The 57,671-nt window shown below is 51.2% G+C and carries 55 protein-coding genes and 2 tRNA genes (1 of these 57 running past the window's edge); 26 read left to right on the top strand and 31 right to left on the bottom strand.

From position 1 onward, the window contains the following. Nucleotides 1-25: the 5' portion of an outer membrane protein OmpW gene (gene ompW, locus NNO04_RS11405; protein WP_271444748.1), read on the bottom strand. 614 nt of this gene lie to the left of the window's left edge; the window shows 25 of its 639 coding nt (coding positions 1-25); its start codon is at nucleotides 23-25; the stop codon falls past the left edge of the window. A gap of 282 nt (nucleotides 26-307) precedes the next feature. Between ompW and NNO04_RS11400 the strand changes: the two genes are divergently transcribed. The 4 genes from NNO04_RS11400 (at nucleotide 308) to yciA (ending at nucleotide 2,697) form a co-directional block, all read left to right on the top strand. After that, a complete protein-coding gene (locus NNO04_RS11400) occupies nucleotides 308-712 on the top strand; it encodes a YkgJ family cysteine cluster protein (protein ID WP_271444747.1) in 405 nt (134 codons plus the stop codon). Nucleotides 713-737: 25 nt separating this feature from the next. Continuing rightward, entirely contained in the window at nucleotides 738-1,481 is a 744-nt protein-coding gene (locus NNO04_RS11395) for a YciC family protein (RefSeq protein WP_271444746.1), read from the top strand. Nucleotides 1,482-1,535: 54 nt separating this feature from the next. Further along, a complete protein-coding gene (locus tag NNO04_RS11390) occupies nucleotides 1,536-2,075 on the top strand; it encodes a septation protein A (RefSeq protein ID WP_162383150.1) in 540 nt (179 codons plus the stop codon). A gap of 220 nt (nucleotides 2,076-2,295) precedes the next feature. Beyond that, nucleotides 2,296-2,697, top strand: coding sequence for an acyl-CoA thioester hydrolase YciA (gene yciA, locus NNO04_RS11385; protein WP_162383149.1), 402 nt, complete (start codon nucleotides 2,296-2,298; stop codon nucleotides 2,695-2,697). A 43-nt stretch (nucleotides 2,698-2,740) separates the two neighbouring features. On the opposite strand, the gene tonB is transcribed toward yciA, so the two are convergent. Continuing rightward, complete coding sequence (gene tonB, locus NNO04_RS11380) at nucleotides 2,741-3,451, bottom strand: TonB system transport protein TonB (RefSeq protein WP_271444762.1); 711 nt, start codon at nucleotides 3,449-3,451, stop codon at nucleotides 2,741-2,743. Nucleotides 3,452-3,674: 223 nt separating this feature from the next. Here tonB and NNO04_RS11375 point away from each other — a divergent pair, with 223 nt between their 5' ends. Further along, entirely contained in the window at nucleotides 3,675-3,971 is a 297-nt protein-coding gene (locus NNO04_RS11375) for a YciI family protein (protein WP_271444745.1), read from the top strand. A 56-nt stretch (nucleotides 3,972-4,027) separates the two neighbouring features. Here NNO04_RS11375 and NNO04_RS11370 read toward each other — a convergent pair whose 3' ends face one another. After that, a complete protein-coding gene (locus tag NNO04_RS11370; RefSeq protein WP_192612408.1) occupies nucleotides 4,028-4,201 on the bottom strand; it encodes a YciY family protein in 174 nt (57 codons plus the stop codon). A gap of 143 nt (nucleotides 4,202-4,344) precedes the next feature. On the opposite strand from NNO04_RS11370, the gene cls reads away from it, so the two are divergent. After that, entirely contained in the window at nucleotides 4,345-5,805 is a 1,461-nt protein-coding gene (cls, locus tag NNO04_RS11365) for a cardiolipin synthase (RefSeq protein WP_271444744.1), read from the top strand. Nucleotides 5,806-5,839: 34 nt separating this feature from the next. Beyond that, nucleotides 5,840-6,169, top strand: coding sequence for an HI1450 family dsDNA-mimic protein (locus NNO04_RS11360; protein ID WP_162383145.1), 330 nt, complete (start codon nucleotides 5,840-5,842; stop codon nucleotides 6,167-6,169). Nucleotides 6,170-6,201: 32 nt separating this feature from the next. Here NNO04_RS11360 and NNO04_RS11355 read toward each other — a convergent pair whose 3' ends face one another. From NNO04_RS11355 to NNO04_RS11325, 7 genes are all read right to left on the bottom strand, one after another. Then, a complete protein-coding gene (locus NNO04_RS11355) occupies nucleotides 6,202-7,038 on the bottom strand; it encodes an ion transporter (RefSeq protein ID WP_271444743.1) in 837 nt (278 codons plus the stop codon). 46 nt (nucleotides 7,039-7,084) lie between these two features. Next, nucleotides 7,085-8,089 carry a murein tripeptide/oligopeptide ABC transporter ATP-binding protein OppF gene (gene oppF / locus NNO04_RS11350; protein WP_271444742.1) on the bottom strand — a complete coding sequence of 335 codons (1,005 nt, stop codon included), beginning with the start codon at nucleotides 8,087-8,089 and terminating at the stop codon, nucleotides 7,085-7,087. Continuing rightward, nucleotides 8,086-9,099, bottom strand: a complete 1,014-nt coding sequence (oppD, locus tag NNO04_RS11345; RefSeq protein WP_271444741.1) for a murein tripeptide/oligopeptide ABC transporter ATP-binding protein OppD — start codon at nucleotides 9,097-9,099, stop codon at nucleotides 8,086-8,088. Before oppD ends, oppF begins: the two co-directional genes overlap by 4 nt. 11 nt (nucleotides 9,100-9,110) lie before the next feature. After that, nucleotides 9,111-10,019, bottom strand: a complete 909-nt coding sequence (gene oppC / locus NNO04_RS11340; RefSeq protein WP_271444740.1) for an oligopeptide ABC transporter permease OppC — start codon at nucleotides 10,017-10,019, stop codon at nucleotides 9,111-9,113. 14 nt (nucleotides 10,020-10,033) lie between these two features. Continuing rightward, nucleotides 10,034-10,954: an oligopeptide ABC transporter permease OppB gene (gene oppB, locus NNO04_RS11335; RefSeq protein WP_271444739.1), complete on the bottom strand. Its 921-nt coding sequence runs from the start codon at nucleotides 10,952-10,954 to the stop codon at nucleotides 10,034-10,036. 121 nt (nucleotides 10,955-11,075) lie between these two features. Beyond that, nucleotides 11,076-12,707 (bottom strand): oligopeptide ABC transporter substrate-binding protein OppA, encoded by a 1,632-nt coding sequence (oppA, locus tag NNO04_RS11330; RefSeq protein WP_271444738.1) that lies wholly within the window; start codon nucleotides 12,705-12,707, stop codon nucleotides 11,076-11,078. Between the two features lie 763 nt (nucleotides 12,708-13,470). Continuing rightward, nucleotides 13,471-14,118 carry a YchE family NAAT transporter gene (locus tag NNO04_RS11325; protein ID WP_271444737.1) on the bottom strand — a complete coding sequence of 216 codons (648 nt, stop codon included), beginning with the start codon at nucleotides 14,116-14,118 and terminating at the stop codon, nucleotides 13,471-13,473. A 476-nt stretch (nucleotides 14,119-14,594) separates the two neighbouring features. Here NNO04_RS11325 and adhE point away from each other — a divergent pair, with 476 nt between their 5' ends. Beyond that, a complete protein-coding gene (gene adhE / locus NNO04_RS11320) occupies nucleotides 14,595-17,273 on the top strand; it encodes a bifunctional acetaldehyde-CoA/alcohol dehydrogenase (protein ID WP_192612416.1) in 2,679 nt (892 codons plus the stop codon). Nucleotides 17,274-17,519: 246 nt separating this feature from the next. Here adhE and tdk read toward each other — a convergent pair whose 3' ends face one another. Then, on the bottom strand, nucleotides 17,520-18,137 hold the full coding sequence (gene tdk / locus NNO04_RS11315; RefSeq protein ID WP_271444736.1) for a thymidine kinase: 618 nt from the start codon (nucleotides 18,135-18,137) through the stop codon (nucleotides 17,520-17,522). A gap of 881 nt (nucleotides 18,138-19,018) precedes the next feature. Here tdk and hns point away from each other — a divergent pair. Further along, entirely contained in the window at nucleotides 19,019-19,432 is a 414-nt protein-coding gene (gene hns, locus NNO04_RS11310) for a histone-like nucleoid-structuring protein H-NS (protein ID WP_271444735.1), read from the top strand. A 135-nt stretch (nucleotides 19,433-19,567) separates the two neighbouring features. On the opposite strand, the gene galU is transcribed toward hns, so the two are convergent. The 3 genes from galU to rssA form a co-directional block, all read right to left on the bottom strand. After that, a complete protein-coding gene (gene galU, locus NNO04_RS11305) occupies nucleotides 19,568-20,476 on the bottom strand; it encodes a UTP--glucose-1-phosphate uridylyltransferase GalU (RefSeq protein ID WP_162382835.1) in 909 nt (302 codons plus the stop codon). A 201-nt stretch (nucleotides 20,477-20,677) separates the two neighbouring features. Continuing rightward, a complete protein-coding gene (gene rssB / locus NNO04_RS11300) occupies nucleotides 20,678-21,691 on the bottom strand; it encodes a two-component system response regulator RssB (RefSeq protein ID WP_271444734.1) in 1,014 nt (337 codons plus the stop codon). 90 nt (nucleotides 21,692-21,781) lie between these two features. Then, nucleotides 21,782-22,687 (bottom strand): patatin-like phospholipase RssA, encoded by a 906-nt coding sequence (gene rssA, locus NNO04_RS11295; protein ID WP_271444733.1) that lies wholly within the window; start codon nucleotides 22,685-22,687, stop codon nucleotides 21,782-21,784. Nucleotides 22,688-22,799: 112 nt separating this feature from the next. Here rssA and NNO04_RS11290 point away from each other — a divergent pair, with 112 nt between their 5' ends. The 4 genes from NNO04_RS11290 (at nucleotide 22,800) to NNO04_RS11275 (ending at nucleotide 24,516) form a co-directional block, all read left to right on the top strand. Beyond that, nucleotides 22,800-23,255, top strand: coding sequence for a YchJ family protein (locus tag NNO04_RS11290; protein ID WP_271444732.1), 456 nt, complete (start codon nucleotides 22,800-22,802; stop codon nucleotides 23,253-23,255). 53 nt (nucleotides 23,256-23,308) lie between these two features. Then, nucleotides 23,309-24,151 (top strand): formyltetrahydrofolate deformylase, encoded by an 843-nt coding sequence (gene purU, locus NNO04_RS11285; RefSeq protein WP_162382838.1) that lies wholly within the window; start codon nucleotides 23,309-23,311, stop codon nucleotides 24,149-24,151. 158 nt (nucleotides 24,152-24,309) lie between these two features. Further along, nucleotides 24,310-24,394 (top strand) — tRNA-Tyr (locus NNO04_RS11280). Between the two features lie 37 nt (nucleotides 24,395-24,431). Further along, nucleotides 24,432-24,516, top strand: a tRNA-Tyr gene (locus NNO04_RS11275). A 255-nt stretch (nucleotides 24,517-24,771) separates the two neighbouring features. Here the strand turns inward: NNO04_RS11275 and narI are convergent. The 5 genes from narI to NNO04_RS11250 all read right to left on the bottom strand — a co-directional run bounded on the left by narI (nucleotide 24,772) and on the right by NNO04_RS11250 (nucleotide 33,215). Continuing rightward, complete coding sequence (gene narI, locus NNO04_RS11270) at nucleotides 24,772-25,449, bottom strand: respiratory nitrate reductase subunit gamma (protein ID WP_271444731.1); 678 nt, start codon at nucleotides 25,447-25,449, stop codon at nucleotides 24,772-24,774. Beyond that, nucleotides 25,449-26,159, bottom strand: coding sequence for a nitrate reductase molybdenum cofactor assembly chaperone (gene narJ / locus NNO04_RS11265; RefSeq protein ID WP_271444730.1), 711 nt, complete (start codon nucleotides 26,157-26,159; stop codon nucleotides 25,449-25,451). Before narJ ends, narI begins: the two co-directional genes overlap by 1 nt. Then, nucleotides 26,156-27,691: a nitrate reductase subunit beta gene (narH, locus tag NNO04_RS11260; RefSeq protein WP_271444729.1), complete on the bottom strand. Its 1,536-nt coding sequence runs from the start codon at nucleotides 27,689-27,691 to the stop codon at nucleotides 26,156-26,158. Before narH ends, narJ begins: the two co-directional genes overlap by 4 nt. Then, nucleotides 27,688-31,431, bottom strand: coding sequence for a nitrate reductase subunit alpha (locus NNO04_RS11255; protein WP_271444728.1), 3,744 nt, complete (start codon nucleotides 31,429-31,431; stop codon nucleotides 27,688-27,690). The genes narH and NNO04_RS11255 overlap by 4 nt, the downstream gene beginning before the upstream one ends. 392 nt (nucleotides 31,432-31,823) lie before the next feature. Beyond that, on the bottom strand, nucleotides 31,824-33,215 hold the full coding sequence (locus NNO04_RS11250) for a NarK family nitrate/nitrite MFS transporter (RefSeq protein WP_271444727.1): 1,392 nt from the start codon (nucleotides 33,213-33,215) through the stop codon (nucleotides 31,824-31,826). A 353-nt stretch (nucleotides 33,216-33,568) separates the two neighbouring features. Here NNO04_RS11250 and narX point away from each other — a divergent pair, with 353 nt between their 5' ends. Together narX and narL are read left to right on the top strand one after the other, a co-directional pair. Beyond that, entirely contained in the window at nucleotides 33,569-35,365 is a 1,797-nt protein-coding gene (narX, locus tag NNO04_RS11245; RefSeq protein WP_271444726.1) for a nitrate/nitrite two-component system sensor histidine kinase NarX, read from the top strand. Beyond that, complete coding sequence (narL, locus tag NNO04_RS11240; RefSeq protein ID WP_079804583.1) at nucleotides 35,358-36,008, top strand: two-component system response regulator NarL; 651 nt, start codon at nucleotides 35,358-35,360, stop codon at nucleotides 36,006-36,008. The genes narX and narL overlap by 8 nt, the downstream gene beginning before the upstream one ends. Here the strand turns inward: narL and NNO04_RS11235 are convergent, their stop codons facing one another. Further along, a complete protein-coding gene (locus NNO04_RS11235) occupies nucleotides 36,009-37,415 on the bottom strand; it encodes a YchO/YchP family invasin (RefSeq protein ID WP_271444725.1) in 1,407 nt (468 codons plus the stop codon). 213 nt (nucleotides 37,416-37,628) lie between these two features. Between NNO04_RS11235 and NNO04_RS11230 the strand changes: the two genes are divergently transcribed. Next, a complete protein-coding gene (locus NNO04_RS11230) occupies nucleotides 37,629-37,982 on the top strand; it encodes a DsrE/DsrF/TusD sulfur relay family protein (protein WP_271444724.1) in 354 nt (117 codons plus the stop codon). Between the two features lie 324 nt (nucleotides 37,983-38,306). After that, on the top strand, nucleotides 38,307-38,552 hold the full coding sequence (locus tag NNO04_RS11225; RefSeq protein WP_271444723.1) for a DUF1883 domain-containing protein: 246 nt from the start codon (nucleotides 38,307-38,309) through the stop codon (nucleotides 38,550-38,552). A 30-nt stretch (nucleotides 38,553-38,582) separates the two neighbouring features. Here NNO04_RS11225 and NNO04_RS11220 read toward each other — a convergent pair whose 3' ends face one another. Further along, nucleotides 38,583-39,278, bottom strand: coding sequence for a gamma-glutamylcyclotransferase (locus NNO04_RS11220; RefSeq protein ID WP_271444722.1), 696 nt, complete (start codon nucleotides 39,276-39,278; stop codon nucleotides 38,583-38,585). A gap of 531 nt (nucleotides 39,279-39,809) precedes the next feature. On the opposite strand from NNO04_RS11220, the gene chaA reads away from it, so the two are divergent. Beyond that, entirely contained in the window at nucleotides 39,810-40,910 is a 1,101-nt protein-coding gene (chaA, locus tag NNO04_RS11215; protein ID WP_271444721.1) for a sodium-potassium/proton antiporter ChaA, read from the top strand. Nucleotides 40,911-41,000: 90 nt separating this feature from the next. Here chaA and kdsA read toward each other — a convergent pair whose 3' ends face one another. From kdsA to hemA, 6 genes are read right to left on the bottom strand one after another with little or no spacing between them, the layout of a single operon-like run. After that, on the bottom strand, nucleotides 41,001-41,855 hold the full coding sequence (gene kdsA / locus NNO04_RS11210) for a 3-deoxy-8-phosphooctulonate synthase (protein ID WP_038641145.1): 855 nt from the start codon (nucleotides 41,853-41,855) through the stop codon (nucleotides 41,001-41,003). 36 nt (nucleotides 41,856-41,891) lie between these two features. Beyond that, nucleotides 41,892-42,701, bottom strand: coding sequence for an invasion regulator SirB1 (gene sirB1 / locus NNO04_RS11205; RefSeq protein WP_271444720.1), 810 nt, complete (start codon nucleotides 42,699-42,701; stop codon nucleotides 41,892-41,894). Nucleotides 42,702-42,704: 3 nt separating this feature from the next. Next, nucleotides 42,705-43,097, bottom strand: coding sequence for an invasion regulator SirB2 (sirB2, locus tag NNO04_RS11200; RefSeq protein ID WP_271444719.1), 393 nt, complete (start codon nucleotides 43,095-43,097; stop codon nucleotides 42,705-42,707). Beyond that, nucleotides 43,094-43,927, bottom strand: a complete 834-nt coding sequence (gene prmC / locus NNO04_RS11195) for a peptide chain release factor N(5)-glutamine methyltransferase (protein ID WP_271444718.1) — start codon at nucleotides 43,925-43,927, stop codon at nucleotides 43,094-43,096. Before prmC ends, sirB2 begins: the two co-directional genes overlap by 4 nt. Continuing rightward, entirely contained in the window at nucleotides 43,927-45,009 is a 1,083-nt protein-coding gene (gene prfA, locus NNO04_RS11190) for a peptide chain release factor 1 (RefSeq protein ID WP_271444717.1), read from the bottom strand. The genes prmC and prfA overlap by 1 nt, the downstream gene beginning before the upstream one ends. A 40-nt stretch (nucleotides 45,010-45,049) precedes the next feature. Then, nucleotides 45,050-46,306, bottom strand: a complete 1,257-nt coding sequence (gene hemA / locus NNO04_RS11185; RefSeq protein WP_271444716.1) for a glutamyl-tRNA reductase — start codon at nucleotides 46,304-46,306, stop codon at nucleotides 45,050-45,052. Between the two features lie 306 nt (nucleotides 46,307-46,612). Between hemA and lolB the strand changes: the two genes are divergently transcribed. The 4 genes from lolB (at nucleotide 46,613) to dauA (ending at nucleotide 51,097) form a co-directional block, all read left to right on the top strand. Continuing rightward, complete coding sequence (lolB, locus tag NNO04_RS11180; protein ID WP_271444715.1) at nucleotides 46,613-47,236, top strand: lipoprotein insertase outer membrane protein LolB; 624 nt, start codon at nucleotides 46,613-46,615, stop codon at nucleotides 47,234-47,236. Next, on the top strand, nucleotides 47,233-48,084 hold the full coding sequence (gene ispE, locus NNO04_RS11175; RefSeq protein ID WP_271444714.1) for a 4-(cytidine 5'-diphospho)-2-C-methyl-D-erythritol kinase: 852 nt from the start codon (nucleotides 47,233-47,235) through the stop codon (nucleotides 48,082-48,084). The genes lolB and ispE overlap by 4 nt, the downstream gene beginning before the upstream one ends. A 266-nt stretch (nucleotides 48,085-48,350) precedes the next feature. Next, nucleotides 48,351-49,298: a ribose-phosphate diphosphokinase gene (gene prs, locus NNO04_RS11170; protein ID WP_001298109.1), complete on the top strand. Its 948-nt coding sequence runs from the start codon at nucleotides 48,351-48,353 to the stop codon at nucleotides 49,296-49,298. Between the two features lie 119 nt (nucleotides 49,299-49,417). Next, on the top strand, nucleotides 49,418-51,097 hold the full coding sequence (dauA, locus tag NNO04_RS11165; protein WP_271444713.1) for a C4-dicarboxylic acid transporter DauA: 1,680 nt from the start codon (nucleotides 49,418-49,420) through the stop codon (nucleotides 51,095-51,097). Between the two features lie 65 nt (nucleotides 51,098-51,162). Here the strand turns inward: dauA and ychH are convergent, their stop codons facing one another. After that, the gene (gene ychH / locus NNO04_RS11160; RefSeq protein WP_192612442.1) at nucleotides 51,163-51,441 is read right to left on the bottom strand and encodes a stress-induced protein YchH; all 279 of its coding nucleotides are present in this window, start codon (nucleotides 51,439-51,441) and stop codon (nucleotides 51,163-51,165) included. 275 nt (nucleotides 51,442-51,716) lie between these two features. On the opposite strand from ychH, the gene pth reads away from it, so the two are divergent. Further along, on the top strand, nucleotides 51,717-52,301 hold the full coding sequence (pth, locus tag NNO04_RS11155) for an aminoacyl-tRNA hydrolase (RefSeq protein WP_162383652.1): 585 nt from the start codon (nucleotides 51,717-51,719) through the stop codon (nucleotides 52,299-52,301). A 116-nt stretch (nucleotides 52,302-52,417) separates the two neighbouring features. Further along, nucleotides 52,418-53,512 (top strand): redox-regulated ATPase YchF, encoded by a 1,095-nt coding sequence (gene ychF / locus NNO04_RS11150; protein ID WP_271444712.1) that lies wholly within the window; start codon nucleotides 52,418-52,420, stop codon nucleotides 53,510-53,512. Nucleotides 53,513-53,641: 129 nt separating this feature from the next. Here the strand turns inward: ychF and NNO04_RS11145 are convergent, their stop codons facing one another. Then, nucleotides 53,642-54,484, bottom strand: coding sequence for an MBL fold metallo-hydrolase (locus NNO04_RS11145; RefSeq protein ID WP_271444761.1), 843 nt, complete (start codon nucleotides 54,482-54,484; stop codon nucleotides 53,642-53,644). 344 nt (nucleotides 54,485-54,828) lie between these two features. Continuing rightward, a complete protein-coding gene (locus NNO04_RS11140; protein ID WP_271444711.1) occupies nucleotides 54,829-55,377 on the bottom strand; it encodes a sugar ABC transporter in 549 nt (182 codons plus the stop codon). A 155-nt stretch (nucleotides 55,378-55,532) separates the two neighbouring features. On the opposite strand from NNO04_RS11140, the gene NNO04_RS11135 reads away from it, so the two are divergent. Beyond that, nucleotides 55,533-56,414 carry a LysR substrate-binding domain-containing protein gene (locus tag NNO04_RS11135; protein ID WP_271444710.1) on the top strand — a complete coding sequence of 294 codons (882 nt, stop codon included), beginning with the start codon at nucleotides 55,533-55,535 and terminating at the stop codon, nucleotides 56,412-56,414. Between the two features lie 225 nt (nucleotides 56,415-56,639). Here the strand turns inward: NNO04_RS11135 and NNO04_RS11130 are convergent, their stop codons facing one another. Then, the gene (locus tag NNO04_RS11130; protein WP_271444709.1) at nucleotides 56,640-57,350 is read right to left on the bottom strand and encodes a hypothetical protein; all 711 of its coding nucleotides are present in this window, start codon (nucleotides 57,348-57,350) and stop codon (nucleotides 56,640-56,642) included. A 64-nt stretch (nucleotides 57,351-57,414) separates the two neighbouring features. On the opposite strand from NNO04_RS11130, the gene NNO04_RS11125 reads away from it, so the two are divergent. Next, a partial coding sequence (locus NNO04_RS11125; RefSeq protein WP_271444708.1) for a hypothetical protein occupies nucleotides 57,415-57,671 on the top strand: 257 nt, incomplete at its 3' end.

Genomic DNA, 57,671 nt, shown 5'->3' with positions numbered 1-57,671 from the left:
ACGCCGCCACTGTTAATTTTTTCATGTCCGCTCCATCGTTATGGTTATAAAAGCGTGACGAATATACCCACAATGGAGTAAAAAGTGATCCAACACAGATCACATTACATCTTGTAATTTAACATTTATTGATCTGGATTAATTTAGAACTTGCATTCAAAATCCTGGTTAAACTGATACAGATCAAATTTGATATATTTTCACACTGAAAATATTCAGATGCGCCTCTCTTGCCCTTCCTGAAACAGAGCGCTAATTTAGCTCTCTCACAATTGAATTGATGCGTTATCTTGTTGCAGGTGAAATCATGAGCGATCTCAACCCGTGCATGACGTGCGGTGCCTGTTGTGCGTTTTTTCGTGTCTCTTTTTATTGGGCTGAAGGCAGTGATGCTGGCGGCACCGTCCCTGCTCATCTGACGGAACCGGTGAGTCCCTTTTTACGTTGTATGACGGGTACCAACCAAAAACAGGCTCGCTGCGCCGCGTTGTCCGGTTCACCCGGAGAACATGTCAGCTGTACTATCTATGAAAATCGCCCTTCCACCTGCCGGGAATTTGCCATGTCAGGTGAAGATGGCGAAATCAACGAAGCCTGTAACCGAGCCCGCGCCCGATACGGATTACCTCCGCTTTACAAAGATATGCTTTTCCATACAAGCCTTGATGCTGCCACTCACGGGTTATCCAGGGTACAATTGCCCGCTAATTAACACCTGCAGAACTCAAGGAGAGTGCATGTCTATCACGGCGAAGTCCGTATACCGTGACACGGGAAATTTTTTCCGTAATCAATTTGTTACCATCTTACTGGTATCACTGCTGTGCGCGTTTATCACGGTGGTTTTAGGTCATGCCTTTTCCCCCAGCGACGCGCAAATTGCGCAACTCAGCGAAGGCGACCATCTGGCGGGTAGCGTTGGATTGTTCGATCTGGTGCAAAACATGACGCCGGAACAGCAGCAGATCTTGTTACGTGCTTCTGCTGCCTCGACGTTTTCAGGTCTCATCGGCAATGCCATTCTGGCAGGCGGCGTATTGCTGATGATTCAATTGATTTCGGCCGGTCATCGGGTCAGTGCATTACGCGCCATTGGCGCCAGCGCCCCTGTTTTGCCTAAGCTGTTTATACTGATTTTCCTGACGACGCTGTTAGTGCAGTTCGGTATTATGCTGGTTGTAGTGCCAGGTATTCTCATGGCGATCCTCCTCGCACTGGCGCCTGTCATGCTGGTTCAGGACAAAATGGGTATTTTTGCTGCCATGCGCAACAGCATGCGTCTTGCGTGGTCTAATATGCGATTGGTTGCGCCCGCAGTGATCAGTTGGTTGCTGGCAAAAACGTTGCTTCTGCTCTTTGCACCTAACTTTGCAGTGCTGACTCCGAACGTAGGCGCGGTGGTGGCGAATACGCTGAGCAATTTGATCTCTGCGGTTTTGCTCATCTATTTATTCCGCCTGTATATGTTGATTCGCCAATAACCCTGTGTGCGTCGGCGCTTTCCAGCCGATGCATGTTAATTACGGAATCGAAGAATGAAGCAGTTTCTTGATTTTTTACCGCTGGTTGTCTTTTTTGCCTTTTACAAGATTTATGACATCTATGCGGCAACCTCAGCCCTGATCGTCGCCACCGCAATTGTCCTGATTTACAGTTGGGTGCGCTATCGCAAGGTTGAGAAGATGGCGTTGATTACCTTTATTCTGGTGGCGGTGTTTGGCGGCCTGACCATTTTCTTCCATAACGATGAATTTATTAAATGGAAGGTGACGGTGATTTACGGCTTGTTTGCCGGCGCATTGCTGGTAAGCCAGTGGATAATGAAAAAGCCATTAATTCAGCGCATGCTGGGGAAAGAGCTTACGCTCCCGCAGCCTGTCTGGTCGAAGTTAAACCTGGCGTGGGCGGTCTTTTTCATCCTGTGCGGCCTTGCGAATATCTACATCGCGTTCTGGCTCCCGCAAAATATTTGGGTCAATTTTAAAGTCTTTGGCCTGACCGCATTAACGTTGATTTTCACCCTGTTGAGCGGCGTTTATATCTACCGCCATCTCCCCCAGGAAGACAAATCGTAATCTCTCCAGCGCCAGATATTTCCTCTGGCGCTTCTCTTTTCTGCGTTATTCCCCGTATTCTGCTGCACAGATTGCATAAATCATAAAGCGATGGTGGAAATGTCACCCTTTGCTTCTTAGCTGCCGGGACACCCGCGGTGCGCGGCGTATCTCCTCTGTTCTCAATCTGCAAATCATAGTAGCATCGCGCCTGTAATTTTTTTCTATAGTCGGTTCTACAATGACAACAACGAATAATGTCCCCCAGGGCGAACTTGTTTTACGCACTCTGGCCATGCCTGCTGATACGAATGCCAATGGCGATATTTTTGGCGGCTGGCTAATGTCGCAAATGGATATTGGCGGTGCCATTCAGGCCAAAGAAATTGCCCATGGCCGCGTGGTGACCGTGCGCGTCGAGGGAATGACGTTTTTACGCCCTGTCGCGGTGGGCGATGTCGTGTGCTGTTACGCCCGCTGTGTAAAACGCGGTACAACCTCCGTCAGCATCAACATCGAAGTGTGGGTTAAAAAGGTGGCTTCTGAACCGATTGGACAGCGGTACAAAGCAACCGAGGCGCTGTTTATTTATGTTGCGGTAGACAAAGACGGCAAGCCCCGCGCGTTACCCGTTCAGCAGTAAAACAAAGCCTCCAAATGTGGAGGCTTTTTATTCATCATCACGCTTATTCAATCTGCGTTGTGCCATTGAGGCGGAAAACAATATTCACGACCAACCCGGAGCCTGGCTTCCCGGCTTCGTAGCGCCATTTGCGCATCGCGTTTTTCACTTCCCGTTCAAACATGTTGGCGGGTTGCGCGGAGAGTATTTCAACATCTTCAACACGCCCGTCGGACGTCACGTTGAATTTCACTTTGACCCGCCCTTCGATACGCAACGCTTGCGCACGCGGCGGATACTGCGGTTGATTACGGCTTAGCGCTCGAGGGCCCGCTGGCGCACTGACCACAGGTTTGCTGGTGGCGGGCGCGGTACTGGTCGTCGGACGCGCAGGCGCGGTGTTTTCAGACGGCGTCAACGAACGCGACTCGACCGGCTTCACATCACGCTTCGGCTGCTCCTGAACCTTCTTCACCGGTTTCGGTTTTGGTTTCGGTTTTGGTTTCGGTTTCTCAATCACGACCGGCGCTTCTTTTGGCGGTTCAGGGATCGGCTCTGGTTCAGGCTCGACAACAGGTTGTGGCGGCGGCTGGACGGCCTGAGGTGGCTCAAGATCGGCAGGCGAGACCATGGTGACGGAGATCGGCTGCGCGGGCGCAGGCAGTTCAATAACCTGATGTACCGAGGTATACAGCAGTCCCGCCACTACAGCACCATGAACGCCAACGGAAAGTAACGTCGGCCAGGGAAAGCGACGAGGTAAATCAAGGGTCATTGAAGTCATAATCGTTTCAGTTAAAAAACCAGGCCCCGATTTTAAATGCAAATAGCAATCATATTCAATAAGACATCACAATGTGAGGCATCTAAAAGGCAATATTATCCCCAAAAAGCCATGCAAACTGTGCGCCTTAACAAACCCGTCATCTTTGCGTTGCAGTTGAGAGTCCTTTCCAATAACGTAATTAACGACTTTTACCCATTAAGGAGCTCTCCCCGTGCTGTATGTCATCTACGCTCAGGATATTGCCAATTCTCTCGAAAAGCGCCTTTCCGTCCGCCCTGCGCATCTGGCGCGTCTGCAACTTCTACATGATGAAGGTCGTCTGCTCACGGCAGGCCCAATGCCTGCAGTCGACAGCAACGATCCCGGTGCTGCGGGTTTTACCGGCTCGATGGTGATTGCTGAATTTGAATCTCTGGAAGCTGCGCAATCCTGGGCAGAAGGGGACCCGTATGTCGCCGCGGGTGTCTACGCACAGGTTTCAGTTAAACCCTACAAAAAGGTGTTTTGAGTCCAACTGGACACCACTGAAATCGTTGGGCACCGAATACGGTGCCCTTATTTTAATCAGATGCTGTGGATCGCAAACAGCAACGAGTTACGTTGATGATTGAGAACACACTTTCTGATTGAGTGGATACGCATATTGCGACGCGACTGTCCTTCAAGCCAACGCGCTTTACGGCGGCTAGCCTGACGTAACATACGCCAGCGTCCCACTTCCGTTCTACTACGTTTCATGTTAACGACTCTTACAGTGCAGGAAGCGGGCATTATACGCCCTCACCAAACTCAGACCAGCGCTTTTCCTGCGTTTTTATTTGCCAGATGAATCCTGATGCGTAAACTCATAACAATACGCTTTCAAAAGGATTTTTAATGTTATGACAACCTTCTACACAGTGGTGAGTTGGCTGGTCATTCTCGGATACTGGGTTCTGATTGCCGGCGTGACGTTGCGCATTCTGATGAAACGACGCGCAGTTCCTTCCGCGATGGCATGGCTACTGATTATCTATATTCTGCCGCTGGTAGGGATTATTGCTTATCTCTCGTTTGGTGAACTCCACCTGGGCAAGCGTCGTGCCGAACGCGCCAGAGCCATGTGGCCGTCGACCGCCAAATGGCTGAACGATCTCAAGGCTTGCAAACATATCTTCGCGCAGGAAAACAGTAGCGTTGCTTCATCATTGTTTAAACTTTGTGAGCGCCGTCAGGGTATTGCGGGCGTGAAGGGAAACCAACTGCAACTGCTGACCGATTCCGATGATGTTATGCAGGCGCTGATCCGCGATATCCAGCTTGCGCGCCATAATATTGAGATGGTGTTTTATATCTGGCAGCCCGGCGGGATGGCCGATCAGGTCGCGGAGTCTTTGATGGCCGCCGCGCGCCGCGGTATTCACTGCCGTCTGATGCTGGATTCCGCTGGCAGCGTCGCCTTCTTTCGCAGTCCGTGGGCGGCAATGATGCGTAACGCAGGCATCGAGGTCGTCGAAGCGCTCAAAGTCAATCTGATGCGTGTCTTTTTACGCCGTATGGATTTACGCCAGCATCGCAAAATGGTGATGATCGACAATTACATTGCGTATACCGGCAGCATGAACATGGTCGATCCGCGTTTTTTCAAACAGGATGCGGGCGTTGGGCAATGGGTCGATCTGATGGCAAGAATGGAAGGTCCCGTGGCGACAGCGATGGGTATTGTCTACTCCTGCGACTGGGAAATTGAGACCGGTAAACGCATCCTGCCTCCTCCGCCTGACCAGAATATCATGCCGTTTGAAGAGGCCAGCGGACATACTATTCACACTATCGCCTCCGGACCGGGCTTCCCCGAAGACCTGATCCACCAGGCGCTGCTGACCGCCACCTATTCTGCACGTGAATATTTGATTATGACCACCCCGTACTTCGTGCCCAGCGACGATCTGCTGCACGCGATTTGCACCGCGGCGCAACGCGGAGTGGATGTCAGTATCATTCTTCCGCGTAAAAATGATTCCATGCTGGTCGGCTGGGCGAGTCGTGCCTTTTTCAGCGAACTGTTATCTGCCGGGGTCAAAATTTACCAGTTTGAAGGGGGACTGTTACATACCAAAAGCGTGCTGGTTGACGGCGAACTGAGTCTGGTCGGCACCGTCAATCTGGATATGCGCAGTTTATGGCTCAACTTTGAGATAACGCTGGTTATTGACGACGCCGGATTCGGTGGCGATCTCGCCGCCGTTCAGGATGATTACATCTCACGTTCACGCCTGCTGGATGCGCAGTTGTGGGTAAAACGCCCCTTGTGGCAACGGATCACCGAGCGACTGTTTTACTTCTTCAGCCCGTTGCTGTAAAACGTGCGCAAGCGACGATAAACAGGTAGTCATTATGGATATGGATCTGAACAATCGCCTGACTGAGGATGAAACCCTTGAGCAGGCTTACGATATTTTTCTTGAGCTGGCCGCCGATAACCTCGACCCGGCAGACATTATTCTGTTCAACCTTCAGTTCGAAGAACGCGGCGGCGCAGAATTGTTTGACCCGGCAGAAGACTGGCAGGAGCACGTTGATTTTGACCTGAATCCTGACTTTTTTGCCGAAGTGGTGATTGGTCTGGCAGACAGCGAAGACGGTGAGATTAACGACATCTTTGCCCGCGTGCTGCTGTGTCGCGAGAAAGATCACAAACTGTGCCATATTCTCTGGCGCGAATAAGTGAAAAGCCGCTAACGCGGCTTTTTTTTCATCTACTCCGGCAGCTTACTCCCGCACCGATTACAATACTGCGCGCTGTATTCGTGCTGCCCCTGCTGACAGCTCGGGCATTTCCGCTGTTGATTACGTTTCAGAAACGCCGTGCTCATATGCGTGGTGATTAAACCGGTCGGAATCGCAATAACAGAATAACCAATTAAAATAAGCACCGATGCCACAACACGCCCCAATGGGGTATGCGGTGTAATATCGCCATAGCCCACCGTTGTTACCGTTACAATCGCCCAGTAAACCGACGCATTTAGCGTCGTGAATCCATATTGCGGCCCTTCAATCAAATACATCAGCGCGCCAAAAATAATCATCACAATGGCAATAAACGAATAAAACAGAATCAACTGATGACGCGCACTCATTATTGCGCTCCAGAACACCCGTAATGAGGGCATAAAACGCAATAGTTTCAGGATCCGCAGGACACGAATCGCTCGCATTGCCCGCCACGCAAAAACATAATTGAGACTGATCTCCGGCCACAACCACATGACATAAAGTGGCAGTATGGTGGCTAAATCAATGAATCCCCAGAAGCTGAAGACATATTTCGCTGGATTCGGCCAGGTTAATAATCGCAGAAGATATTCGCCGGTGAATACCAGCGTCACAAATAACTCCAGCCAGACAAACGTGTGCCATTCGCTATAGGACAGGTGATATTGCGTCCCCAGGCCTGATTCAACAAAGATGATTAAGACGCTAATCAGCGCGAACAGACCGCATAACCCTTCAAAGCGGCGACCAGAACGTGTATTCAGATCGAATAAGAGATGATAAAGACGTTGACGAACTGAAGAGATGTTGAGCGACACAGTGACCTCGCAATGATAAGGGCCGACATCATGTCGGCCCTCACCATTATAACGGGTCTACTTTCAGGCAGGAAACAGCATGTCGGAAACTGCCCTCCAGCACTGGCCGCGTTTTAGCACATTCTGGCCCGGCGATGGGGCAACGCGTGCGAAATACACAGCCTGATGGCGGATTAATTGGCGACGGTAACTCCCCTTCCAGCAGTTGAATGGATTTGTTCTTTTCCAGATCAGGGTCCGGGATCGGCACTGCCGACATTAACGCTTTGGTATAGGGATGCAGAGGATTATGGTACACCTCGTCATAGGTGCCCAGTTCCACTGCATGCCCCAAATACATTACCAGAACGCGGTCGGAGATATGTTTCACCACCGCCAGGTCGTGCGCGATGAAAATCAGTGAAAGCCCCATTTCACGCTGTAATTGTTGCAGCAGATTCACTACCTGAGCCTGAATGGAAACGTCGAGCGCGGAAACCGGCTCATCACAAATAATCAGCTTTGGCTCAAGGATCAACGCTCGCGCAATACCGATACGCTGGCATTGCCCGCCGGAAAACTCGTGCGGATAGCGGTTGATCAGGTTTGGCAGAAGTCCTACCTTCATCATCATCGCCTTCACACGGTCACGCACTTCCTGACGCGACAGTTTGGGATGATAGGTCCGTAGCGGTTCGGCAATAATTTCCCCAATCGTCATACGCGGATTCAGCGAAGCCAGCGGGTCCTGAAAAATCATCTGGATATCGCTACGCACCGCGCGCCACTCTTCCGGCTTCATTCCCAGCAGATCTTTACCCAACCAGGCCACTCTGCCGTCAGTGGCTTTCACCAGCCCAATAATCGCCCTGGCGAAGGTTGATTTTCCGCAGCCTGATTCGCCCACGACGCCCAGCGTTTCCCCTTCATACAGTCGCAGCGTCACGCCATCGACCGCCTTCAGGGTTTTCGCGGGTTGCCAGAACCATTGTTTACCGTCTTTGATGTCAAAGTGCACTTTCAGATCGGCAATTTCGAGAAGCACTTTTCGTTGTTCAGTCACCGCGTTCATACCAGATCCTCCACCGCTTTAAAGCAGGCGCGCAGGCGGCCAGGGCTAAATTCCTCAAGAGGAGGCGCACTGCTGCATATTTCCATCGCATGAGGGCAGCGAGGCTGGAATGGGCAGCCTTTTGGCAAACGCAGCAGGTTCGGCGGGTTACCAGGAATCGTTAACATAGATTCCCCTTCCGCATCCAGACGCGGTACAGCATTGAGCAAGCCGATAGAATACGGATGAACGGGTTGATAAAACACGTCGCGTGCATTGCCATATTCCATCGTACGCCCCGCGTACATCACCAGAACTTTGTCGCAAATGCCTGCCACCACGCCGAGGTCATGCGTGATCATGATAATGGCGGTGTTAAATTCACGTTTGAGTTCATTCAACAGCGTCATAATCTGTGCCTGAACGGTGACATCGAGCGCCGTAGTAGGTTCATCGGCAATCAGTAATTTAGGGCGGCAAAGCAACGCCATCGCGATCATGACGCGCTGGCGCATACCGCCAGAAAATTCATGCGGGAACATTTTCATGCGCTTACGCGCTTCCGGCATTTTGACCGCATCCAGCATTTTCACAGACTCTTCAAATGCCTCAGCTTTACTCATTCCTTTATGCAGCATCAGAACTTCCATTAACTGCTCTCCGACCCGCATATACGGGTTCAGTGAGGTCATGGGATCCTGAAAAATCATCGATATTTGCTCAGCACGCAGTTTGTTTAGCTCGCGCTCGGGTAAGTTCAGTATTTCGCGACCATTAAACTTCGCTGAACCGCCAATGTGTCCATTTGCCGCCAGCAGTCCCATCAACGCAAACGCCGTCTGTGATTTGCCAGAACCTGACTCACCAACAATCCCGAGCGTTTCCCCTGCGCGAAGCGAAAAGTTTAAATCGTTAACCGCGGTAACATCACCGTCTGGCGTACTGAATGTCACGCGAAGATCTGTCACGTTCAGCAGTGCGTTAGCCTGTTGCTGCGCGAGCGGCGCGGTTGAGGTTTCAATTACACTCATGGCTGCACTCCTTAACGGTCTTTCGGGTCGAGGGCATCACGCAGGCCATCGCCAATAAAGTTAAAACAGAATAACGTCACCACGAGGAAACCTGCCGGGAAGAGCAGCAGCCACGGTGAAACTTCCATTGAGTTGGCACCATCGCTCAACAAGGCTCCCCAACTGCTCAACGGCTCCTGGGTGCCTAACCCGAGGAAACTCAGGAAGGATTCGAACAGGATCATGCTCGGCACCAACAGTGAGGCATACACAACTACCACACCCAGAACGTTAGGTACGATATGGCGAATCACGATACTGCCCGTGGAAACACCGCCAACCAAAGCCGCTTCAATAAACTCTTTACGTTTCAGGCTTAATGTCTGGCCCCGAACAATACGCGCCATATCCAGCCAGGACACCATCCCGATCGCCACAAAAATCAGCAGGATATTTTGACCAAAGAAAGTCACCAGCAAAATAACAAAAAACATGAACGGAAAGGAGTTGAGGATTTCAAGCAAGCGCATCATGACAGAGTCAATTTTGCCGCCAAGATAGCCCGATAACGAGCCGTATAACGTCCCTACGAACACCGCCACCAGCGCAGCGGCAATCCCAACCATCAGCGATATACGCCCACCGATCGCCACACGCACCAGCAGGTCGCGTCCGGAAGAGTCCGTGCCGAAATAGTGACCCGATTCCATATCTGGCGCACTCGACATCATGCCCCAGTCCGTATCGAAATAGGTAAACTGCGACAACATCGGTGCCAGCGCGACAAACAGCGCGATGACAACCAGAACCACGAGACTGGCCACCGCCGCACGGTTGTGCATAAAACGACGACGGGCGTCTTGCCAAAGACTACGGCCTTCGACCTCCAGCTTTTCACTGAAGTTTTCCAGCGTCTCGCTGTTTTTCTTACTTAACATCATAGCGAGCTCCAGTATCAGTAACGAATCTTCGGATCGATGACGGCGTACAGCACATCGACGATAGCGTTAAACACAATGGTCAGCGTCCCCACAAGAATGGTCAGACTCAGTACCAGCGAATAGTCACGGTTCAACGCCCCGTTAACGAACAACTGGCCGATCCCCGGCAACCCATAGATTGTCTCAATGACCATCGAGCCTGTAATAATGCCGACAAACGCCGGTCCCATATAAGACAGAACAGGCAACAACGCGGGTTTTAACGCGTGACGGAAAATAATCCGGCGCATCGGCAACCCTTTCGCCCGAGCGGTACGAATAAAGTTGGAGTGCAGTACTTCAATCATCGAACCACGAGTAATACGAGCGATACTGGCGATATAGGCAAGTGACAGCGCCACCATAGGCAAAATCATAAATTTCAACGCCCCGCCATTCCAGCCTCCGCCGGGCAGCCATTTGAGCGTGATAGCAAATATCATCACCAGTAATGGGGCCACGACGAAGCTGGGGATAACCACCCCGGTCATAGCCACCCCCATCACCGTGTAATCCCAGCGCGTGTTCTGGTTAAGTGCGGCGATGACCCCCGCGCTTACGCCGAGAATCACTGCGAGGAAAAAGGCAGCGGCGCCCAGTTTTGCCGACACCGGGAAGCTTGAGGCAACCAGGTCATTGACCGTGTAATCTTTGTATTTGAAAGAAGGCCCAAAATCACCGTGCGCCAACTGCTTCAGATAGCTGAAATACTGCGTACTGATGGGGTCATTCAGATGATATTTCGCTTCAATATTCGCCAGAACCTCTGGCGGCAGCGCGCGTTCACCGGTGAAAGGACTTCCCGGCGCAAGACGCATCATAAAGAATGAAATAGTGATAAGAATAAAGAGTGTTGGAATCGCTTCCAGACAGCGACGTAAAATAAATTTCAACATTGCCCGTACCTTCTGGCGTGTGCCTTTACACCTCTGCGTCAAACGAACTCAGCTGAGGTGTTTATAGTGCGATGAAAAAAAGACACTGTGGGGCAAAACTCGTTTGCCCCACGTCTTGCCATTAATGCTTGATAATATACAAGTTTTTAACGTAGATATTATCCATCGGGTCTTTACCGGTATAACCGCCTACCCAGGGTTTCACCAGGCGAGCGTTAACGTAATAATAAACCGGCACAATTGCAGAGTCTTTATCAAGTTGCTGTTCTGCTTTCGTGTACAGCTCGGTACGCTGCGCTTCGTCAGTGACCTTCAGCGTGTCGCCAATCAGCTTATCGAACGCAGGGCTCTTATAGTGAGCGGTGTTGTTCGAGCTGTCAGACAGCATGGTATTCAGGAAGGATGTCGGTTCATTATAATCCGCACACCAGCCAGCACGTGCCACATCAAAGGTTCCCTGATGACGGGTATCGAGGAACGTTTTCCATTCCTGGTTTTCCAGCTTCACATTAGCGCCCAGATTTTTCTTCCAGATGGAAGCCACTGCGATCGCCAGCTTTTTATGCAGATCGGAGGTGTTGTAAAGCAGGTCGAACGTTAACGGCTTATCAGCAGTAAAGCCCGCTTCGGCCAACAGTTTTTTCGCTTCTTCGTTACGTTTTTCCTGTGACCACTTAAACCATTCCGGTTCAACCAGTTTTGCGCCATCGGTATACGGAGGGGTGTAGCTATAGGCTGGCAGGTCGCCCTGATTTTTCACTTTGTTGACGATGATATCGCGATCCAGCGCCATTTTCAGTGCGGTACGAACACGAACGTCATTAAACGGTGCTTTCTGGTTATTGATTTCGTAATAGTAAGTACACAGATAAGGATCGACGCGAACCTCATCCGGGATCTCTTTCTTCAGCTTCTGGAATAATTCAATCGGCATGTTGTTGTAGGTCATGTCGATTTCGCCGCTGCGATAGCGGTTAACATCAGTGACTTCGGAAGAGATAGGCAGATAAGTGACCTGATTAATAACCGTCTTGTCGTTATCCCAATAGTTCGTATTGCGCTCAAGCACGATACGCTCGTTCACCACCCAATCTTTCAGTTTGTACGCACCATTGGTGACAATATTGGCGGGCTGAGTCCACTTCTCACCAAATTTTTCAACAGCGGCTTTAGGTACTGGAGAAACGGACGGGTGAACCAGCAGTTTATAGAAATAGGGAACCGGCTCGCTCAGGGTGACTTCGAACGTATTATCATCAATCGCTTTTACGCCGAGATCGGTTGATGGTTTTTTACCCGCGATAATATCGTCAATATTCGCGATATGCCCATACTGGAGATAACTTGCATAAGGTGACGCGGTATTCGGGTTGGCGAGACGTTGCCAGCTATAAACAAAGTCATGTGCGGTAACCGGCGTGCCGTCTGACCATTTGGCATTTTTACGCAGATGGAAGGTCCAGACTTTAAAATCTTTGTTTTCCCATTTTTCTGCAACACCTGCTGACGGATGTCCTTCAACATCGCTTACCAATAAGCCTTCAAACAGATCGCGGCTAATGTTCGACTCCGGTACCCCTTCAATTTTGTGCGGGTCGAGAGACTGAACTTCGGAACCATTATTGCGCACCAGAGTTTGCTTATCGGAGAGTTGAACGCCAGCCGGTACATCCGCGGCCATTGCAACGTTTCCGGCGACCAGCGCAGTTAAAATCCCCGCAGCTACTAAACTTTTTTTTGTGATGTTAGACATTGTGTTTGTACTCCACTCATTATAATTACTGGCTTTTTAGCCAGCCTGTTTAATCCCGTTAGGGTTTCTGTACAGCACCGGAGATTTTGCTGCTGTCAGTTCGTTTACTACGTTGCTATCACCGACTTTATTTATTTTGACGATTCGAATGATCGTCTTACGTCGATTCCGTCTACGCCTCCCCTGTCAGAGACGCGCTTTTATTCTGTAAATCGTTTTATTGACAATAGTTCTCAACTACGTGAGATCTGCTGAAAATATCTCGCCGGAAAGTACCAAATGCGTTTCTTAACCGCCAATACAATTTACAGATTTGTTAACTAATTCTCTTTTGTAGAAAAAAACACACCAGCCTGAAGACATCGTTTGAGAGAGCAATATCGATGATAAGTCACTTTTATCAATAAGTTATCGCAAACACATTCCCGTCGACATCCCCAGGCGTTAAGTGAAGACTGATGTGCACATAAATTTAACAACTGGTCATTATTTAGCACATTCATCTGGCGTGGCGCTGAAATAACTAATAACATTTCGATAATCCTTCATCAAGCCCCCTGGCATGATGTAAATAAAATAACAGTGAGACGCGTATTTTTAATACATAAAAATTGAATAAAACCCCGTTAAATCAACAAGAAATTAAATCGAAATGCTTTCATGTTGATTCTTTTCTCACGTTAATTTTCAACGCATGGGATCGCCTTTACTGATGGCGTAAAAAAACGGAGTCAATGTTGACTCCGTCTCTATGAAAGATGTGTCAGTTGAGGAGGCCAGGGAAAATGGCTTTCAACCCTGTCACGATGAACTCAATGCCCAACGCCATCAGCAATAGGCCCATGATACGTGTAATGACGTTAATGCCGGTTTGTCCCAGCAACCGTACCAACCACGGCGCCATACGGAATAAGCCCCAACAGCACAGAGCAAAAACGGCAATAGCAACGAAAAAACCCACCAGGTGCATAATGTTGTTATATCGCGTACCCCAGACTATCGTCGAACTGATAGCACCCGGCCCTGCCATTAAGGGCAACGCCAGCGGTACAACACCGATGTTTTCACGTATTGCAGTTTCTGATTTTTCTTGTGTGTTCTGCTTATCTTCGCCCAGTTTCCCACTGATCATCGACATCGCAATCGTGACAACCAGAATCCCACCCGCGATCCTGAACGAATCAATCGAAATACCGAACAACTGCAAAATGCCGTCACCCAGGAAGAGTGAAGTCCACAAAATAATGGCGACCGACAAGTTTGCGGTCAGATTTGTCTTGTTGCGCGCCGCCGCCGTCTGGTAGCTGGTCATACTGATAAAGACAGGAATAATCCCAACCGGGTTAACCAGCGCAAATAACCCGATGAAAAATTTAAAGTACACAGGGAAGTCAAATAACGTTTGGATCACGGTTAGCTCCGGAGCGTTAGCCGTATGAAGTTAGTCGTCAATAATGGTAAAAACCGCGCTGAAGATACGCCTTTTAACAGCATTCTTCACCTCAAATCTGCGTAATCTGACTATATTCTCCAGTGTTATTAATTTGTATGGATTATGATAATGCAACTATCATTCACAACAACAATTCACCAACACTTGGCGGATATTGCAAAAACGGCCTGCTGAAAGGTGTCAGCTTTGCGAAAATTTGATCCGGATCACGTAATAACTACTCAGAAGTGAGTAATCTGGCTTCCGCCACCTGGATATAATGCGCTAGAATCAGTTAACGCTAAGGCATAAGCTCTTTTAGTAAATCAGAGCAAAATGGACGTTAAGTAACCGTTTGATTTTCAGGCTTTTACACAAACTTTCGTCGATCTGTCTATACTCTCGTATCGAGCAGATGATTTACTAAAAAAGTTTAACATTATCAGGAGAGCATTATGGCTGTTACTAATGTCGCTGAACTTAACGCACTCGTCGAGCGCGTAAAAAAAGCCCAGCGTGAATATGCCAGTTTCACTCAAGAACAGGTTGACAAAATCTTCCGCGCCGCCGCTCTGGCCGCTGCAGATGCTCGAATTCCTCTCGCTAAGATGGCCGTTGCCGAGTCCGGCATGGGTATCATCGAAGATAAAGTGATTAAAAACCACTTCGCTTCTGAATACATCTATAACGCCTACAAAGATGAAAAGACCTGTGGTGTGCTGGATGAAGACCACACCTTCGGGACTATCACCATTGCTGAACCGATTGGTATCATCTGTGGTATCGTTCCGACCACTAACCCGACGTCTACTGCGATCTTCAAATCTTTGATCAGCCTGAAGACCCGTAACGCCATCATCTTCTCTCCGCACCCGCGTGCTAAAGATGCAACGAATAAAGCTGCCGACATCGTTCTGCAGGCTGCTATCGCTGCAGGGGCACCGAAAGATCTGATCGGCTGGATCGATCAACCTTCTGTAGAACTGTCAAACGCGTTGATGCACCATCCGGACATCAACCTGATCCTTGCTACCGGTGGTCCGGGCATGGTTAAGGCGGCGTACAGCTCCGGTAAACCAGCTATCGGTGTAGGCGCAGGCAACACGCCAGTTGTTATTGACGAAACAGCGGATATCAAACGTGCAGTCGCTTCCGTACTGATGTCTAAAACCTTCGATAACGGCGTAATCTGTGCATCTGAACAGTCCGTTGTTGTTGTTGACTCCGTATACGATGCCGTTCGTGAACGTTTCGCCAGCCACGGCGGCTACATGCTGCAGGGCAAAGAGCTGAAAGCCGTTCAGGATATCATCCTGAAAAATGGCGCGCTGAACGCAGCGATTGTTGGTCAGCCGGCGTACAAAATCGCTGAACTGGCTGGCTTCACCGTACCAGAAACAACCAAAATTCTGATCGGCGAAGTAAAAGTGGTTGACGAAAGCGAGCCGTTTGCTCACGAAAAACTGTCTCCTACGCTTGCAATGTACCGCGCTAAAGATTTTGAAGACGCTGTACTTAAGGCTGAGAAACTGGTCGCCATGGGCGGTATCGGTCACACCTCTTGCCTGTACACCGACCAGGATAACCAGCAGGATCGCGTCAACTACTTCGGTCAGATGATGAAAACCGCGCGTATCCTGATCAACACCCCGGCTTCTCAGGGTGGTATCGGTGACCTGTACAACTTCAAACTCGCACCTTCCCTGACTCTGGGTTGTGGTTCCTGGGGTGGTAACTCCATCTCTGAAAACGTTGGTCCTAAGCACCTGATCAACAAGAAAACCGTTGCTAAGCGAGCTGAAAACATGTTGTGGCACAAACTTCCGAAATCTATCTACTTCCGTCGTGGCTCACTGCCAATCGCACTGGATGAAGTGATTACCGATGGTCACAAACGTGCGCTGATCGTAACTGACCGCTTCCTGTTCAACAACGGTTACGCTGACCAGATCACCTCTGTTCTGAAAGCCGCTGGCGTTGAAACTGAAGTGTTCTTTGAAGTTGAAGCTGACCCAACTCTGAGCGTAGTTCGTAAAGGCGCTGAGCTGGCCAACTCCTTCAAACCAGACGTTATTATCGCACTGGGCGGTGGTTCCCCGATGGACGCCGCGAAAATTATGTGGGTCATGTACGAGCATCCGGAAACCCATTTCGAAGAACTGGCGCTGCGCTTTATGGATATCCGTAAACGTATCTACAAGTTCCCGAAAATGGGCGTGAAAGCGAAGATGGTTGCGGTCACCACCACATCCGGTACCGGTTCTGAAGTTACCCCGTTTGCAGTTGTAACCGACGACGCTACTGGTCAGAAATACCCGCTGGCTGACTATGCGCTGACGCCAGACATGGCGATTGTTGACGCCAACCTGGTAATGGAGATGCCGAAGTCTCTGTGTGCCTTCGGTGGTCTGGATGCGGTAACTCACGCACTGGAAGCTTACGTTTCTGTACTGGCTTCTGAGTTCTCTGACGGTCAGGCTCTGCAAGCTCTGAAACTGCTGAAAGATAACCTGCCAGCGTCCTACAATGAAGGGTCTAAAAACCCGGTAGCGCGTGAGCGTGTACACAGTGCAGCGACTATCGCCGGTATCGCGTTTGCTAACGCCTTCCTGGGTGTATGTCACTCCATGGCGCATAAGCTGGGTTCTCAGTTCCATATTCCTCACGGTCTGGCGAACGCCCTGCTGATCTGTAACGTTATTCGTTACAACGCAAACGACAACCCGACCAAACAGACGGCATTCAGCCAGTACGACCGCCCACAGGCACGTCGTCGTTATGCTGAAATCGCCGATCATCTGGGTCTGAGTGCTCCAGGCGACCGTACCGCAGCGAAAATTGAAAAACTGCTGGCATGGCTGGAAAGCCTGAAAGCTGAACTGGGTATTCCTAAGTCAATCCGCGAAGCTGGCGTTCAGGAAGCTGACTTCCTGGCAAACGTGGACAAACTGTCTGAAGATGCGTTCGATGACCAGTGTACTGGCGCTAACCCGCGTTACCCGCTGATCTCTGAACTGAAGCAGATTCTGATGGATACCTTCTACGGTCGTGAATTCAGCGAAGGTGAGACTGCAGCGAAGAAAGACGTTGCCGCAGCGCCAAAAGCTGACAAAAAAGCGAAAAAATCAGCTTAATTTACTCACGTAAATATCAGCAAATACCGAAAACGGTCCCTCCGGGGCCGTTTTTTTATGTCGTTTTTTATTAATGGTAGCGAAAGGCACAATATGTATGAAGGCAGATGCCGTTATATATACGCAATACGCGGGAGCTTACTGGGGAACATCTGAGAACAGCGAGAAAAGAGGTTTCAGGGTAGAAGTGGTTTGTGATAGCCAACCACCTACCCTGTTTGTTTTATCGCGTACAGGAAGCCTGTATCAGTCGTAGCGATGCTTTTCCTGAATAGAGGTCAATGACCCTACGTCAAGCGCTTCCTTGTAATGCTTACGACACACGGAGACGTAGCGCTCATTGCCACCAATAACGACCTGCTCGCCTTCATTATAAGGTCTGCCAGCCTGATCAAGGCGTAAAACCATGCTCGCTTTACGGCCACAAAAACAGATGGTTTTTAATTCCACCAGTTTGTCCGACCAGGCAAGCAGGTATTGGCTACCGCCGAACAACTCACCACGAAAATCAGTACGTAATCCATAACACAGAACCGGAATATCAAGCTGGTCAACGACTTCTGATAATTCGTAGACTTGCTGCCGGGTTAGAAACTGACACTCATCAACCAGTACACAGTGTATTGGCTGTTGCGCATTATCCGCACGAATCTCTTCAAACAATGATGAGTTCTGATTATACAATTTAGCGGGTGAGGAAAGTCCAATACGTGAGCTGACTTTTCCGGCGCCATAGCGGTCATCAATTTCCGCCGTATACACGACGGTGCGCATCCCTCTTTCCTGGTAATTGTATGAAGATTGCAGCAATGCAGTCGACTTACCCGCATTCATTGCCGAATAGTAGAAATATAGCTGTGCCATTAACCGCAGGCCCTCACCTGAGAGAAATAAAAATCCGGTGGATTCTATCATAATTTTCGGGCCTGTCGGGTTCAGGAGTTGTATACGCGTCTGATGTCACAGTCTTGTTCGGATAGCGTCCAGGATTCATTGCTGCCACATACAGATATTGTTCTTACACGACTTTCTGGGTTGTTGACATGCCGCTGGTGAAAAAATTGCAGTATATATCAGCGCTAACAAACACCCTCAGCGATATACCCGTCATACTTAAGGCTGGCTGATTGTCGACAATACCTGCCGTTGAGCTCCCTTCTCGCTGCGCAAATCGACTTTGCCAGTATCTCCTGGCGCTAACTGAATTCAGCGACTGAGAAAGAATGAGTGACAAACGTCGCTCATCCGAGCCCCCCTCTGATTGTTAAGATTCATTCTGGCGAATTTGACGCACGTCGCAGACTTCTTGTAACCCGAATTATTTAGGTTATACGCAACCTTCACAATTTGTGCTTTAGACATTCATCAACTTTACTTAACATCCACTTCATTATCTAAACCCTGCATTTATTGTTACTGTTCCTCATATCTACCCCAAAGTAATAGGTGAATTCGGTAAGCAAAACTAATACAAAAGGTTGAAATTACTGCAATGAGATACTATTCCGACACGATAAAATGTGACTCTAATCGCTGAAGTTTAGCACTGCGCAAGGAGTAACATCGCAGCCAATAAGCTCTTTTTTGTGCGTCCCTTCAAGAAAAATTTAAGTTCAGATATTTAAAAGCTGCCGTAAATAAAGAGCAATTTTGAATTCCTTACATTACTGGCTATTGCACATCTGAATTTATCGCTCTATTATTAGCTCAACAAACCACCCCAATATAAGTTTGAGATTAAAAAAATGAGCGAAGCACTTAAAATTCTGAACAACATCCGTACTCTTCGTGCGCAGGCAAGAGAATGTACCCTTGAGACGCTTGAAGAAATGCTGGAGAAATTAGAAGTTGTTGTTAACGAGCGCCGTGAAGAAGAAAGCGCTGCCGCTGCTGAAGTTGAAGAGCGTACCCGTAAACTGCAACAGTATCGTGAAATGCTGATCGCTGACGGTATTGACCCGAACGAACTGCTGAATAGCATGGCTGCGGTTAAATCCGGTACCAAAGCTAAGCGTGCTGCTCGTCCTGCTAAATATAGCTATGTTGACGAAAACGGTGAAACTAAAACCTGGACTGGCCAGGGTCGTACACCGGCAGTGATCAAAAAAGCAATGGAAGAACAAGGTAAACAACTGGACGATTTCCTGATTCAGGAATAATTCGTAACTTGTTTGCTTAAAATCCCGCCAATGGCGGGATTTTTTTTGGGGTACTTCACCTGTTGTCGCCATACAGGCGAAAAAAAATGGCGCTGAGTAATCAGCGCCATTTTGTCGGGATTTATACCATCTGTCTTACTTCTTAATACCCATTTCTTCTTCAAGCCATGCTTTAAATTCAGCACCAAGGGTATTATGGCGAATGCCATATTCAACAAACGCCTGCATGTAACCTAATTTATTACCGCAGTCATGGCTTTTGCCTTTCATATGGTAAGCTTCGACCGTCTCTTTTTCGATCAACATATCAATCGCATCGGTCAGTTGAATCTCATCCCCTGCTCCTGGAGGCGTTTTCGCCAGCAGTGGCCAAATATCGGCGCTCAGAACATAACGTCCCACGACGGCCAGATTAGACGGTGCAACCTCTGCTTTCGGTTTTTCAACAACACCGACCATCGGCACGCTCTCGCCTGGTTCTAACTCTACGCCCTTGCAATCAACCACACCGTACGCGGTAACGTCGGCAACTGGCTCTACCATGATTTGGCTGCTACCGGTTTCGTCAAAGCGACGAATCATTTCAGCGAGGTTATCCTGGGACAAATCAGATTCAAACTCATCGAGAATCACGTCCGGCAGAATAACCGCAACAGGTTCATCGCCAACAACCGGATGCGCGCACAATACGGCATGCCCCAACCCTTTCGCCAGCCCCTGGCGGACCTGCATAATAGTCACATGCGGCGGGCAAATAGATTGCACTTCTTCCAGTAACTGACGCTTAACGCGTTTTTCCAGCATCGCTTCCAGCTCAAAGCTGGTATCGAAATGGTTTTCAATGGAATTTTTGGATGAGTGGGTCACCAGTACAATTTCAGTGATGCCCGCAGCAATACATTCGTTTACGACATACTGAATTAATGGCTTATCAACCAGCGGCAACATCTCTTTCGGGATGGCTTTCGTCGCCGGCAACATCCTGGTTCCTAAACCCGCAACCGGGATAACGGCTTTTCTGACTTTCGTATTAAGGGCAGCCATTTAAATTCTCCTGGACTGTTCATATATTGAACGTGTTCATCAATCTGTATCGCATCCGAGTATATCAGTCGTGGAACAAACCCCAACGCCGAAAAGGACGCGCGTTCGTATAATTAAGATAAATTCGAAAAAACCTGGCGCTGATAGTAGCACCCGAAGAGTAAAGCAGGTATGTCAATTTCAGTCCGCATTCCTGTTTGCTCATTCCGCAGACAACATAAGGCGAAGTCGTCCTCCTGCCCCCCAAATTTGACACTGCCAGGACTCACAGCGCTGGCTTAATTGGTTGAGATAAGTATTACCTAACGTACCTAACGGAATGCCATTACTGATCTGTACCTGATGCGTTGGTGTATTTAACGTCGCGTTAAGCCCGGCAGAAACCAGTGTCAGATTTTTAAGCCCACAATGGTAATAACCGACTAATAGCGGAAACTGTCCCGGTAAATTGGCTTGCCGCAGCAGATGATTAACTTGTTTCAGCAGAGTCCCTAATTCGGGTAAGCGATGATCCTGATGCGCCAGTTGCTCCTGCAACAGACCATTAAATAACGCCCGCAGCAGCAATGCCGCCAATACGCCATTATCGCCCGCACGGGTGACATCCAGACAATAAAAGGCAAGGTCGCTGTCAGATAACGGCGCAATATCGAGTACCAGACCGGGTTGGTCGGCGGCAACGAGTTGGCGATAATTCACCCGACAATGAGAAATAACCTGCTGAACCGGTGGCTGTAGTTCCTGCAGTAATTTTGCCGCTGCCGGAGGATTATCAACCAGCGCATCCCAGTCGCGAAACAGACGCTCCTCTTCTTCAACCCTGGAATTAAACATATTGGGATAAAGGCAGGCGAAAACGGCTTGCTTCAGACGGTTAAGATCTTTCACTGGCTTAAGCAACACGTCCTCAACTCCCAGGCGTAGCGCTTTAGCAATGTCAGCCATATTTTCTGTCGCGGAAATAACCAGAATCGGCGTCTGGTCGCCACGGTTACGCATATGCTCAACCAGTTTAAGCCCGTTCATTCTCGGCATGGCGATGTCGCAAATCATCAGATCGGGGGTGAACGCACTGAGTAACTCCAGGGCATCCAGACCGTCTGCGGCTACTGCTGTCGTCGCTCCCAATGAGGAAAACCAGGAATCGAGAAGCGAGCGAAAAACAGGCTCATCTTCAACAATAAGAATCTGTTTTCCGACCAATGGCTGCGTCATGTTCTCTCCCCTGACTGGCTTTAATCAATAGTGGCATGCTATTGCGACTCGTGCCTGTCAGATTTTGCTTAAGTGTTCGTAAAAGGTGTGTCAAACGTCGGTACGCACCAAGGGTAAAAGCTCGTCCATCTTTTTCTCGACCGCCAACTGCCCTGCCGCAATCGCGGCATTGGCCCGATGAAAGTCCAGTGTGGAGATCTGCGGACAAAACGGCTGGATCAGAATATCCGGCGGGTCGCCAGCCATTCGGTTGCGCTTAAGTCTGTTTTCCAGCACCTGAATAGACGTGGTCATAATCTCCATGGCCGTCGGCGCGCTTTCGACGCGTCGGGAGGTCATGTTGCTCAGGCGCTCTTTCAAACGCGCATGCCAGGAAAGCGTATCTTCGCTGTCATCATCGTCATTGCTGACATTAAAAGAGAGAAGGTCTTGCTGCATGAGGTGCGCATCGTGCTGAAGATCGACGGCAATAACAATGTCGGCTCCCATCGCGCGAGTCAGAGAAACAGGAACAGGGTTAACCACTGCGCCATCGACCAGCCAGTAACCATTATGGGCCACCGGGGACATCAGGCCAGGCATACTGCAAGAGGCGCGCACGGCCAGGTGCAAATCCCCCTCCGTAAACCACAACTCCCGGCCAGTGCTGAGATTGGTTGCGACAGTGCCAAAACGGCGAGTACAGTGTTCGAAGTCGTCGGCGGGCATGATCTCGCGGTATTGATTGAATACCCGTTCACCCCGTAAAAGCCCGCCTTTGCCCCAGGAAAGATCCATCAGGCGTAACACATCCCAGTAGCTGAATGAGCAAACCCACTGTTCAAGCGCGGTCAATTTATTACAGGCATAAGCGGCGCCAACCAGCGACCCAATAGAGCATCCCGCGACAATATCGATGTCAATGCCCATATGCTTTAGCGCCTTGATAACACCAATATGGGACCACCCTCGTGCTGCGCCGGAACCTAGCGCCAGCCCTATTTTAATTTTTCTCATTGTCACGAAAAAATTCCCATGGCTTCAAGACGTGGCAACATCGCCACAGCTCAGTTAACATAGTGCCACCCAGGCGTTTGTACGCCGTTTTTTTTATTCCAGGGAGATGATTGTGTCTCAGCTTTGTCCCTGCGGCAGCGATGTCGAGTATAGCCTATGTTGCCGCCCTGTTGTGTCCGGTGAGCAAGTAGCACTCGATCCGTCACAACTCATGCGTTCTCGCTACTGCGCTTTTGTGATGAAAGACGCAGATTATTTAATCAGAACCTGGCATCCCTCATGTGGCGCGGCCGCGTTTCGCGACGATATCAGCGCCGGATTTGCCCACACTGAGTGGCTGGGACTGACCGTTTTTGAACACTGTTACTCTGAAGCGGACAATACAGGTTATGTAAGCTTCGTCGCCCGCTTTTCCGAGCAAGGAAAAACAGGTGCCATCATTGAGCGCTCTCGTTTCTTAAAAGAAAACGGCCAATGGTATTATATTGATGGTACACGTCCTCAGTTTGGTCGAAATGATCCCTGCCCTTGCGGGTCAGGTAAAAAATTCAAAAAGTGCTGTGGTTAAACACATCTGACAGCAACGAAACAGCAAACACTCTCAACAGGATTTTTCCGGCAATGCATTCACTACAACGAAAAGTTTTGCGCACTATCTGCCCTGATCAGAAAGGTCTCATCGCGCGTATCACCAATATTTGTTACAAGCACGAATTAAACATTGTGCAAAACAATGAATTTGTTGACCACCGTACCGGTCGCTTTTTTATGCGCACCGAACTGGAAGGTATTTTTAATGACTCCACGCTGCTCGCCGATTTGGACAGCGCCTTGCCAGAAGGTTCCGTTCGCGAACTGAACCTGGCCGGACGTCGCCGCGTTGTGATTCTGGTCACCAAAGAGGCTCATTGTCTGGGCGATCTATTAATGAAAGCCAACTATGGTGGGCTGGATGTTGAGATCGCCGCCGTCATTGGCAATCACGAAACGCTGCGCTCGCTGGTTGAACGTTTTGAGATCCCGTTCGAACTGGTGAGCCATGAGGGATTAACTCGCGAGGAACACGATCAGAAGATGGCGGATGCCATTGATGCGCACCAGCCTGACTATGTGGTGCTGGCGAAGTATATGCGCGTTTTAACCCCTGAATTTGTTTCACGCTTCCCGAATAAGATCATCAACATTCATCATTCGTTCTTACCCGCCTTTATTGGCGCGCGTCCTTATCACCAGGCCTATGAGCGTGGCGTCAAAATCATTGGCGCAACCGCGCATTATGTCAATGACAACCTGGATGAAGGTCCCATCATCATGCAGGACGTGATTCATGTCGATCACACCTACACTGCAGAAGATATGATGCGTGCCGGACGCGACGTAGAGAAGAATGTATTAAGCCGTGCGCTGTATCAGGTGCTGGCTCAGCGCGTGTTTGTTTACGGCAACCGGACGATTATTCTTTAATCGATAAATAGGATAATTGGTTAGCTTTACGTCTTAGCGCGTAAAAATCAGGCGATTAGCCTATTTTTATCAACGGAATGCTTTACAGTGGCGCGTCATTTGGTATGATGCGCCCCGCTTCCCGCAAGGAAGCAGGCCAGTAACCAGCATTACCCCGTGGTGGGGTTCCCGAGCGGCCAAAGGGAGCAGACTGTAAATCTGCCGTCATCGACTTCGAAGGTTCGAATCCTTCCCCCACCACCATTCATTCTGGTAAGTTCTCAAAAAAATTCATACCCCTGGTGGGGTTCCCGAGCGGCCAAAGGGAGCAGACTGTAAATCTGCCGTCATCGACTTCGAAGGTTCGAATCCTTCCCCCACCACCATCACTTTCTGAAAGCACCCTGTTCCCCAACAAATTTTTGAATTTCATATTCTGCCCATGCGGGAAGGACGAGAATCTTCGACTACGGTTCGATTCGAGCGCAGCGAGAAAGCGTTGCCGCAGGCAACATCGCCTTTGCCCGGTGGCAATTCGTTTACCGGGCCAACAAGAGCGCCATCCGACAATTCAATTCAGGTAGCACCACCCCATAAAAAAACCCCGCCGAAGCAGGGTTTAACCTTACGTCACTCACCGATCAGCGGCGCGCGCGTACCACCTGATATTTGCGCGTCAGATACTCAACCGGCGCACTCCAGATGTGTACCAGACGCGAGAACGGAAATAACAGAAACAGCGTCATCCCCAGAACCAGGTGCAGGCGGAAGATAAACGCCACACCGTCCAGATGCGCTGACGCACCGCCGTGGAACGTCACCACGGACTGCGCCCAGCCGACCAGTTTCATCATCTCACTACCGTCCATATGTTGGGCGGAGAACGGGATGGTCAACAACCCCAACGCACACTGAATCACCAACAAGGAGAGGATCAAAATATCTGCGCCAGTGGTGGTCGCGCGTACGCGTGGGCTAAACAGACGGCGTTTGAGCAGCAGCACACCGCCAACCAGCGTCATCACGCCGCAGGCACCACCGGCAATCATCGCCATCTTCTGCTTCACTTCAATCGGCAGGAACGCTTCATACATCCAGTGCGGCGTCAGCATTCCAAGGAAGTGACCCGCAAAAATGCCCAGAATGCCGAAGTGGAACAGGTTCGACGCCATATTCATCCCTTTGCGATCCAGCATCTGGCTGGAGGCGGCGCGCCAGGTGTACTGACCGTAGTCATACCGCAGCCAACTGCCAATCAGGAACACCGATCCGGCAATGTACGGGTAGATATCAAAGAAGAACATATTCAGGAACTGCATTAGTGCTGTCCTCCGGTAGTGATATTCAGATATTGCGGCGCCACGGCACCGGCAAAACGACGTTGGTGAGCGGAGATTTCAGATTCGCCGCAGCCCTTATCGGCAAAGAACTTCACCTGCTCTTCTTCCCAGACCGCATCAAGCGCCTGCGGCGTATCGTCGCGAACTTCATCGGCGATTTTTTCGGCCACTTTGTCGCTGTCGATCGCCGCATTTGCCAGCTTCAGCAGCAGATCAAACAGCACCGCATAGCGACTTTCACGCTGTTGCAGACGTGCGCCCAGTAGCGCCAGAATCGGCGCGATATCCTGCAACCCACCCAGCGCTTCGCGCTTCGGCAGTTGCGCCAGATACTCCAGATACAGCGGCAGATGGTCCGGCAACTCGCGACTGTCGATCTGTAAGCCGTGCTGCTCATACTGACTCAGCAAATCAACCATCGCCTGGCCACGATCGCGGGATTCACCGTGGACATGTTCAAACAGTAACAAAGAGGTTGCACGACCACGGTCGAACAGCTCGCTGTAGCTTGCCTGAACATCCAGCATGTCCTGCGCGGTGATATCTCGCAGGAAGACGCCCAGCGCCTGGGCATCCTCTTTATCCAGGTTTTCAGATGACGCGAGTGCATCAAAAAGTTCCTGCTGATGCTGCCAGAGGGCAGCATCCGGGTACTCGAGCAGACGCGAAACAATGACGAGTTCAATCATGAGTGCGGCTCCGTTTTGCGGGTCACATCGACAGCATCGATACGACGGCTGTTGAACAAGTTCAGTTTGGTGTCGGAACCGTGGCAACCGTCACCGAAGGTAAAGCCACAACCGCTTTTCTCCGGGAACGCATCACGCGCCAGCTCACGATGACTGCTCGGCACCACAAAACGATCCTCGTAGTTGGCGATCGCCAGATAGCGGTACATCTCCTGGGCTTGAGCTTCGCTTAAGCCCACCTCTTCCAGCGCACGGGTATCCACTTTGCCGTCAACGGTTTCCGCCCGTTTATAGTGACGCATCGCCAGCATTCGTTTCAGCGCCAACAGCACCGGCTGGGTATCGCCTGCGGTCAGCAGGTTCGCCAGGTACTGAACCGGAATACGCAGGCTGTCCACGTCCGGCAGAATGCCGTTACTGCCCAGGTCACCGGCATCCGCCGCAGACTGAATCGGCGACAGCGGCGGCACGTACCAGACCATCGGCAAGGTGCGGTATTCCGGGTGCAGCGGCAGCGCCAGCTTCCAGTCCATCGCCATTTTATAAACCGGAGACTGCTGCGCCGCGTCAATCACGCTCAGCGGAATACCGTCTTTCTGTGCCTGTTCAATGACCGCCGGATCGTTCGGGTCGAGGAACACATTCAGTTGACGCTGATAGAGATCTTTTTCGTGTTCGGTGCTGGCGGCGCTTTCGATGGCGTCCGCGTCATACAAAAGCACGCCGAGATAGCGGATACGCCCGACGCAGGTCTCAGAGCATACGGTCGGCTGACCCGCTTCTATACGCGGGTAGCAGAAGATGCATTTCTCAGACTTACCGCTCTTCCAGTTGAAGTAGATCTTTTTATACGGACAACCGGTAATGCACATACGCCAGCCACGACATTTGTCCTGGTCGATCAGTACGATGCCATCTTCTTCACGCTTATAGATGGCGCCGCTCGGGCAAGTCGCCACGCACGCCGGGTTGAGGCAGTGCTCACACAGACGCGGCAGATACATCATGAAGGTGTTTTCGAACTGACCGTACATCGCCTTCTGCATATTTTCGAAGTTCTGGTCTTTAGCGCGTTTTTCAAACTCGCCACCCAGAATCTCTTCCCAGTTTGGACCACTGGTGATTTTGTCCATCCGCTGACCCGTGATCAACGAGCGCGGGCGGGCAATGGGCTGATGCTTGCTTTCCGGCGCGGTATGCAGGTTCTGGTAGTCGTAGTCAAACGGCTCGTAGTAATCATCAATGCCCGGCAGATGCGGGTTGGCAAAGATTTTACCGAGCAGCATCGCACGGTTGCCCATGCGCGGCTGCAGTTTGCCATTGATTTTACGGATCCAGCCGCCCTTCCATTTTTCCTGGTTTTCCCAGTCATTCGGGAAGCCGACACCAGGCTTACTTTCGACGTTATTGAACCAGGCGTACTCCATGCCTTCGCGACTGGTCCAGACGTTTTTACAGGTCACTGAACAGGTGTGGCAGCCGATGCACTTATCGAGATTCATCACCATGCCGACTTGTGAACGAATTTTCATTTTACGCTCTCCTGTACCTGGTCATTGCCTTCGCCATCCAACCAGTTAATGTTCTTCATCTTACGTACCACCACAAACTCATCGCGGTTTGAGCCGACGGTGCCGTAGTAGTTAAAGCCGTAGGCCAGTTGCGCATAGCCGCCAATCATGTGGGTGGGTTTCGGCGTAATACGGGTGACCGAGTTATGGATCCCGCCGCGCTGCTGGGTGATTTCCGACCCCGGCAGATTCACGATACGTTCCTGCGCGTGGTACATCATGGTCATCCCGGCTGGCACACGCTGACTCACCACCGCACGCGCGGTCAATGCGCCATTGCTGTTAAAGACTTCGATCCAGTCGTTATCTTCAATACCCAAATCTTTGGCGTCGGTTTCGCTCATCCAGACAATTGGACCGCCACGAGAAAGCGTCAACATCAGCAGGTTGTCGCTGTAAGTGGAGTGGATACCCCACTTCTGGTGCGGCGTCAGGAAGTTAAGCGCTTTCTCCGGGTTACCATTGGATTTCTCGCCCATCACGGCTTTTACCGAACGGGTGTCGATCGGCGGACGGTATACCAGCAGGCTTTCACCAAAATCACGCATCCACTGGTGATCCTGATACAGCTGCTGGCGACCCGACAGCGTACGCCACGGGATCAACTCATGAACGTTGGTGTAGCCAGCGTTGTAAGAGACATGTTCGTCTTCAAGCCCTGACCACGTCGGGCTGGAGATGATCTTACGCGGCTGGGCCTGAATATCGCGGAAGCGGATTTTTTCCTCTTCTTTGTTGGTCGCCAGGTGCGTGTGGTCACGACCGGTAAACTCGCTGAGCGCCGCCCAGGCTTTCACGGCCACATGACCGTTGGTTTCCGGCGCCAGGGTCAGGATCATCTCTGCGGCATCAATCGCCGTGTTGAGCATCGGCTGGCCTTTCGCCGGGCCATCAGCTTTGGTGTAATTGAGCTTACGCAGCAGATCCATTTCGCTCTGGGTGTTCCAGGCAATCCCTTTCCCGCCGTTACCGATTTTCTCCATCAGCGGACCGATAGAGGTAAAACGCTCGTAGGTGGCCGGATAGTCACGCTCAACGGTCATGATGTGCGGTGCGGTTTTACCTGGGATCAGGTCACATTCGCCTTTTTTCCAGTCCTTCACGTCCAGCGGCTGCGCCAGTTCAGCGGCGGAGTCGTGCTGAATGGGTAGCGTCACAACGTCGGTTTCTTTGCCCAGATGACCTACGCAGACCTCAGAAAATTTCTTAGCGATGGCTTTGTAGATGTCCCAGTCGCTTTTGGACTCCCAGGCCGGGTCAACGGCGGCGGACAGCGGATGAATAAACGGATGCATATCCGAGGTATTCATGTCGTCTTTTTCATACCAGGTAGCGGTCGGCAGCACGATATCGGAATAGAGACAAGTGCTTGAAAGACGGAAGTCCAGCGTCACCACCAAATCCAGTTTGCCGTCGAGACCGTTATCCTGCCATTCCACCTCTTCAGGTTTTACGCCACCCTGCTGACCGAGATCTTTCCCCTGAATACCGTGTTCGGTACCCAGCAAATACTTGAGCATGTACTCGTGGCCCTTACCGGAAGAACCGAGCAGGTTAGAGCGCCAGATGAACAGATTACGCGGATGGTTTTTGCCGTTTTCCGGCTGTTCGGCGGCAAAACGAATCGAACCTTCTTTCAGGGATTTGACGGTGTAATCCACCGGCGTCATTCCTGCTTTCTTCGCTTCTTCAGCGATAGTCAGCGGGTTGGTGCCAAGCTGCGGTGCAGACGGCAGCCAGCCCATCCGTTCAGCGCGAACGTTAAAGTCGATCAGATGACCGCTGTAGCGGGATTTATCCGCCATCGGCGACAACAACTCCTGCGCGGTAACCGTCTCATAGCGCCACTGGCTGGAGTGGTTATAGAAGTAAGAGGTACTGTTCATATGGCGCGCCGGACGCTGCCAGTCGAGGGCAAACGCCAGCGGCTGCCAGCCGGTTTGCGGACGCAGTTTTTCCTGGCCGACATAGTGCGCCCAACCGCCGCCGCTCTGGCCGATACAGCCACAGAACACCAGCATGTTGATAAGCCCCCGATAGTTCATATCGAGGTGATACCAGTGGTTCAGACCGGCACCGACGATAATCATCGAGCGGCCATGCGTTTTGTCTGCGTTATCGGCGAACTCACGAGCGATACGGGTGATCTGCGCACGCGGTACGCCGGTTATTTGTTCTGCCCACGCCGGGGTGTACGCTTTGATATCGTCGTAGCTGGTCGCGCAGTTTTCGTCGTTCAGGCCGCGTTCCAGACCGTAGTTGGCCATTGTCAGGTCGTAAACGGTGGTGACCAGCGCGCGGGTGCCGTCTGCCAGTTGCAGGCGTTTTACCGGCAGTTTGTGCAGCAGAACATTTTCCAGTGCCACTTTATTGAAGTGCTCGGTGCCCTCGCCGCCAAAGTACGGGAAGCCCACTTCGGCAATCTCGTCCTGGCTACCCAGTAGACTCAGTTGCAGCTCAGTCTCCGCACCGGTAGTCCCGTCGCGTTGTTCGAGGTTCCATTTGCCTTTTTCGCCCCAGCGGAAACCGATAGATCCGTTCGGTGCCACCATATCGCCTTTGTTGTTGATGGCGACGGTTTTCCATTCCGGGTTGTTTTCCTGACCGAGCGAATCCACCAGGTCGGCGGCGCGCAGCATACGACCTGCCGCGTAATAACCGTCGCGTTCTTCCAACATCACCAGCATTGGCATATCGGTGTAGCGACGAACGTAATCCGTGAAATACTGGCTTGGATTGTCGAGGTGAAATTCGCGCAGCATGACGTGACCCATGGCCAGCGCCATTGCCGCATCAGTCCCCTGCTTCGGCGCCAGCCACAGATCGCACAGTTTGGCGATTTCGGCGTAATCAGGCGTTACCGCTACCGTTTTCGTCCCTTTGTAGCGGACTTCGGTGAAGAAGTGAGCGTCCGGGGTACGGGTCTGAGGAACGTTAGAGCCCCAGGCGATGATATAGCTGGAGTTGTACCAGTCAGCCGATTCCGGTACGTCGGTCTGTTCGCCCCAGGTTTGCGGAGATGCGGGCGGCAGATCGCAGTACCAGTCGTAGAAACTCAGGCAGGTGCCACCAATCAGAGAGAGGTAACGTGCGCCAGACGCGTAAGAGACCATCGACATCGCCGGGATGGGCGAGAAGCCGGCTACGCGATCCGGGCCGTAGGTTTTCACGGTATAGACGTTGGATGCGGCAATCAGTTCATTGACTTCCTGCCAGGAGGAGCGGACAAATCCACCGCGACCACGCGCTTGTTTGAAGCTTTTGGCTTTATCGGCGTCTTCAATGATAGAAGCCCATGCTTCAACCGGATCGCTGTGCAGTTTCTTCGCTTCACGCCACATCTTCATCAGACGTTTGCGCATCAGCGGATATTTGAGGCGGTTAGCGCTGTAGAGATACCAGGAATAGCTCGCACCGCGTGGGCAACCGCGCGGCTCGTGGTTTGGCATATCCGGACGGGTACGCGGGTAGTCGGTTTGCTGGGTTTCCCAGGTCACCAGACCATTTTTCACATAAATTTTCCAGCTGCATGAGCCGGTGCAGTTTACCCCGTGGGTTGAACGCACCACTTTGTCGTGCTGCCAACGTTGGCGGTATCCATCCTCCCAGTCCCGGTTGGTTTCGAGAAGCTGGCCGTGCCCATCGGCAAAGGTTTCGCCCTTCTGTTTGAAGTAGCGAAACCGGTCCAGGAATTTACTCATCGGTTCTCTCCTGTGGGAGCCTGACGGCTCTCTGATAAATCGACATTGCTTGATTAACAGCGAAGGTAACGCTCTGAAAGGGCGTCAGAATTGATAACGATCAAGGCCTGCGGGGTTGAAAATCAGAGTGAAATCAATGACTACCACCAAAGTGGGATAACAAAATTCTGAGTAAGAATTTGAAATTAAAGAAAAATATTAAATCCCGACGCGCATTGAAGGCTGATTTCTTTACAGGTGAGTATTAAGGGGTATGCCTCTGCCAGGCGCAACGCATGATCATGCCGCTTCTCTGCTCCCACTGTTCAAACACATAAGTATGTTGTAACTAATTGAGGGCAAAAAAAAGCGCGGTCTAACGCCGCGCAAAGGATAATCAACTGCGAGGTTTGTTATTTTTTAGAATGGCGTCCGTATACCACCCAGGTGATGACCACACAGGCGATATAGAAGATGAGGAACACTTTCATCGCGCCGACGGGTGTGCCGGTTAACGCCAGTGAAGTGCCAAATGCTTTCGGGATAAAGAAGCCGCCAATGGCGCCAATCGCCGAGATAAAGCCCAGTGCAGCCGCAGTATCGGTCGCCGCTTCGCGCATCGCTTTTTCTTCAGAACCGCCTTCCGCTTTAACCCTGTCCATCGTCAGTTTACGGAAAATAACGGAGATCATCTGGAAGGTGGAGCCGCTCCCTAATCCTGCCGTCATAAACAGTACGAGGAACACCACAAAGAAGGCAATAAAGCTACCGCCCGCGCCGTTTGTCGGTAAAGTCAGGAACAGCAGGCCGCTGAAAATCGCCATCAGCACAAAGTTCACCAGCGTGACACGGGTACCGCCTAAACGGTCAGAGATCGCCCCGCCCGCTGAACGGGCCAGCGCGCCAATAAACGGGCCAAAGAACGCGTAATGCAGAATCTGCACATCCGGGAATTGCGTTTTCGACAGCATGGCAAACCCGGCAGAGAAGCCGATAAATGAACCGAAGGTCGCCAGATACAGCAGGCTCATAATCCACAAATGACCCCGTTTGAGTACCGGCAACTGCGCTCTGAGAGAGGCTTTCGAGGTCGCCAGTTCATTCATGCCAAACCAGGCGGCAAGGGTGAAAATAGCGAGAAACGGCACCCATATCCACGCCGCATTCGCCAGATACAGCTGAGAGCCGTCCGGCTGTTCCACGCCGTGGCTGCCAAACACGGCAAAAATCGACAGGGAAACCACCAGCGGCGCAACCAGTTGCATCACACTGACGCCCATATTCCCCAACCCGCCGTTCAAACCCAGCGCGCCGCCCTGCTTTTGCTTCGGAAAAAAGAAGCTGATGTTGGCCATACTGGAGGCGAAGTTTGCCCCGGCAAAACCACACAGCAGCGAAATCACAATGAACGTACTGAACGGCGTGGAGGTATCCTGTACCGCAAAACCTAACCATACACAGGGGATGATCAAGATCCCGGTGCTGAACGCCGTCCAACGGCGACCGCCAAATAGCGGAACCATAAAGGAGTAAGGTACGCGCAGTAACGCACCCGAAACGGAGGGTAATGCCGTTAACATAAAGAGCTGATCGGTGGTGAAGTTAAAGCCCACCTTCGGCAAATTTACCGCAACAGCACTGAACAACATCCATACACAAAACGCCAACAGCAGGCAGGGAACGGAAATCCACAGGTTACGACTGGCGATCCCCTGACCACGGCTTTCCCAGAATGCCGGATCTTCCGGTCGCCATTCGGTAATGACTGCGCCTGATGCCCTTTCCGGGGCGGATGAGTGACTCATAGACACCTCTGATACTCGATTCGATGTCTGTCACATTAGGGTTTACAGCCGGGGGTAAGTTGATATAAATCAAAGGAAAATGCGTCATAATTGCTGCCCAAAAATCATCATCACCCTAAGTGAGTAGGCTTTTTTGACAAAAAAGATGTGGTTTTTCACGGCTCTGTCGCCTCCTTCCCCTCACCCGCAAATCCCTCTTACTTCCACGGCAATTAAGAGGTAACTCGTTATGGGTATGGGTATACTCCAGGGGATAACCGAGAATAACGCCACTGCCGCTGTATCCCGGCAATATCATCATTTATTAAGGCTTTCCACAGACAGGCCGCGAAAGTCTGAAGGACGCAGTCACCATGTTGAAACGTTGTCTCTCCCCGCTCACGCTGGTTAACCAGGTAGCGCTCATCGTCATGCTTTCCACCGCCATTGGCCTCGCCGGTATGGCGGTCTCCGGCTGGCTGGTTCAGGGGGTTCAGGGCAGTGCTCACGCCATCAACAAAGCCGGTTCACTACGCATGCAGAGTTATCGCCTGCTGGCGGCGGTGCCACTGGATGCCCGCGATCAAAAATGGCTCGACGAGATGGACAAAACGGCGTTCAGCCCGGAGTTAACCCGCGCGGCAGAACGCGACGGACAGCAGGAACAACTTAAATCGCTACAGAATTACTGGCACAACGAGCTGTCTCCCGGATTACAAAAAGCGCAGAGCGCACATGCCGTCGCAGAGGATGTCAGCCGCTTCGTCAACGGGCTGGATCAGCTCGTAACGGCCTTCGACCATACCACTGAAATGCGGATTGAGCGCGTGGTGATGGTACACCGGGTGATGGCGGTGTTGATGGCGCTGCTGCTGGTGTTCACAATTCTCTGGCTGCGCGCCCGTCTGCTCCAGCCGTGGAAGCAGTTACTGTCGATGGCTCGCGCCGTCAGCCAGCGCGATTTTACGCAGCGCGCCCACATTAGCGGTCGCAATGAGATGGCCGCACTGGGAAGCGCGCTCAACAATATGTCGGAAGAGCTGGCCGAAAGTTATGCCGTGCTGGAGCAGAGAGTCCAGGAGAAAACAGCCGGTCTGGAGCATAAAAACCAGATCCTCTCTTTTCTTTGGCAGGCTAACCGCCGTCTGCATTCGCAGGCGCCACTGTGTGAACGTCTGTCGCCTGTCCTCAATGGCTTGCAGAATTTAACGTTGCTGCACGATATTGAGCTTCGCGTCTATGACCTTGAAGATGAAGACAATCATCAGGAGTTCACCTGTCAGTCTGACATCAGTTGTGACGATAAAGGCTGTCATCTCTGCCCTCGCGGTACCCTTCCGGGCATCGAAGGCGGAACGCCCCTGAAATGGCGGCTGACCGACGCCCATACTCAATATGGTATTTTGCTGGCAACATTGCCGCAGGGCCGCCATCTGAGTCACGATCAGCAACAGCTGGTCGACACGCTGGTTGAGCAACTCACCGCCACGCTGGCGCTGGACAGACACCAGGAGCGCCAGCAGCAACTGATTGTCATGGAGGAGCGCGCCACCATTGCCCGCGAATTGCATGATTCGATTGCGCAATCGCTCTCCTGCATGAAAATGCAGGTCAGTTGTCTGCAAATGCAAGGGGACGCATTGCCTGAGAGCAGCCGCGAGCTGCTGAGTCAGATCCGCAATGAATTGAATGCCTCGTGGGCACAGTTACGTGAGCTGTTGACCACTTTTCGTTTACAACTGACGGAGCCCGGACTTCGGCCAGCGCTGGAATCCAGTTGCCAGGAATACAGCGCCCGGTTTGGCTTTACGGTTAAGCTGGATTACCAGTTGCCGCCCCGGCTGGTACCTTCGCATCAGGCCATTCATCTGTTGCAAATTGCCCGCGAAGCGCTCAGTAACGCCCTCAAACATTCCCATGCGGATGAGGTAGTGGTGACCGTGGAGCAAAACGGCAATCAGGTTAAACTGACCGTCCGGGATAACGGCTGCGGCGTACCGGAAAATGCAGAACGCAGTAATCACTATGGCATGATTATTATGCGCGATCGTGCCCAAAGTTTACGCGGCGATTGTCGTGTACGACGCCGTGAAACTGGCGGTACAGAAGTTTCCGTTATCTTTATTCCCGAAACACACTTCAAAGACGTTCAAGGAGATACCCATGAATAATCAGGAACCCGCGACCATTCTACTGATTGACGATCATCCGATGCTGCGTACCGGTGTAAAGCAGCTTGTCAGTATGGCGCCCGATATTAGCGTGGTCGGCGAAGCCAGCAACGGCGAACAGGGTATCGAACTGGCTGAATCCCTCGACCCCGATCTGATCCTGCTTGACCTGAATATGCCGGGGATGAACGGGCTGGAGACGCTCGACAAACTGCGTGAAAAAGCGCTTTCCGGACGGATCGTGGTGTTTAGTGTTTCCAACCATGAAGAAGATGTCGTGACCGCGCTCAAACGCGGCGCAGACGGTTATCTGCTAAAAGACATGGAGCCGGAAGATCTGTTAAAAGCCCTACAACAAGCGGCCGCTGGCGAAATGGTGCTAAGCGAGGCACTCACCCCCGTGCTGGCGGCGAGTCTGCGCGCCAATCGCGCGACGTCCGATCGTGACGTAACCCAACTGACGCCACGGGAACGCGATATTCTGAAACTGATCGCACAAGGTTTGCCAAATAAGATGATTGCCCGTCGTCTCGACATTACCGAAAGCACGGTAAAAGTGCATGTGAAGCATATGTTGAAGAAGATGAAACTGAAATCCCGCGTGGAAGCCGCCGTATGGGTGCATCAGGAGCGTATTTTCTGATTACTCCTCCGGGAGCAGTTGCCAGCGAGGGTCATTATCCGGCATTGCCATAAACGGCTCGGTCAGTGATAGCGTGATCTCATTGGAAGAGACGCGCTGGCCCTGTTCGTCCTCAATGACCACCGACAACCGCCAACGGTTGGTCGCCCCATCACGACTGTCCCAGGCAGGCATAATGATGGTCCAGCCCTCTGTGCTGTCGGCACTGTCGCCCGCCGTCAGACTCAGCGCATGGGTGTCTCCCTGCCACGTTACATTCCGAATCCCGTGCAGGCTGCGCACCTGCAGTTTGAGCGGCACCGTTTCGCCCGACTGAAGATCCCAGGGCGGCGTCGCCAGAAACACGGTCAACGTTTTGCGCTGCCGGTATTCCATGGTCGGCAGGTTGTTACGCTGCGGCGTATCATAACGGCTTCCGCGCAGAGATTTACTTTCTGCCACTTCGCTGGCCGCCAGTTGTTTTTTAAGTGGTACACCAAAGCGATAGTTGAGGTTCAGCCCAAGATTATTTTGACTCACCCCGCTTTCACCCTGTTTATGCTGGGCGGTCACGGTCACCAACGGCACCGGCGTGTAATTTAATCCCAGTTTTACCGCCACCGGATTATGGTAGCCAGTACCGGAATCGAAGAGATCCACGCTGTCGCCAAAGTACTGCTCAACGCTCACGCTGGTGTTGAGATACTGATAAAACGGCATCCGCATTTGCGCCGTAATGTCGTATCCCGGCGCCATACGTAGTTCGACTGTCGGTGTATGCTTACGCCAGGATGCAAAGGGTTGGTAGTAGTTGGCAGAAAGCCGCAAATTTTCGCCCCACGCTTCAGCTCCGACACCGGCACGCTGCAAATTCTCATCCAGCAAATTGTCGTAAAACGTGTTGTACCCCAGTAGCCAGCCATCGTGTGCCCAGCGCTGGCCGATACCGACATTGCTGACCAGTCCATCATCCTGCTGGGTGAATCCCAGTTGACTCCAGGTGAGATAGCGCGTGTTATCCTGCCAGGGGATAAACCAGCTGCCGCGGCTGCCGTTGAATTTCCCCTCGTTGTCTATTTGCATATCCACACTGGCATTGCCCCACGGCGAAAGCCAGGTTTCCAGTTGATGATTCACCTCTTCGCTGACCACATCGCGTACTTGTCCGAGCGCGAACTGGCGCGCCTGCTCGCCCGTGTCCAGACCGTTATCCGTCATGCTGGCTTCGCCAAATGCTTTGACCATCTCAGCGAAGTGCTTTTCGCCGTCACCGGACTCGGGCGCTATGCCTAAATCAGGCAGGCCATCATGATTGTTGTCAAAGGGGTTTTCCGCCTGCTGGAGATACGAAGAGTGGGCACTGGCGGTACCGCCTGCCAACAGCAAGAGTAACGGGAGGGGGAGTAGGCGATAAACAGTCCGGCTCAAATCGTCAGCGGCTTCTTACATCAGTGAATTCAGGCGTCACAATGTTAAAAGATACCTGCTCAACGGCTATTTTGCAGCTTTTTCTCACGCTTTCAGGAATATCCTTACGCTTTGCCGGGTACGCAATCCCCCCAGACATTCATTGGTAATGCGCCGCTTGCGCGGTAACATAACAGGAGGAAAATAAGGTCATCCCGGAGAACTGGAGTCAACATGCAAAAGATAGTGATCGTCGCCAACGGCGCGGCTTACGGCAGTGAGTCGTTATTTAACAGTTTGCGTCTGGCCATCGCACTACGCGAACAGGCAGGCGACCTGGATCTGCGTCTGTTTCTGATGTCCGATGCAGTGACAGCGGGCCTGCGCGGGCAAAAGCCTGCCGAAGGCTACAATATTCAGCAAATGCTGGAGATCCTGACAGCCCAGAATGTACCGGTGAAATTATGTAAGACCTGCACCGACGGTCGTGGGATCACCGCCCTGCCACTCATTGATGGCGTGGAAGTCGGTACGCTTATCGAACTGGCGCAGTGGACGCTGGCCGCAGATAAGGTGCTCACCTTCTGAGGTTCGTCGCTGGAATGACCCGTTTATTTCAGCGTTCGTTTTATTGCCCGAACTTGCCTGCCAGAGGTCGTCGACAGGCAAGCTCGCTGAAAATGTAAGACATTTTCGAATTTAATCTTATACAGCCATATATTCACCAAAAGTTATCACCCCCCTGAAACATTTCTAAGAGATTTTGTCAGCTTTGTTGAATCGTCATGCCATTTTTTGATCAAAATCAGCATCCGCAACCCTCCCCTTTGGTGTTATGCAATGAGTGAAATGTGAACAACATCACGCAGTTCTTCCGCAAGGAAGTCAGTTGATTTCAGGACGGGGTGAAAAATGGCATTAGTAAAAACAAGTTTGAAATTGTTTGGCGGGGATACCGTGGTTGTGCGCTGTTCCGGGCGCTGCCACATCCATTTAATGAGTGACAACACACACGTCAAAGACACGCAGACCGATATTTTAAGCGTGCAGGATAGTGACAACGCCTGGCTGACCGTACCGTACACCGGTGTATGGAATGTACTGATCGACGGGCACAGCCAATCGCTGGAACACTCGATCAGTTATATCGCAGCCTGATAATCTGGCCCCTGGTTTCAGGGGCCAGATTTAGGCAAAACCGGGTCTGAAAACGCCTTCTGATGGCGTCTCTCCCAGCAATTCTTTGACATTCGCCACCAGCTCGTTCAGACAATCATCCTGCATACCCAACTTAACAAGCGCCTGCTCAAGAGAGAACAGGTACTGCGCATTGCTGCCTAAGGGGCCGCTGGCACGGGCAATCAATGGCGCAATGATTTGCGCCCGGGTATCGGATTCAAACAACGGATGACGGGGGTCCATAATAAAGACCAGCGCGTTCACCGTCCGACCATCATCAAGCGCTAACTGACACCACGTCGGCAGATAGCATCCGGTGATCATCTCCCGCTTCCACAACAGCGTGAGCTCCTGTTCAAGCGTGGCGTCAGGCAACCGGTAGGCAACGCCTGTGGTGCGGCCACCTTCTTTCAGCGCCAGCATACGGCCAGGCCGACACGCCGTACCTCGCCCTGCCGTCAGACGAAGACAAAATGCGCGATGCCAGCCGACTAAGGTGCCGGTACAGGACTCATCGAACTCTAATGCCGGATTCCACATCAACGATCCATAACCAAAGATCCACACCGGTCCGTCATCGGGTCTACAGGCAAGCGTGGCCGCCAGTGAGGCTGCCCGTTGTTCTGCTGACCAGAGTAGTGATTCTTCAATAACACCAAATGCCGTCTTACAGTCGGCATTTAATAAAAAATCACGCGTTAACACCTTACACCTCCGCCACTGCATACTTCCCTGCGACACTTTTTTGACGCCTTCCGGGCATTTTTGCTGTTCATTATGAAACCAATAACAGGACAATATGCAATTCACAGGCCGCATGCAAGACAGTTGCCCTGCTGCGGCGCACCAATTGCTCATCCTGCATATCACAGGATTCACTAACTCTCTGGAAACGATACGCTTCGGTTTTTATCCTCAACGGGTATCGTTTCATTTTTCATACTCTTTTCTTCCCTCCCCCTTCGTCTGTATACACCTTTTTTCCGGGAGTGAAGAGAGGAAAAGCGCATCGCGCTTATTACGCTGCTACACTTATTTTCTGTTTTAACTAAAAACTAATCTGCTGTTATTTAAATACTCTATAAACAAGATAGATGCTTTTATTCACTTTGCCCGGAATATACGGCCATGCGGTAAAAATTCGTAAAACCACTCAGGTCAGGCTGCGTTTTCTGTTACTTTTACATCCTTTGTTACATTTATAATTAAAAGCACCTGCACAGATGGAGAATCATAATGACGCATGCGCATGAGGCGGTGAAAACCCGCCACAAGGAGACCTCACTTATTTTCCCGGTCGTTGCCCTGGTGGTACTGTTCCTGTGGGGAGGCAGTCAGTCACTACCAGCGGTCGTCGGAATTAATATTCTTGCCCTTATTGGTATTTTAAGCAGCGCGTTCAGCGTTGTCCGTCACGCGGATGTATTAGCCCATCGACTCGGCGAACCCTATGGCTCGCTAATTTTAAGTCTTTCAGTGGTCATTCTCGAAGTCAGTTTAATTTCTGCCCTGATGGCAACCGGCGATGCTGCGCCAACACTGATGCGCGACACACTCTATTCGATCATTATGATCGTGACGGGTGGTCTGGTCGGTTTTTCTTTACTGTTAGGTGGTCGTAAATTCGCGACGCAATATGTGAATTTGTTTGGCATTAAGCAATATCTTATTGCGCTGTTTCCGCTGGCTATTATCGTGCTGGTCTTTCCAATGGCGCTACCGGGTGCGAATTTCTCCACCGGTCAGGCACTGTTGGTTGCTGCTATTTCCGCAGCGATGTATGGCGTATTTTTACTGATTCAAACCAGAACGCACCAAAGTCTTTTCGTCTACGAACATGAAGATGAGAGCGACGACGATGACCCGCATCACGGCAAACCCTCAGCACACAGCAATATGTGGCACGCCATTTGGTTGATCGTGCATCTGATTGCCGTCATTGCCGTAACGAAAATGAACGCCAACTCGCTGGAAATGTTATTGACCGAAATGAATGCGCCTGTGGCATTTACCGGTTTCCTGGTGGCGTTGCTTATTCTTTCCCCTGAGGGATTGGGAGCATTAAAAGCGGTATTGAGTAACCAGGTACAGCGCGCCATGAACCTGTTCTTTGGTTCCGTGCTGGCGACCATTTCCCTGACCGTGCCGGTCGTCACGCTGATTGCATGGGCAACCGGCAACGATCTGGTCTTTGGGTTAGGCGCACCAGAAATGATCGTGATGGTGACGTCGTTAGTCCTCTGCCACATTTCATTTTCAACGGGGCGCACCAATGTTCTGAACGGCGCTGCGCATCTGGCACTGTTTGTCGCCTATTTGATGACGATATTTGCCTGACCCATCAAATGTAAAAAAACCCGCAGCGCGGGTTTTTTTATGTCGTGACATCGGGCGGTAAAACGCCTGCCGACGTACAAACGAGACAACTTAGTTCTCAGTGTCGAGCTCGTCGAAGCTTTTCACCAGATCGTCAATCGCTTTAATCTGAGTCAGGAATTGCTCCAGTTTAGCCAGCGGCAGCGCGGACGGACCGTCACATTTTGCGTTGGCTGGATCCGGATGAGCTTCAATAAACAGACCCGCCAGACCAACAGCCATGCCTGCGCGCGCCAGCTCAGTGACCTGGCCACGACGACCGCCAGAGGCTGCGCCAAACGGATCGCGGCACTGCAGTGCATGGGTGACGTCAAAAATAACCGGAGAATTACCGGAGACTTTCTTCATCACACTAAAGCCCAGCATATCGACAACCAGGTTGTCGTAACCAAAGTTAGCGCCACGATCGCACAGAATAACCTTGTCGTTGCCGCCTTCGTGGAATTTGTCCACGATGTTACCCATCTGACCCGGGCTCACGAACTGTGGTTTTTTCACGTTTATAACGGCACCGGTTTTCGCCATCGCTTCTACCAGGTCGGTTTGACGCGCGAGGAACGCTGGCAGCTGAATCACGTCAACAACATCCGCAACGGGCTGCGCCTGGCTGGCTTCGTGAACGTCGGTGATCACTTTCACGCCAAACGTCTGCTTCAGTTCCTGGAAGATTTTCATCCCTTCTTCCAGGCCCGGACCACGGTAAGAGTGAATCGAGGAACGGTTGGCTTTATCAAAAGAGGCCTTGAACACGTAAGGAATACCCAGTTTCTGAGTAACAGTCACATAGTGCTCACAAATGCGCATCGCAAGATCGCGGGATTCCAGCACGTTCATACCGCCAAACAGCACGAACGGCAGGTCATTTGCCACGTTGATGTCGCCAATGCTAACCACTTTTTGTTTCATAGGATCGCCTTAGTGATGAGTAAGAATGTCGATAAATTAATGCAGTACAATTTGCTTGTGCGAAATAGTATTAATCTGCGCACGAATCATTTCGCTGATCGGATCTTCCGGACACTGTTCAACGAAATAGCTTAAATCGGTCAGCGCAACATGTTCGCACTCCAGCTGCGCGTAAATCAATCCACGGTCACGTATCTCATACGGATCTTCTGGATTAAATTGCAGCAATGCTTCACTGGCACGTAATGCCAGCTCCATCTGCCGCTCTTCCATCAATGATGACTTTAGGGTGTCCAGCAATTTACGGATCACTTCCGCGTTATCGGCTTCATCCAGATCCTCATTGAACAGTTCCGCCACCGGGCTGATATTTCCTTTCAGCCAGACTTCCAGCGTATGTTCATCAAGCGTTTCACCGTTAAACGGGTTAATCAGCCACATTTCCCCTTCCAGCGATTCAATTCGCAGAATCAGCTGCGTCGGAAAAATAACCGGAACCAGCGGGAGATTAAGGCGGTTAGCCACCCACAGTAAGATAGCGCCCAGCGAGACTGCGCTGCCCTGGCGGTTTTTCAAAACCTGATCGAGCCATAAAGCATCAGAGAGACGGTAGACGCCCTGGGTATCCGTAAATCCCCATTCGCCATAAAACAGTGCCAGCAGTTTTTCCAGTTGCTCATCCTGAGACAGGAGCTGGCTAATTTCTTCGTGCGCCAGACTGACCAGTCGTTCCAGCTCGTCGTAGACAGATTGCGTCGGAAAATCCTGACGGATCGACTCCGATGCCAGAATCATCCCATCGCACAACGGTGCTTTATTAAATTCGAAATCAGCTAACGACCTCATGACTTACCCCAGTAACGGTATTTTTGTGGTGGCGAGTTTAATGATGATGTACAGCACCACCAGCGCCAGCGGGAAAGCGATAACTCGTGCCTGCTGACTGCGCGCCTGACGGTAATCAAGCGCAATAAAACCCAAAACGATGTAAATGATAACTCCAAACAACTTCTCAGTCAGCCATGTACCTTGTTCGGTGAATGGCAGGATGTGCGTTTTAAGGATTAACCCCACGCCGCTTAGCAGCAATATGGTATCAATAACCGGCGGCACAATCCGCGTCCAGCGGGCCGTTGCCAGCGGATTCCCGCTATAACGCCACCAGAAACGCAGCGTCAACAGACTGACTGAAAGCGCAATGCTGATGAGATGAACACCCATAAGCACGTTAAACGTCGTCATAACGCGATACGCCCAAGCGTGATACGCTCGTTATCGCCATAATCACGACAGGTTTCAATCTGCATGTACCCCGCCTGACTGAACGCGTCTCTGACCAACGCCCCCTGCTGCCAGCCGTGCTCCAGCAGCAAAAAGCCGCCGGGCGTCAGCGCATGACGCGCCTGCGCAATAATGTGCGCAATATCCGCCATTCCCTGATCGTCGGCAACCAGCGCCGACAACGGTTCGAATCGCACATCGCCCTGAGAAAGGTGCGGGTCCTGCGCATCAATATATGGCGGATTACTGACAATCATCTCAAACGACTGTCCCTGCAATGCGCTGAACCAGTCGCTCTGCAGGATTCGTATATTGGGGATCGCCAGATGCGCTTTATTACGCAATGCCAGCGCTACCGCGTCGGCCATGCGATCGACCGCAACGACCTCGCAGTCCGGGCGCTCGACAGCCAGCGCCAGCGCAATAGCGCCAGTACCGGTTCCTAAATCAAGGATGCGACATGCGGTGGCAGGCAAGCGCGCCAGCGCCTGCTCGACCAGACACTCGGTATCCGGACGCGGGATCAGCGTCGCGGGAGAGACAAACAGCGGCAGCGACCAGAATTCACGCACCCCGATCAAATGGGCAATGGGTTCTCCCCGCTGGCGGCGGGCTAGCAGTACGGACAGTTGCTCGTACTGCGCATCGGTTAACGCCGTCTCACCAAACGCCAGGATAAAGGTCCGCGTTTTGCCGGTCACATGCTCCAGAAGGATCTCGGCATCGCGACGCGGGCTTTCGCTTTGCGCTAATTGGCTTATCGCGTCACGCAGCCAGTGCTGGTAATCCATTATTCCTGCTCAGACAGCGCTGCCAGTTGGTCGGCCTGATATTCCTGGACAATCGGCTCAATGAGCATATCCAGTTTCCCTTCCATCGCCTCATCAAGACGATAAAGCGTCAGGTTGATGCGGTGATCGGTCACGCGCCCCTGCGGGAAGTTATAGGTGCGGTTACGATCGCTGCGATCGCCGCTGCCTAACAGGTTACGACGCTCAGACGCTTCCGCCTGCTGACGCCTTGCCACTTCGGCTGCACGAATACGTGACCCCAACACCGACATCGCTTTAGCTTTGTTCTTATGCTGTGAACGTTCGTCCTGACACTCGACGACAATACCCGTCGGCAAGTGGGTAATACGGATTGCAGAATCGGTGGTGTTAACGTGCTGACCACCCGCCCCTGATGAACGGAAGGTATCGATACGCAGATCGGCTGGATTGATGTCTGGCAGTTCCGCTTCGGGTAATTCCGGCATTACCGCCACGGTACAGGCGGAAGTGTGGATACGCCCCTGTGACTCCGTCGCCGGTACACGCTGCACACGATGGCCGCCGGATTCGAATTTCAGTCTACCGTAAACGCCGTCGCCGCTCACTTTGGCAATAATCTCTTTATAACCGCCGTGCTCGCCTTCGTTAGCGCTCATGATCTCCACCCGCCAGCGGCGCGATTCGGCATAGCGGCTGTACATACGGAACAGATCACCGGCAAACAACGCCGCTTCATCACCACCGGTTCCGGCACGCACTTCAAGGAAGGCGTTACGTTCGTCGTCCGGATCTTGTGGCAATAACAGCACTTGCAGCTGTTGCTCCAGTTGTTCACATTTTTCTTTTGCTTCGCGCAGTTCATCTTGCGCCATTTCACGCATTTCAGGATCGTCGAGCATCATCTGTGCTGTTTCAATATCGTCCTGAACCTGTTGCCAGTCCGTAAAACAGCGAGAAACATCACTTAATTGCGCATACTCACGCGACAATGCGCGAAAGCGTTCCTGGTCTGCAATGGTCCCCGCATCACCCAACAGCGCCTGAACTTCTTCATGGCGTTCATGCAGGGCTTCCAGTTTGGCAACGATAGAAGGCTTCATAGGCGTAAATGCACCCTGTAAAAATGAGATTGGTGTGCTGCTACTCCAGCCCGAGGCTGTCGCGCAGAATATTCAGGCGTTCATCATCCCCGTCACGGGCGGCCTGCTGAAGAGATTTGGTTGGCGCATGAATCAGGCGATTGGTCAGTTTCCACGCCAGATCCTGCATAATAGCCTGCGGGTCTCCGCCCTGTTCAAGGGAGGCTAACGCTTTTGCGGTTAATTCATCACGAACATGTTCTGACTGGCTGCGATATTCGCGGATAGTCTCGCTGGCGCTTTGCGCACGCAGCCAGGCCATAAACTCGCTGGTTTCCTGCTCAACAATGGTTTCCGCTTCCACGGCCGCCGCTTTACGTTGCGCCAGGTTGTGCGAAATAATGCTTTGCAGGTCATCAACGCTATACAGATAGGCGTTGGATAATTTGCCGACTTCCGGTTCAACATCGCGCGGAACGGCAATATCGACCAGCAGCATTGGCTGATTACGGCGGTTTTTCAACGCCCGTTCGACCATCCCTTTACCGATTATCGGTAACGGACTGGCCGTCGAACTGATAATAATATCCGCATCCTGCAAACGTTCGTCGATCTCGCTGAGCGAGATAACATCAGCGCCAACTTCATCGGCCAATACCTGCGCACGTTCGCGGGTACGGTTGGCGATGATCATTTTCTTCACTTTGTGTTCGCGCAGATGGCGGGCAACCAGTTCGATGGTCTCTCCCGCCCCGACCAGCAATACGGTCACGGTAGACAGCGATTCAAAGATTTGCCGCGCCAGCGTACAGGCGGCAAATGCCACTGAGACAGCGCTGGCGCCGATTTCCGTTTCCGTACGCACGCGTTTGGCCACAGAAAACGACTTCTGGAACATACGCTCCAGATCGCTGGCATTCAGGTGACCCCGGCTGGAATCAGCAAACGCTTTTTTCACCTGCCCGAGGATTTGCGGCTCGCCCAGCACCAGTGAATCCAAACCGCTGGCAACGCGCATCAGATGGCTGACGGCGTCGTTATCCTGATGCCAGTAGAGGCTATTGCGCAGATCTTCTTCGTTCAGGTTATGGTAATTGCATAACCAACGAATCAGCGCTTCTTGCAGGTTTTCTTGTTCTTCAACGCTAAGGTACAACTCGGTACGGTTGCACGTAGACAACACCACCCCGCCTCGCACCATGGGCAGCGCCTGCAGGCTTTCCAGCGCCTGGTCGAGCGTATCCGGCGAAAACGTGACGCGTTCTCGCAGCGATACCGGTGCTGTTTTGTGGTTAATACCAAGCGCTAAAAGGGTCATGTGTGCGGGAATAGTACCAGCGTTGATAAGGTTAGACTGGGTGCATCATACAGGATGCGCGAGGTCAATAAAAGAGAGTGCCCCCTTTTGGAGTAATAGCTTACCGCACAAATTAAGATATCTTGACCATAGACGATACCCTGCGGCGGCGCTAGCATTAAGGGTTATAACTGCAACCGATGGCAAGATGTTGCCGGATGGCAGCGAATTCGCCTGCTCCGGCCTACGGGTTGAGTTTGTAGGCCTGATACAAGCGTAGCGCCATCAGGCAATTTTTGCACCGTACAACAAGGATTTGTCATCACTATGACCCTGCCTGATTTTCGTCTGATCCGCCTGCTGCCGCTGGCGAGCCTGGTCCTCACCGCCTGTACCCTCAACGCACCAAAAGGCCCCGGTCAAAGCCCGGATTCCCCGCAATGGCGTTCGCATCAGCAGGAGGTGCGTAACTTGCATCAATATCAGACGCGCGGCGCATTTGCCTATATTTCCGACCAGCAGAAAGTATATGCCCGCTTCTTCTGGCAACAAACGGGACAGGACCGCTATCGCCTGCTGTTAACGAATCCGCTGGGCAGCACTGAGCTGGAACTGAATGCACAACCCGGCAATGTGGAACTTGTCGACAACAAAGGTAAGCACTATACCGCCGACGATGCAGAAGAAATGATTGGCAAGCTGACCGGGATGCCTATCCCGCTCAATAGCCTGCGTCAGTGGATCCTGGGTCTACCCGGCGATGCCACCGACTACACCCTCGACGACCAGTACCGTCTGAGCGAACTGAAATACCGCCAGGACGGGAAAAACTGGAAGGTTGTCTACGGCGGCTATGACAGCAAAACGCAGCCTGCGATGCCCGCGAATATGGAACTGTCTGACGGAAGTCAGCGCATTAAGCTGAAAATGGATAACTGGATTGTGAAATGATGACCCACTGGCCATCCCCGGCAAAACTGAATCTCTTTTTATATATCACCGGACAGCGTGCGGACGGTTATCACACGCTGCAAACGCTATTCCAGTTTCTGGACTATGGCGACACCATCAGCATTGAAACACGCAACGATGGCGAGCTTCATCTGCTAACGCCTGTCGACGGCGTTGAGAACGACGATAACCTGATCGTTCGCGCCGCGCGTTTGCTAATGCAAACCGCCTCTGCGCGTGGGCGACTGCCTGCAGGGAGCGGTGCGGATATTCGCATTGAGAAACGTTTGCCGATGGGCGGCGGTCTGGGGGGCGGCTCTTCCAATGCCGCCACCGTACTGGTGGCGCTGAATCATCTGTGGCAGTGCGCGCTCTCTGTCGATGAGCTGGCCGGGATGGGCTTAACACTGGGCGCGGACGTGCCGGTCTTTGTTCGCGGGCATGCGGCGTTTGCCGAAGGTGTGGGCGAAATCCTGACCCCCGTCACGCCACCCGAGAAATGGTATCTGGTGGTGCATCCTGGTGTGAGCATCCCTACTCCCATTATTTTCAAAGATCCGCAACTTCCACGTAACACGCCAAAAAGGTCAATAGAAACGTTATTAAAATGTGAATTCAGCAACGATTGCGAGGTTATCGCAAGAAAACGTTTTCGCGAGGTTGATGCGGCGCTTTCCTGGCTGTTAGAATACGCGCCGTCGCGCCTGACTGGTACAGGGGCCTGTGTCTTTGCTGAATTCGATACAGAGTCCCATGCACGCCAGGTGCTTGAGCAAGCCCCGGAATGGTTTAACGGCTTTGTGGCGAAAGGTGTCAACCTCTCCCCATTGCATAAAACGTTACTCTAAATTGTCCGCGTTTCAGGAAGTTGGCGAGTTTACCCATCGCCAGGCGCATTCAGCAGTATGCGCCCGGTACGAGTACACGACGCCAGCGGTCACGAAATGTGAATGATGACGAGTAAGCCGGGCAAGCTGAGTTTCGGTGACAACGTCACCTTGTTCCAGACGTTGCATCGCGCTCTTTAATACACCGCCTGGATAGGATATTGCCTGGCCCGCACAGTTTTTGGCAGATTCTATCCACCAATGGACGCATGCCTGAGGTTCTTCTCGTGCCTGATATGAAGCTTTTTGCTGGTAACGCCACCCCGGAACTAGCACAACGTATTGCCAACCGCCTGTACACTTCTCTCGGCGACGCCGCTGTAGGTCGCTTTAGCGACGGCGAAGTCAGCGTACAAATTAATGAAAATGTACGCGGTGGTGATATTTTCATCATCCAGTCCACTTGTGCCCCAACGAACGACAACCTGATGGAATTGGTCGTTATGGTCGATGCGCTGCGCCGTGCTTCCGCAGGCCGTATCACCGCCGTTATCCCTTACTTTGGCTATGCGCGTCAGGATCGTCGTGTACGTTCCGCTCGTGTGCCGATTACGGCAAAAGTCGTCGCGGACTTCCTGTCCAGCGTTGGCGTTGACCGTGTACTGACCGTTGACCTGCATGCTGAACAGATCCAGGGCTTCTTCGATGTACCGGTTGATAACGTATTCGGTAGCCCAATTCTGTTAGAAGACATGCTGCAGCTGAACCTGGACAACCCGATTGTGGTTTCTCCGGATATCGGTGGCGTCGTGCGTGCCCGCGCTATCGCTAAGCTGCTGAATGATACCGATATGGCTATCATCGACAAACGCCGTCCGCGTGCAAACGTTTCTCAGGTGATGCACATCATCGGTGACGTCGCAGGTCGTGACTGCGTGCTGGTTGATGATATGATCGATACCGGTGGTACGCTGTGCAAAGCTGCAGAAGCGCTGAAAGAACGTGGTGCTAAGCGTGTATTCGCCTACGCAACTCACCCGATCTTCTCCGGTAATGCGGCAAATAACCTGCGTAATTCTGTGATTGATGAAGTCGTTGTTTGTGACACCATTCCACTGAGCGATGAAATCAAATCACTGCCAAACGTGCGTACGTTGACCCTGTCGGGTATGCTGGCCGAAGCGATTCGTCGTATCAGCAACGAAGAATCAATCTCTGCTATGTTCGAACATTAATCGAACCCGGCTCAAAAACCCGCTGCGGCGGGTTTTTTTGTCTGTAGACCTTATTGACTGATGCCTCCTTCACCTGCCATTTAGTTGACAGATGATGCGCTCACGGATGAAACATTATTGTGAACAGATTATTTTCCTCACATGTGATGCCTTTCCGCGCCCTCGTCGACGCTTGTTGGAAAGAAAAATACACCGCTTCTCGATTTACTCGTGATGTGATCGCCGGGATAACCGTTGGGATCATTGCCATTCCATTGGCCATGGCCCTGGCCATCGGCAGTGGCGTCGCGCCGCAGTATGGTCTTTACACCTCCGCCGTGGCCGGGATTGTCATTGCCCTCACTGGCGGTTCGCGCTTTAGTGTCTCCGGCCCCACCGCGGCGTTTGTGGTGATCCTCTACCCGGTATCGCAGCAGTTTGGCCTGGCCGGTCTGCTGGTCGCGACCCTGATGTCCGGTATTTTTCTGATCCTTTTTGGCCTGGCTCGTTTTGGCCGTCTGATCGAATACATTCCGGTCTCAGTGACCCTGGGTTTTACGTCCGGTATTGGTATCACCATTGGTACCATGCAAATTAAAGATTTTCTTGGTCTGCAACTGGCCCATGTTCCGGAGCACTATTTGCAGAAAGTCGGTGCCTTGTTTATGGCGCTGCCGACCATCAATCTGGGCGATGCCGCTATTGGCGTCGTTACGCTAGGGACCCTGATTTTGTGGCCCCGTTTGGGGATCCGTCTGCCAGGACACCTTCCGGCGCTGTTGGCAGGCTGCGCGGTGATGGGGATCGTCAATCTGACCGGAGGACACGTCGCCACCATTGGTTCCCAGTTCCACTATATTCTCGCCGATGGTTCACAGGGCAACGGCATTCCGCAGCTGCTGCCGCAGTTAGTGCTGCCGTGGGATCTGCCTGATTCCGATTTCACACTAAGCTGGGCCTCTCTGCGTGCCCTGCTTCCAGCCGCCTTCTCAATGGCGATGCTTGGGGCGATTGAGTCCCTGCTGTGCGCCGTGGTGCTTGACGGTATGACCGGCACCAAGCACAAGGCCAATAGCGAACTGATCGGTCAGGGACTGGGTAACATCGTTGCGCCGTTCTTTGGCGGCATTACGGCGACGGCGGCGATTGCCCGCTCTGCGGCTAACGTCCGCGCTGGCGCGACCTCACCTGTCTCGGCCGTGATCCACGCCATTCTGGTCATCCTTGCCCTTCTGGTACTGGCGCCGCTGCTTTCCTGGCTACCGCTTTCCGCGATGGCGGCCTTGCTGCTGATGGTGGCCTGGAATATGAGCGAAGCCCACAAAGTCGTAGACTTGCTGCGCCATGCGCCGAAGGACGACATCATCGTCATGCTGATGTGTATGTCACTGACGGTACTGTTTGATATGGTGATTGCCATTAGCGTGGGGATTGTTCTTGCTTCCCTGCTCTTCATGCGTCGCATTGCCCGTATGACGCGTCTGGCGGCAGTGAACGTCGACGTTCCGGATGATGTGCTGGTACTGCGCGTGATTGGGCCACTGTTCTTTGCGGCGGCGGAAGGACTCTTTACCGATCTGGAATCACGTATTGTAGGAAAACGTATCGTTGTTCTGAAGTGGGATGCGGTACCGGTGCTGGATGCAGGGGGCCTGGACGCCTTCCAGCGCTTTGTAAAACGTTTACCAGAGGGCTGCGAACTGCGGATCAGTAATCTGGAGTTCCAGCCATTACGCACCATGGCGCGCGCAGGTATCAAACCGATTCCTGGTCGTCTGGCGTTCTTCCCCAATCGAGAAGCCGCACTGGCTGATTTGTAATCACTATTAATTACCGGTCTGCGCCTTTGCGGACCGGTAATTGAAAAGTAACAGACAACGTAAACTTAGCTGTGACGGCGATTATCGCTACGGCGACAACGTTTATCGTAATGGCGCACCCACCAGTATCTGTCACTCACCTGTTCATGCCCGCCAACACGCGCCCCTGCCAGCCAGAGGATCGCGCCGACAAAGATACTGAGCACAGCGCCGTGTGCGAAAAACTGCGGCAGGTTAAACTGCGGAAGCTGATTTAAAATGGAATAACCAACACCAACAACCATTACCACTAAACCCAACCCCATGAGCACATTGCCGAGTAGCGAAGCGTTTTTGCGTTTCATGTGTCACCTCCGGAACTTTTGGGTTGCTGCAGGGAATATCCCTAATCCTTATGTGTAAAGTATAGACAACAGTTATGTTTGCATGTGCGGGAGCGATCACAATTACAAACACCTGAGCAACAAAACTTTACAAATAACCCTCTGAACATCTTGACATTCCAATAGTCCACAAAAGAAATTATTCAGTTCCGTCCTCAACTCACGCTGTTTTTTGTCAAGCGACGCCGCAGACAGTACACTACGCGCCAGTGATAGACATACTCAGGACAAATAGCGTGACGATTAAATTGATTGTCGGCCTGGCAAACCCCGGCGCTGAATACGCAGCAACGCGACATAATGCAGGCGCATGGTTCGTTGATTTACTGGCAGAGCGATTGCGTGCCCCTTTGCGCGAAGAGCCGAAATTCTTTGGTTATAGCTCCAGAGTGACGCTGGAGGGCGAAGATGTTCGTCTCTTAGTACCCACCACATTTATGAATCTGAGTGGTAAAGCGGTTGGCGCAATGGCCAGTTTTTACCGTATTAATCCCGATGAAATTCTGGTCGCTCACGACGAACTGGATCTCCCTCCTGGAGTGGCGAAGTTTAAGCTGGGTGGCGGACATGGGGGCCATAACGGGTTAAAAGATATCATTAGCAAGTTGGGCAATAACCCTAACTTTCATCGCTTACGTGTCGGAATCGGGCATCCCGGCGATAAAAACAAAGTTGTCGGCTTCGTGTTAGGCAAACCGCCTGTTTCCGAACAGAAGTTAATTGATGAAGCCATTGACGAAGCGGCACGTTGTACAGAGATTTGGTTCAAAGACGGCCTGACCAAAGCAACGAGCCGGCTGCATACCTTTAAAGCGCAATAAGCAGGGATATGCGGCATTTTTGCCTTACGCTGTGTATAATAGGCAAAGTTATTTACTTTTCTACAATCTGTTTTATACAACAGGTTGATTATCAAGATATTAAGGTGATTTAAATCATGGGATTCAAATGCGGTATCGTCGGTTTGCCCAACGTCGGGAAATCTACCCTGTTCAATGCGCTGACCAAAGCCGGTATTGAAGCGGCAAACTTCCCGTTCTGCACTATCGAACCGAACACTGGCGTCGTACCAATGCCCGATCCTCGTCTGGAGCAACTGGCAGAAATCGTCAAGCCGCAGCGCATTCTTCCCACCACGATGGAATTCGTTGACATCGCCGGTCTGGTGAAAGGCGCGTCCAAAGGTGAAGGTCTGGGCAACCAGTTCCTGACCAACATTCGTGAAACCGAAGCCATCGGTCACGTTGTTCGCTGCTTTGAAAACGACAACATCATCCACGTGAATAACAAAGTCGATCCTGCTGATGATATTGACGTAATCAATACCGAACTGGCGCTGTCAGATCTCGACACCTGCGAACGCGCCCTGCACCGCGTGCAGAAGAAAGCCAAAGGCGGCGATAAAGACGCCAAAGCCGAACAGGCCGCGCTGGAAAAATGTCTGCCGCAGTTGGAAAACGCAGGCATGCTGCGTGCGCTTAAAAATCTGACCGACGAAGACAAAGCGGCAATCAAATACCTTAGCTTTCTGACCCTGAAGCCAACCATGTATATCGCCAACGTGAACGAAGACGGTTTTGAAAATAACCCGTACCTCGATAAAGTGCGCGAAATCGCGGCAGCAGAAGGCTCTGTCGTGGTTGCCGTGTGTGCCGCCGTTGAATCTGATATCGCTGAACTCGACGATGCCGATCGCGAAGAATTTATGGCAGAACTGGGGATCGAAGAGCCGGGGCTTAACCGCGTGATTCGTGCCGGTTATGAACTGCTGAACCTGCAGACGTACTTCACCGCAGGTGTGAAAGAAGTCCGCGCATGGACCATCCCGGTCGGGGCTACTGCACCGCAGGCAGCAGGCAAAATCCATACCGACTTCGAAAAAGGCTTTATCCGCGCCCAGACCATCGCATTCGAAGATTTCATCACTTACAAAGGTGAACAAGGTGCGAAAGAAGCCGGTAAGATGCGCGCCGAAGGCAAGGACTATATCGTTAAAGATGGCGACGTGATGAACTTCCTGTTCAACGTCTAAATAAAATTTGTTGTCTCATGAGGTTTCGCTGAATCTCATAAGAATCGCAAAAAACTATAAAATCCACGCAATTGCGTGGATTTTATATTTCAGAACGTCTCAAATTGAACTGAGATTGCACATACCCATTCATTCTTGTGAGTAGCAAATATGATATCCGCTATCAGCCATAAGAACGTTAGCAAATCCGCTTCGGCCCAGGTGCATGCCTGCAACGAGTAGTTTCTCTCTGACAACCTGTTCCAGTATTTTTTTTCGTGTTTCTTTAGCCTGAGTGGGATTGCAGTCAAATTCAATGGAAACGTTCGGATGTGCTGACTGAATATGTGGAAAATGGACGATGTCTCCCCATATCAATAAACCTTTATCTCCAGTTCTGATGCAAAACCCAGTATGTCCTGGTGTATGGCCCGGTAACCAAACAGGGAAAATATTCTTTGTTATTTCGCTCCCGTTAATAAATTTCAATTTGGCTGCATAACCTTCTAATATTCGACGGACCATCATAAAATTACGTTGTCCGCGCTCACTGGCCATTTTCATTTTTTCATCATCATGCCAGTATTCTGCTTCAAGAGGATGAAGATGAAGTTCAGCATGTTTATAGGCTGGTCGTCCTTCAGCGTCCAGCAGACCGCCGATATGATCAGGATGGCCGTGTGTCAATAAAACGGTGTCCACATCATCTGGGGAGACCCCTACTTCACTGAGTTTATTTTCGAGCTGCCCTCCCACGTTGTTCAGACCTCCGGTACCGGTATCAACGAGAATGGTTCGCCCCCTACCGCGGATTAGATAACAGTAGATATGAATATTTCCGGGTTCAACGATCCCGGCGCTGTGCTGAATTAACTCAGCATCAACGGTTCCAATGCCTGACAGTAGATCCAGTCTGGCTGGCATATTACCATCACTCAGGGCAGTGATCAGATAATCCCCAATCTGATAAGATGTGAAAGGCGGATAGTTCATAAATACCTCAGGGTTAGTGTCGAGCGAATATTTGCGTTTCGGTAGAGCCAAAACAGCGAATACGCGCCAGTAGCCCCGTGTTCTGTTGAATGGCCAAATCCAGTTCACACATAAATTTCTCCATTACTTCCGGCGTACGCCATTTTGTCAGACGATAAAAGAGCTCTGCGTAGACCGGATGTCCGCATCCTGTCCTTACGTCGACATATATGATGTGAACCTTTTCTGGTTCTGCACCGAGAATTTCGTTGCAGAGTTTTCTGCAACGATAAGTAAAGTATGGCTGATCAGTGAACCTGTCAGAATGATCTGCAGAAATATAAAAAGTAAGGTTAGGCATGATATTATGGTTTCCTTCTCTGATTAGCTTTCACAGAGTTCTGTAATTGCGATGTGAGAGGCTCGTAGAGATATGCGTCAAGTATTGCTCTTGCTACCTGCACACCATTTTCACGTTCAAGTATGTATGCCACTCGCCGTTCCGGGAATTTATCTAATCCTGAAGCCTGCATTTCCAATGCCCTGTAACCCAGCTCTGTCTCTATAAAACTAATCGGCTGAGAGCTGAACAGCAGTATTTCCTCTGAGGATACCGCCGGAGCCGGGTATTCGCATTCATACAGGTTACGGTGCCAATCAGTGATATTCGCCTGCCAGAGGGAGAAATTACCACCACCTTTAAGTCGGTATTCGTCACTGGTAATAACCTTTGCATCGTTAACTGTATGAATGGCGAGATAAACAGGACAGCCAGGTTTCAAGGCCCGGAAACGCTGGGACGTGCTGAATCCAGTAACGGAAACCAATGAGGGAAGTTTTTCCAGGCTGTAAAATTCATTCCAGGCTTCCTCACTTTCGGGATCGTTATAGGAGCATTCTACGGTATACAACATCGACTTACCTCTGCATGAATAAATATTGAGTCTGCTCAATGATTTTTCATCATGCTACATGCTGTATTTTCAGCTATAAAACGATATTACTTCATCAATCAGTGATATTAATTCACTGAAAGATCATCATAGCCACAAATCAAGGGACAGTTATTATGCGCAGAAAAATTCCGAGTAGTACTTCCCTGCAGGCTTTTGATGCCGCTGCGAGACACGGCAATTTTGCACGGGCAGCAGAAGAGTTATCGCTGACGGAGGGAGCGATTAGCCGACAGATCGCACGCCTTGAGTCTTTGCTGAACTGCAAACTTTTTGACCGAACGGGAAGCCGCGTCAAGCTTAATCCTGTTGGAGCTCGCTATGCACATCACATACGCGAAACGCTCGAACGGCTTGACAGGGATACTCAATACATAATGGGAATGCCTGAGGGCAGTAAAAATCTAGATATTGCCGTCCTGCCGACGTTTTCCAGTCGATGGCTTATTCCCCGTTTGAGCGGCTTTAAATCTATGTACCCGGGAATAACATTAAACATAGCGGCCAGAACAGACCCATTCATTCTCACCGGGAGTGGCTTTGACGCCGTAGTTCATTTTGAACATCCAGCGTGGGCGGGCATGCGCATGCGCTTTCTCTTTCAGGAAAAACTAGTACCAGTATGCCATCCTGCACTGCTTACAAATAAGAACGCCAGGGATCAGTTGAATGAACTGCCCCGCATTCACCGGCGGCAGAACCCAGAAGCATGGCATAACTATGCCCAGGAAAGTGAGATAGTCCTTGATAATCCGGCTCAGGGGGTCCGGTATGACCTTCATGAAATGGCAATAGCGGCCGCACTAGCGGGACAAGGCGTGGCATTGGTCCCTCGCATGTATGTTGACAAAGAGCTGAGTAGCGGAATTCTTGTCGCGCCCTGGCCAGAATCAGAACATCTGAGCAAAAAATTCTGCCTGGTAAAACCACGGGAAACGGGAATAAATGAACCTGCACTGCAGGATTTTGAACACTGGCTACTGACGGAAATCGGTTGACATTAATGTCAGCTCTTCGCTCAATGCCGACTATATGTTCTGATTAAAAGGGTTAAACCCATTTGCTGTATCTTACATATAGGTAAGCAACAATAATAATCCAAAGTACAACGAAAACCCCTGGGTAAAACGGAATGAAACGAACAATGAAATAAGCACCAATCACACTCACTATGACTGGCACGAGGTAAAAAAAAGACTGCAACAGCCATAGAATCAGTTTCTTCATTTCTTCAGTATCTCATACAAAGCATCGGCTATAATTTCAGGTCTGTTATCTCCTGACTCTATTTGATAAATAATTTTTGTCATGAACGGTTCAATTGTGAAGTAAAGCATTTCTAAATTTTCTTTATAAAGTAAATTATAATACTCGGAGTCCTGGAATTTTAATTTATTTGCTACTGAGGCAGCTAGTTGAGCATTACCATATATTGACGCGCCACTAATAAACCATGACGCAAATTTATTAACCATGTTGATATGAGTTTCTTTAAAGTCACCTGAGCTAATAATTAATTTTGCAATAGTTATTGCCAGCGACATATTGCTGACTTTGCCAGCCGCTTTGTTAGCTGCAAACCCTGGTTTTTCGTGTAGGAATGACACGAGATCATTCGCTTTGTTGTTATCGATTTTTTTAAGAGCTTTCCTAAAATAAATGGAAACCATATCGACAGTGACGTCCTGGCGATTAAAAATCTCACCTACAGCCAAAAGCAATCTCCCATCTTCACGCATCATGTCACGGCACGCGCTGCGATAGTATTCATCAGGGATAATGCAGGAACCATAGTTGATCAGGCGTTGTGTGCCCATTTTCGCGCTGTTGATTGTGGATATCAGATTTCCGTGGATGCCGCGTAGAGAGTTTGTGAGGTCTATTGCTAATTGTCTTTTGGACTGCATCTGTAATTGTAAATAGGTCTGTGACATTTTATTACTCTATGCTGTATCATTTTTGTCTCATAATTGATCAATACTGATGACAAGGGCAAGTATGATGGTGGGAAAAAAACGGAAGGTATTCATTTATGTCACAACTGTTATTATTTTTTTTCTAATAATTCCTGAATTCATTTTCCGTATACTTAGTCCCGAACATCTTTCCTGGCTGGGGTATGTAACAAGTTTTGGTGGCGTAATTAACCCTCTTCTTTCAGTGATGATTTTTATGGGTATCCTCTCCATCATTCTCGCTATTACAACGGTTTATTTTGTAGGGAAAATTTATCAAACTTTATCACAATATAAACG

This window comes from Citrobacter sp. Awk 4, assembly GCF_028069725.1.
In the GTDB taxonomy this organism is placed as follows: Bacteria; Pseudomonadota; Gammaproteobacteria; order Enterobacterales; family Enterobacteriaceae; genus Citrobacter_D.
Note: the sequence above shows the minus strand (reverse complement) of the source record. Positions and strands in the feature narration are given on the sequence as shown.

Bases quoted from the DNA above. Each gene is read 5' to 3' on its own strand.
- NNO04_RS11400 (WP_271444747.1), top strand. From the start codon at position 308: ATGAGCGATCTCAACCCGTGCATGACGTGCGGTGCCTGTTGTGCGTTT.
- NNO04_RS11395 (WP_271444746.1), top strand. From the start codon at position 738: ATGTCTATCACGGCGAAGTCCGTATACCGTGACACGGGAAATTTTTTC.
- NNO04_RS11390 (WP_162383150.1), top strand. From the start codon at position 1,536: ATGAAGCAGTTTCTTGATTTTTTACCGCTGGTTGTCTTTTTTGCCTTT.
- yciA (WP_162383149.1), top strand. From the start codon at position 2,296: ATGACAACAACGAATAATGTCCCCCAGGGCGAACTTGTTTTACGCACT.
- tonB (WP_271444762.1), bottom strand. From the start codon at position 3,451: ATGACCCTTGATTTACCTCGTCGCTTTCCCTGGCCGACGTTACTTTCC.
- NNO04_RS11370 (WP_192612408.1), bottom strand. From the start codon at position 4,201: ATGAAACGTAGTAGAACGGAAGTGGGACGCTGGCGTATGTTACGTCAG.
- cls (WP_271444744.1), top strand. From the start codon at position 4,345: ATGACAACCTTCTACACAGTGGTGAGTTGGCTGGTCATTCTCGGATAC.
- NNO04_RS11360 (WP_162383145.1), top strand. From the start codon at position 5,840: ATGGATATGGATCTGAACAATCGCCTGACTGAGGATGAAACCCTTGAG.
- oppF (WP_271444742.1), bottom strand. From the start codon at position 8,089: ATGAACGCGGTGACTGAACAACGAAAAGTGCTTCTCGAAATTGCCGAT.
- oppD (WP_271444741.1), bottom strand. From the start codon at position 9,099: ATGAGTGTAATTGAAACCTCAACCGCGCCGCTCGCGCAGCAACAGGCT.
- oppC (WP_271444740.1), bottom strand. From the start codon at position 10,019: ATGATGTTAAGTAAGAAAAACAGCGAGACGCTGGAAAACTTCAGTGAA.
- oppB (WP_271444739.1), bottom strand. From the start codon at position 10,954: ATGTTGAAATTTATTTTACGTCGCTGTCTGGAAGCGATTCCAACACTC.
- oppA (WP_271444738.1), bottom strand. From the start codon at position 12,707: ATGTCTAACATCACAAAAAAAAGTTTAGTAGCTGCGGGGATTTTAACT.
- adhE (WP_192612416.1), top strand. From the start codon at position 14,595: ATGGCTGTTACTAATGTCGCTGAACTTAACGCACTCGTCGAGCGCGTA.
- tdk (WP_271444736.1), bottom strand. From the start codon at position 18,137: ATGGCACAGCTATATTTCTACTATTCGGCAATGAATGCGGGTAAGTCG.
- hns (WP_271444735.1), top strand. From the start codon at position 19,019: ATGAGCGAAGCACTTAAAATTCTGAACAACATCCGTACTCTTCGTGCG.
- galU (WP_162382835.1), bottom strand. From the start codon at position 20,476: ATGGCTGCCCTTAATACGAAAGTCAGAAAAGCCGTTATCCCGGTTGCG.
- rssB (WP_271444734.1), bottom strand. From the start codon at position 21,691: ATGACGCAGCCATTGGTCGGAAAACAGATTCTTATTGTTGAAGATGAG.
- rssA (WP_271444733.1), bottom strand. From the start codon at position 22,687: ATGAGAAAAATTAAAATAGGGCTGGCGCTAGGTTCCGGCGCAGCACGA.
- purU (WP_162382838.1), top strand. From the start codon at position 23,309: ATGCATTCACTACAACGAAAAGTTTTGCGCACTATCTGCCCTGATCAG.
- narI (WP_271444731.1), bottom strand. From the start codon at position 25,449: ATGCAGTTCCTGAATATGTTCTTCTTTGATATCTACCCGTACATTGCC.
- narJ (WP_271444730.1), bottom strand. From the start codon at position 26,159: ATGATTGAACTCGTCATTGTTTCGCGTCTGCTCGAGTACCCGGATGCT.
- narH (WP_271444729.1), bottom strand. From the start codon at position 27,691: ATGAAAATTCGTTCACAAGTCGGCATGGTGATGAATCTCGATAAGTGC.
- NNO04_RS11255 (WP_271444728.1), bottom strand. From the start codon at position 31,431: ATGAGTAAATTCCTGGACCGGTTTCGCTACTTCAAACAGAAGGGCGAA.
- NNO04_RS11250 (WP_271444727.1), bottom strand. From the start codon at position 33,215: ATGAGTCACTCATCCGCCCCGGAAAGGGCATCAGGCGCAGTCATTACC.
- narX (WP_271444726.1), top strand. From the start codon at position 33,569: ATGTTGAAACGTTGTCTCTCCCCGCTCACGCTGGTTAACCAGGTAGCG.
- narL (WP_079804583.1), top strand. From the start codon at position 35,358: ATGAATAATCAGGAACCCGCGACCATTCTACTGATTGACGATCATCCG.
- NNO04_RS11230 (WP_271444724.1), top strand. From the start codon at position 37,629: ATGCAAAAGATAGTGATCGTCGCCAACGGCGCGGCTTACGGCAGTGAG.
- NNO04_RS11225 (WP_271444723.1), top strand. From the start codon at position 38,307: ATGGCATTAGTAAAAACAAGTTTGAAATTGTTTGGCGGGGATACCGTG.
- chaA (WP_271444721.1), top strand. From the start codon at position 39,810: ATGACGCATGCGCATGAGGCGGTGAAAACCCGCCACAAGGAGACCTCA.
- kdsA (WP_038641145.1), bottom strand. From the start codon at position 41,855: ATGAAACAAAAAGTGGTTAGCATTGGCGACATCAACGTGGCAAATGAC.
- sirB1 (WP_271444720.1), bottom strand. From the start codon at position 42,701: ATGAGGTCGTTAGCTGATTTCGAATTTAATAAAGCACCGTTGTGCGAT.
- sirB2 (WP_271444719.1), bottom strand. From the start codon at position 43,097: ATGACGACGTTTAACGTGCTTATGGGTGTTCATCTCATCAGCATTGCG.
- prmC (WP_271444718.1), bottom strand. From the start codon at position 43,927: ATGGATTACCAGCACTGGCTGCGTGACGCGATAAGCCAATTAGCGCAA.
- prfA (WP_271444717.1), bottom strand. From the start codon at position 45,009: ATGAAGCCTTCTATCGTTGCCAAACTGGAAGCCCTGCATGAACGCCAT.
- hemA (WP_271444716.1), bottom strand. From the start codon at position 46,306: ATGACCCTTTTAGCGCTTGGTATTAACCACAAAACAGCACCGGTATCG.
- lolB (WP_271444715.1), top strand. From the start codon at position 46,613: ATGACCCTGCCTGATTTTCGTCTGATCCGCCTGCTGCCGCTGGCGAGC.
- ispE (WP_271444714.1), top strand. From the start codon at position 47,233: ATGATGACCCACTGGCCATCCCCGGCAAAACTGAATCTCTTTTTATAT.
- ychH (WP_192612442.1), bottom strand. From the start codon at position 51,441: ATGAAACGCAAAAACGCTTCGCTACTCGGCAATGTGCTCATGGGGTTG.
- ychF (WP_271444712.1), top strand. From the start codon at position 52,418: ATGGGATTCAAATGCGGTATCGTCGGTTTGCCCAACGTCGGGAAATCT.
- NNO04_RS11145 (WP_271444761.1), bottom strand. From the start codon at position 54,484: ATGAACTATCCGCCTTTCACATCTTATCAGATTGGGGATTATCTGATC.
- NNO04_RS11140 (WP_271444711.1), bottom strand. From the start codon at position 55,377: ATGTTGTATACCGTAGAATGCTCCTATAACGATCCCGAAAGTGAGGAA.
- NNO04_RS11135 (WP_271444710.1), top strand. From the start codon at position 55,533: ATGCGCAGAAAAATTCCGAGTAGTACTTCCCTGCAGGCTTTTGATGCC.
- NNO04_RS11130 (WP_271444709.1), bottom strand. From the start codon at position 57,350: ATGTCACAGACCTATTTACAATTACAGATGCAGTCCAAAAGACAATTA.